We start from the raw sequence: 48,471 nt of genomic DNA on the forward strand, positions 1-48,471 counted from the left end.
GCTGAGCAACAGCGCCAGGAATATCGGCGCGTTAGGCCGTCGCCTCATGAGAACTCCTTGCAGATTCACAGGTTGCGGCCTGCATAGTAAGTCGAACACGGCGGTCTGCCCGTACTCGAATTGCACCGTGGTCGTGCTCGGGCAATCGTCGCCGGAGTATGCGGTTTTCATCAGCCAGTCGTCGCCGCTGTAGGTGTAGGTGGTGGGGTTGTCGTCGTTGCCTTGAGAAGCCGGAGGGCTCGCAGCAGCACATACTTCGATCATCGATTCCTGCGGTGCTCGCGATCAGCGGCGCGGGCACGTGCCTGTTCCAGCAGTCGTTCTACCTCGTCCGCGGTGGCTGGGCCTGGGTTGACCACGCTTGCCCAGCCCTGCACCGCGTAGGCGGGGTGGGGCATCAGATGGTCGGTCTGCGCGAAGTCGAGTTTGTCGCTGTGCCCGGCGAACTCCTCCGGTCCGTAGCCGAACAGGTTGCGGAACTCGGCGCGCCCCACCGCGATGTTGAGCCGGTATCGACCGGGCTCGGACAGCCGGGATCGTTCGTCGAAACCGGGGACGTCGTGCCCGACGATCGTGGCGAACGGACGCATCCGGTCCGCGCCGGCGAAGAAGAACCGGTCACCCCAGGTGTAGGAAGGCATCTCGGAGCCCGGTTCGATCCGGGTCTCGGTCACTCCAGGACGGCTGGCGATCCCGGCTGCGTCGGCCGCGCCGGGCTCGGAGCCGATGTGCAGGATCGCGTCGCAGGTCTCGATCGTGGCCGCGTCCAGCGGGAAGTACCCGAGCAAGTCCGTCACGCGTGCGCGCAGGTCGCTGCAGGCGGGCGGCGCGAAGATACCGGTATGCGGACCGAGGCGTTCCTCGTAGGTGCCGGCTTCCGGCTGGCCGAGGCCGACCGGCCCACTCGCCCCGAGGCTTCCGGCCACGTACAGGTATTTGTCGCCGAGCAGTGGCGACACGATGGAGCCGGCGCCATTCCACTGTGCCGCGAGGTCCTGACCTTCCCAGTGGGTGTCCCACCGGCTCGGATGCCGCTGCAGGTGGGCGTTGTTGGCGGAAACCAGGACCGGTCCGCGGTCGCGTTCCACGGCGAGGATGTCGAGCAGATTCTGCGCCATCAACGCGTCCCGCACCGCGAGCAGACGGCCGATCCGCTGGGACTGGGTGCCCGGCTCGGCCATCGCGGCGTGGTAGGTGAGCAGGCCGATCGTCGTGGTGGCGAGCACTCTGGCTCGGTTCCAAGCCTCGGCTGAGGTGTCGCCGATGAAGCGGGGTGCGTCGACATACAGATGGGATCGCAGGTCCTCGGCGAGGCCGCGTAGCGCGGCGGCCTCGGGAGAGCGGCCCGGTGAACGTGACGCGTCGTACATGATTTCCGGGGCGGTCCAGCGGTCATCCTCGCCGACCAGGCGGTCCAGCTCGGTCGTCGCTGCGCCGAGGTATTCGCACAGCTCACGCAGCAGCGGGCCGGGGCTGGGCGCGCCGCTGATCTCGGTCGGGGCGTCGAAGCCATGGAAGGTGACGCGATCTGTCGGTGGCACGTTCTCGTTGTGTTCGCGTAGCCAGTCGACCAGTTCGCGGGTGGCTGGGTGAGCGCCCCAGCCGTGACTGATACCAGTGCGCAGATCCACCTCGTCACGGCGGCCCTGGACATAGTCGTTGACGACGAGGGCGGCGGCCCGGTCCGACTCGATCGCGATCGACCGGAAGCCGTGCCCGGCGAGTGTGGCGAGGATTCGGTTACGCAGGCGAGGGAATGCCGGCTCGCCGTGGTAGGGCTCACCGATGGCGAGTAGGTGCGGCCGACGGGAGACAAGGGGCAGCAACTCGGTGTCGAAAGCCATGACTTAAACCGTATCGTTGAACCTCCGGTTTAAACTTGACCTCGATTCTCGACGGAGAACTCGACTTGAAGCCTCAAACCATGAGTTACCGGCCGGTGGATCTGGGCCGGGTAGTCGGGCTGTCCGCGCAGGCGATCCGCAACTACGAGCAGGCCGGGATGATCCCGCCCGCCGCCCGCACGGCGAGCGGCTACCGGGTCTACACCGATGACCACGTAGGCGCGCTGGCCGCTTACGTGGCGCTCATCGCGGGATACGGCTACCGTGCCGCCGGTAAGATCATGAAATCTGTGCTCGGCGGCGATCTCCCGACGGCGCTGGCCGTGCTCGACACCGCTCACGTACAGCTTCACCATGACCGGGAGACCGTAGAGCGAGTTGCCTCAGCGGTCGTCCCGCTCGCCTCTGGCCCACCGACCATGCTGGCTTCCGATGGGCCCATCTCGATCGGGATCCTCGCCCATCGGCTCGGTGTCACCCCGGCCACCCTGCGCAAATGGGAACGAGCCGGCATCCTGGCCCCAGCCCGGTCACGGACCGCGCGCGCCTACTACGCCGACGACGTACGCGACGCTGAACTCGCCCATCTGCTGCGCCGAGGCGGCTACCCGCTGCAATACATCGCGACCGTGATCGAGCAAGTCCACGCTGCCGGCGGCCCAGGCCCCCTGGCAGCGTCGATCGACCAGTGGCGCGAGCGGATCACGGCCCGCGGCCGGGCGATGCTCACCGGCTCGGCCCGCCTCGCGGACTACCTGTCCTCCTCGATCTGACGCACAACAATGCGTGAAGCCACCAGCCCACCAGGCTGATGGCGCCGAGCCGCGTTGCGCACGATCAGCTCGGTCAACGGCATCTCCGCCTTCGGCAACGTGGAGTACGCCGCAGCAAAGGCCGGCCAGATCACGATGTCTCAGAACTACGCCGCCCGGTACGGTCCGCTCGGTGTGCGCTTCAACGTCGTCGCCCCCGGCACCGTCCGGACACCGAATTGGGACTCCCAGCCGGGCACATTGGAGAAGCTCACAACGATGTACCCCCTCGGCCGCGTCGGCGAGCCGGAAGACATCGCCGCGGCGGTCGCCTTCCTCGGCTCCGGCGACGCCGCGTGGATCACCGGCCACACCCTGCCTGTCGAGGGTGGCGTGCTGACCGGCCCCGACCCTGCCAGCCTGACACCGCCGGACACCCTCCATCCCCGGTGCCGGGACGAACGCTGCGCCTGACGGCAGGCAGCGGCCGACCGTACGCGACAGCGACAGCGCCGACGGAGCGGGTTGGTTCCGGGCGACCAGCCCGACGGGGGCCGCGCCCGTTCGACGGCTTCCGCGAACTGCAATGAACCTTTCAACCTGGCATCGAGCCCGTCGGGGGTGCGCCGTCGACCAGCGGCGGCATCCGCCGGCCTCGCCACGTTGAGAGGATCAATCATGCGAACCATGCCATGGCCTGTCCGTGGCCGCGGGTCCAGGCGAGTGGCACGTCGTCGAGCGCGAGCACGTTGTGCGATGCCTGGTCCGGCGCGGGTGGTAGATCCCTGAAGGGCACGACGTGGGGGGCTTCGACGGAGATCCGGTGGCCGGGCAGGGTGCGCGCCAGGTCAGCGAATGCCCGACGGCGGTCGGCCGGCACTTGGTAGAGCACTGAGGTGTGGTAGATGACGAGCGTTGCGCCGGCGGGCGCCTGAGCGGCCAGGCCGGGTAGATCATCCACAAGGTCGCCGCGGACCAGCATGGGTGGGTCCTGAGCGGCGATGGCGATTGCCGCGCGGAGTCGTTCTCGGCGGTGGTGGTGCTCCGGCCAGATCAGCGCCTCCAGCCAGGCGACGTCGGCCGGGTCGGTCACCTGCAGCGGGTTCAGGTCCAGGCCGGCTCGCCACACTATTTCGGGCAGATTTGTCGGTGGCTCCGCTCCGGTAAGAGAACAGTCAAGAGTTGGTTCGCCCGATCCAAGCTCGTCAGTGCCGTATCGGTAGCTGTAGCGATCGGGGTAGAGGCACAATCCGGCCGACGCGCCGACCTCCAGTAACGCCAGGGGCTGCGGCAGGGCCGCCAGCACGGGCAGCAGCAACGCGCAGCGGCCCGGCTCGTTGGTCTGAGTTGCCCGGGTACGCAGATGTGCCTCGATCGCCGGCCAATGGGAGATCGAGAAGTCATGAAAGGCGGACGCATCGTCCACCGGACCACCGAGTAGACGGACCACGCCCAGGAGTAGGTTGGGCTGCCGCTGCGGCGGGGGAACCGTTTCCAGAAGCGCAAGAACCCTGGCGTCCTCGGAGATCGCCTGCGTGAGCCGCTCGTAGGTGGGTGAGACGCCCCGGGCCTCGCGCGCCGCGAACTCGGCGTAAACCGATGCGATCGTCATCGGGCGATGATCGCATCACCGACGCCAAAACCTGGCCTCGGGCATGCGAGGGTCATCGCCTTCCGCACACCGACATGGTCTCATGGCGGAATCACCGGACGCTGAGCAGACGACCGCGGTTCGCCGCGTTCCAGCGTCGGCGAAACCCGTCGTCGACCCTGAGGAGATCTCGTGACCGAGACGACGCCCAGCGACAGCCCGATGGGCTGGATAGCTGATCACACTCATCGATATCTTGACAGCGGAGGCGCCGATGGACACACGTGGTATGGCATCGACGGCTCGTTCGCTCAGGGTGCGCCGACGCTGCTGTTGACGACGCGGGGTCGTCGCACCGGGAAGCTGCGCCGCACGCCTCTGATCTACGGGCGGGACGGGGACGACTTCATTGTCGTCGCCTCGAAGGCCGGCTTTCCCGAGCACCCGATGTGGTATCTGAACCTGATCGCCCACCCTGAGGTCGAGTTGCAGGTCGGGGCTGAGCGGTTCCCGGCGAAGGCGCCCGCGCTGAACTGGGCCCGTGCACGACGGCGGAGAACGCCGCACCGTCACGCTCAGCGGACGGACACCCACCGGCTCCTGCGCCTACGATCCCCGGATGGATCATCCCGACCGAGTGGCCCGGCACATCGCCCGCAATCTGCTGGGCGAAGCGAGCACTCCGGAGCCGTTGGCCGCCGGGGCCTGGTCCACGGCGTACGCCCTGACCGTCGCCGGACGGGCGATGGTGTTGCGAGTCAGCCGGTACGGCGAGGACTTCGCCAAGGACGAGACCGTCGCCACGGTCGCGCGGTCGGTGCTGCCGGTGCCAGCGGTCGCCGCGCGCGGCGAGACCAGCGGATGGGCGTACGCCCTGTCGGAGCGGTTGACCGGCACGCCGCTCGATGATCTCGACCCGGGCGCCCTCGCCGCCGTCATCCCCGATCTGTTCGAGGTCATGGACGCCATCAGCCGGATCGAGATCCCCGGCCACGGCTACGGTGTCTGGGACGCGTCTCGGACGGCGCCCTACCGATCGTGGCCGCAGTACCTGCTCGCGGTCGAACACGAGGAGCCGCGAACACCGGGCTGGCGGGCGGCTCTGGCCGCGTCCGACATCGGCTTGGAGCCGTTCGAACGGGGGCTGGCCACGCTGCGCCGGCTCGCACCGGAGCTGCCGGACAAGCACCGCATGGTCCACGCCGACCTGCTGAACCGCAACGTGCTGGTCGAGGGCGACCGGGTCTCGGGCGTCCTGGACTGGGGCAGCGCACGATTCGGCGATCCGCTCTACGACGCCGCCTGGTTGTGGTACTGCTGGGGCTGGTATCCGCAGTGGTCGTCGATCGACATCGAGGCGGCGATCGGACGCCGATGGAACCCGGACCCGGCGGCGTTACGCGCATACCGCCTGCACATCGGCCTGGGCTCGATCGGCTACTGCGCCACCCGCGGGCGCTGGGACGACGTGGCCCTCAACGCCGAGTGGCTGCTCGCGCTCGCGTGATCTCGCCTCACGCACGGCGCTGACCAACGGTGCGGCAAGTGAGCGTGGCCGCTCACTCCGACTGCACCACCGTGAAGGGCGGCCGCACGCCCTCGGTGAGCTCGGCCGCCGCCTCCAGCGCCAGCACTGCACGTTGCCGACTGCCGGCGGGCGACTTGGCCGTGGAGTGCAGCGACCCCAGGGCAACCAGGTAACCCGACCCTACCGCGGCGTAACCGGAGACCGTGTGCCCGATCTGATAATCGGCCCCGACGATGTAGAGGCGACCGTGGATGCCGACAAGGAACTGTCCACCCTGTTCCTGACCGTCCTCGGTCCTGGCATAGCCTCCCGCGGACAGACACCCGCGGACGGCATCAATGAACGCGGTCGCCATGAACCGGTCGACGTCCCAGGTGTCGGGCTCGCGAACGCTCAAGGAGTAGCGCAGGAGCTGACCCATCCGGTAGCTGGTCGTGAAGCCCATCAGATAAGGCCCCACCTGAAACACCTTGGAATCCGATCGCACCGCGACGTGCCACCCGTCGCTGCCCGCAGAGTCTCCACCGATGGTGACGGTCCGCCCATCCGTAATCCCGACGATGCACGTCATGCAGCCACTTTCCATGGCCGGCGGGCTCATGCCAACCGTCGGGGTGGTGACAGTGGTGGCAGGGCCCACCGGCCAGGGTTCGGCACGGCTGCGGCGATGGCGGCACGCGAACATCGCGGCCCGTCTGCAACTCCGGCGTGTCGCGATGGGATGCTGGGCGCGTGGAGACATCGGACGAGGTCGTCGGCGAAGCGCTGTTGTTGGTTGCCGTTGTCGAGATGGCACACGGGCACGCCGAAGCAGGCCGGCGCTACGAGGATGCGGTGCTGGCACTGCTCGATCGGCACGGCGGGTCGGTGGAGCGGCGGCTGCGCACTGACGACTCGGCCACCGAAGTCCACCTCATCCGGTTCGGGTCGCGAGCGGGCTATGACTCCTTCATGGTCGACCCCGATCGGCTTGCCCACCGGGAGAAGCTCGGCGATGCGGCGCCGACCACGCGGGTCATCGAGGTGCGCGAAGCCTGATCACACCGTGCGGTCACGCTGGGCGACGCCTTGCGGCCCGTACGGGTATTCGCCGACCGCCGGGGTGCTCGCCTCGGTGAGCAGCTCGGTTTCCTTCTCCGACAGGTGCAGTCCGGCGGCGCCGAGGTTGTCGTCGAGTTGGTCGAGCGTACGCGCGCCGAGAATGACCGAGGTGACCGCCGGACGGTCGGCGAGCCAGGCGAGCGACACCTGCGACATCGACATGCCGCGGTCCTCCGCGACTTGGCGGACGGCGTCGAGGATGCGCCAGGTGCGGGTGTCGGAGTTGCGCGGACCGTACGCCTCCATGCCACGGCCCGGGTCCTCGCCCAGGCGGGTGGCGCCGGTGGGTTCGCTGTCACGCGTGTACTTGCCGGTGAGCCAGCCGCCGCCCAGCGGTGACCAGGGCAGGATGCCGATGTTCTCATTGCGGCACACGTCGACGATTTCGAACTCGATTTCCCGTACCAGCAGGTTGTATTGCGGTTGCAGGGTGACGATCGGGGCGATTCCACGAAGCTGGGTGATCAGCGCCGCCTTCTGCAACTGCCAGCCGAGGAAGTTGCTGACCCCGGCGTACCGGATCTTGCCAGCGCGCACGGCATCGTCGAAGAACGCGAGCGTCTCCTCGATCGGGGTGAGCGGGTCCCAGGCGTGTGCCTGGTAGAGGTCGATCGTCTCGACGCCGAGGCGGTGCAGGCTCGCGTCGAGCGCACGCGACAGGTTCACCCGCGTCAGTCCGGCCGAGTTCGGATCGTCGCCCATCGGAAAGCGGCCCTTGGTGGCGATGATCAGCCGATCACGTACGCCGTGCCGGGCCGCGAGCCAACGGCCGATGACCTCCTCGGATGTTCCCCGCGAGTACACGTTGGCGGTGTCGATGAAGTTGCCGCCCGCCTCGACAAAGCGGTCGAGCTGGGCGTGTGACACCTCCTCGGTGCTCTCCTTGCCGAACGTCATCGTGCCCAGGCACAGCGTCGATACGACCGTGCCGGTGCCGCCCAGGGTGCGGTACTCCATGTGCCAGCTCCTTACGCCGCGATCGATTCCATCATCCCCTGGACGACGGCGGTTAACCCTCTCGCCTGGCGGGCAGAAGCTGCAGACGGTTGAGATCCGCGGGCTTGACCAGGCATTCGCCGGTCTCGATGCGACTGATCTTGCATCGCGACGCGGCGATGATGGCAGCGGCTCGGCGAGGGCTTTGATCCGCCGATGTGGATTTTGCCCGGCCTGCCTACCATCGGCTGCATCGAGGGATGAGCCTGGGGGCCGTGGTGCGACGATCCGATCTGCTGCTCGCCTGTCTGCTCATCCCGGCGATGGCCGCGCTGGTGGCCGCCCTGATGCCGGTCAACGACGGGCTCTACCACTTCGCGGTCTACGACGACCCGCAGACACCCGACGAACTGCGCGAGAGGTGGGCCACCACCTGGAGCTACCGATACACCTCGGGCGTCCTCTGTGGACATTTTGTGTCCCTGACGGCCGGGCTGGCGCTGGGATGTCGCCGGCGCTGGCATGCGCTGCCCGCGGCGGCGGGACTCGCGCTGGCGCTCGCCCTGGTCGCGGTCGCGGTGGCGATCCCGGCCGCCCGGCTGGCGGCGCCGGACCCACCCCCGCCGCCGGTTCGCCTGCTGGTGGTCGAGGCTGTCGCGTACCCGCTGTGGGCCGCCGTGGGGGTCGGCATCGGAACGCTGCTCGCCGTCGCCCGGAGGACGACCCGCCTGGCGCTCGGCGCGGCGATCATCGTCGCGACACCGCTGTGGTGGATTTTCGCGTACGCCGGGCTGGCACAGCACGGCGTGCCGAAAATCCCCGAGTGGATGCTGTGGCCGTTCCCGTCGCTGGCCGCCGGCGCGGCGCTCTCGCCGAGCGGGCTGGTGACGGGAGACGCCTCCCGCCCGCCCGACCTGGGCGGAGCCTGGGGGTACTGGGCGGCGGTCGCGCTGTGCGGAAGCCTTCTGACGTACGCCCTGCTCATGTACCAGATCACCCGCCGCGCGCAACGCCGCCGCGGCAGCCCGGCGGAACTCCCGGACGAGTAGGCGCGGGAGCGAGTACTAGAACCATCGTCGTATAGGCGGGACGGACCCCGCTTTCCTACCGTCAGTGCCGAGACGACAAAGGGAGGAAAGATGATCGGTTCGTTCCCTCGGCTGGCGACGGTCGCCGCGGCCGTGACACTCGGCGCGGCCGGCGCCGTGGTCGTTGCCACGCCGGCCGCGGCAAGCCTGTGCCACGGGTCCAGTTGCACCGGCAGGTGGCCGGAGGCCACCGGTTGTGATGAGGACGCCGTCACCGCCAAGTCGGCCTGGACCCCGGCACGGCGCATCGAGCTGCGGTACAGCCGCACCTGCCGGGCGGTGTGGGCCAGGACGACAAACGGGCGACCGGGCGACCGGATCCGCGTGGTCAACACGCAGTCGATCGCGCAGTCCAAGGTTCTTGCGGCCGGACAGACCTATGCCTGGACAAAGATGGTCAACGACGCCAACATCTTCGCAAGGGCCTGCCTGACGCAAAACCCGTCCGGGCTTCGGGGTTGCACCGACTGGTACTGACGACGGGCCGGTTCTGAGGCGGGTGCCCGGTGGCGGTGCCCGCCTTCCTGCGCGTCCGGTCGGGCACGGGATCCGGTGTTGGTACGCCGGTCAGTAGCGGAACTGGCCGAGCAGGCCCGCGATTTCGGCGGCCGCCGAGCTCACCCGTTCGGCGGACTGCCGGGTGGTGTTCGCCCCGGCAGCGGTCGACTCGGCCGACGTGCTGATGTGTGAGACGGTGCCGCTGATCTCGCCGGCCGCGGTGGACACGTCGCCCACGTTGCGGGCCAGTTCGCTCGTGGTCGCCGACTGTTCCTCGACGGCCGCCGCGATGGTCCGCTGCCCGTCATCGATCTGGGTGATCACCGATGTGATGGTGGCGATCGCCCCGGCCGTACGCGCGGTCATCTCCTGCATGGCGGAAATCTTCGCGGTGATGTCACTCGTCGCCTTCGCCGTCTCCTGCGCCAGGTCCTTCACCTCACCCGCGACCACGGCGAAACCCTTGCCGGCGTCACCCGCGCGGGCCGCCTCGATTGTCGCGTTGAGGGCCAGCAGGTTGGTCTGCTCGGCGATCGTGGTGATCAGCTTGACGATCGCACCGACCTCGTCGGCGGCCGCGTTGAGCGTGTCCACCGACGAGGCGGTCTCCGTGGCGCTGTCGTTGGCCTGGGCGGTGGTGACGGCGGCTTCGGTGGTCTGCCGGGCGATCTCCCGGATGGAGGCGGACAACTGCTCGGTGGCCGCCGTCATGTCCGACACCGCCGCGGAGACTTGCTGGGCTGTGCTGCCCGCGCTGCGGGCCCGCCCGGAAGTCTGCTCGGCGCTGGCGTCGAGTTCGCCGGAGAGGCGGCGCAGGTCGCCGCTGGCGGAGGTCAGCTCTTCTGCGCTGGACGCGGTGGCCGTCACCGTGGCTCGCAGGGCAGACACCGCCTCGTTGAGCGCCTCGGCCATGTCGCTGAACTCGTCGGCGGAGTGCGTGTCCGCCGAGACGGTGAGGTCGCGGGCCGCCACCTTCCGTAGCGCGGCCAGCATGTGTTGCAGCGGCCGACGGATGGCGCGGGCCGTGACGACTGCCGAGAGCAGTCCCATGAGCAGTGCGGCCGCCGTGCCTGCCGCGATGAACCCGATGGCCCGGTCGGCCTCTGCGGCACCCCGGTCGGCGGCGGCGCCGACCTCGGCAAGCATCGCGTCATCGATCGCGCCGAGGGTTTCCTCTAGCTGGCCGAAGCGGTCCAGGAAGGCGCCGAGTTGCGACTCCGCGACGTCGCGGTCGGTGGCGCTCACGATCGAGCGGGCCGCTTCGACATAGGCGGCGACCTGGGGTCGCGCCTCGACGTAGGCGTTGGCGAGTGAGGCCGGCGCCCCGGCGGCGGCCTCGGTCAGCTTGTCGACCATGACCTGGCCGTGCTCCTCGACTGCGGACACCTCCAGCTTTTCGCGCTGGGCGTCCGAGGTGGCGTAGAGCGAGGCCATCACGTCCGCCCGCAGGGCGTCGTGCATCATGTCGGCGTTCCACTGGCTGCTCATCGCCGCGCTGGTCCGATCCATCTCACGCTCGGCCTCGGCCTGCCGGGTCGTCCCGGAGTATCCGGCGACGGCGACCAATGCCACCGCCGCGACACAGGCCCCGGCCATCATCATCAGCCGGGCACCGATGGTGATCCGAAATTTGGGTGCTCGCTCAGTTCCCACACCAGTGGGATCGGCACGCTCCCCGGGACGGCTTAGGCGTGTTTCGCAATCCCGGTCGAACCGGGGCGGCTCCAGGCCGCCCAAGCCCGGCGAAACACGACCCAGGCCGCTCTCGCCGGTCCACGACGACATTCACCAGCTACGATGGCCGCGGTGATACGGCTGGCCATGTCACAAGCGAGAAGGCCACGCCCGGTGATCTGGTCACGGGTGGCGCGGTGACGTGGGCGGGCAACGCCGTCTTGCGCGCGCTGACGACTGGCCGGCGCCGCACGGCACGTCGCTGGTACGCGTGGGATGCGGTGCTGGCCGGCGCCCTGGTGATCCTGGCCCTTCCGCGGGTCTGGGTCACCTATCCCGGCGCCGAAACCGTGCATTGGTCCGGCTCCTGGGCGGCGATCATCCTCGTGCTGCTGCAGACCTCGCCGATCGCCATGCGCCGGCTGTTTCCGTTGCCCGTCCTGGTCGTGACCGGCGCCGCGGTGCTCGCCTACCAGCTCGTGCCCGATCAACCAGAGCCCGACTATCTGTCCGTCTGCGTCGCCAGTTACACCGTGGCCGCCGAGGTACGCCCGGGGCTGAGCCGATGGTTTCTCGGCGCGACGGTGGTGCTCGTGCCCGCCGCCCTCGCCCAGGATCTGACCTCCCTGGGCATCTTCCGGGCCGTCGCGCTCCTCGCCCTGGTGTGGGCGCTGGGGCTGGACCGCCGACGCAGCATCCGCGACCGGGCCGAAGCCGCCGACCAGATGGCCCGGCAGGCGGCCCGGGAACAGGCGCTGCGGTCGGCCCGCCGCTCCCTGGCCCAGCGGGAGGGCCTGGCCCGCGTCCTGCACGACGGCTTGGCCCGGTCGCTGACCGCGATGTCGGTGCACGGTGAGGCGCTCAAGGTCGCCACGGGACGGGCCGCGCGGCAGCAGCTCGACAACATGTTGCGCGCGGGGCGGGAGGCGCTGACCGTACTGCAGGCCACGGTGACCGCGTTCGACCAGGGCGTGCCGTCCGCGGCTCCGCTGAGCTGGCCCGAGCTCATCGCCGGATTTCGCGATCATGGACTGGCGATCGACGTCGCCCCGCCGTTGCTCCACGTCCCCCTCGATGACCAGCATGGTCGCTGCCTCTATCGCGTCGTCCACGAAGCGCTCACCAACGCGTTGCGGTACGCCGGACCGGGCACCGCGGTGCGGATCGATGTCGAACTCACCGGCGAAGCCACGCGTGTCACCGTCGACAACACCGCCGGCGACGCGACCGAGCACCGGCGCAGCGGCGGCGGCTTCGGGCTGCCCAGCATCGAACGTGACGTCGCGGCGATCGGCGGCGAGCTGGAGTTCGGGGCGACCGGCGACGGCTGGCGAGTCTCGGTGCGGCTGCCCGCGACGGCTCCGGACCGGACCCAGCCTCCCCGGCTGCGGCCCGTGCCGGTCGTCATCGTGGACGACGAGAGCATGGTCCGGGAGGGCATCCGGCTGCTGCTGCAGGTGCATCCGGACATCGAGGTGGTGGCCGACTTCGCGGACGGAGCCGGGCTGCTGAAGTTCCTCTCCACCGATCGTGCGCCGCAGGAGACGGTGGTCCTCCTCGACCTGGTCATGCCGGGCCAGTCCGGGGAGGAAGTCCTCGCCCGTTTGCGGGCGGAACGCTTCGCCACCCGCGTACGGGTGCTGATCCTGACCGCGTGGGAGGACGAGGACGCGGTACGCCGGGCACTGACCGGCGGCGCGTACGGCTACCTGCCGAAGGCCAGCACCGCGGCGCAGTTGGCGACCGCCGTACGGGCGGTGGCGGACGGCCTGGTGGCGCTGGTGCCGGGCGTGCGCAGCGGGCCGGGCACCGCGGACCGGCGCCCGCTGGGGCGGCTGACGGCGCGGGAAGAGGATGTTCTCCGGCTGCTGGGGACGGGCAGCTCCAATCGGGAGATCGCGCGGCGGCTCGGGCTGTCCGAGCGCACCGTCAAAATCCATGTCTCCGCGGTGTTCGGCAAGCTCGGTGTGCGGAGCCGCACCCAGGCGGCGTTGCTGGCCGAGTCCTATTTGGCGGATGCGCGACCGGGCGGAGGGCCGTCGTCCGCGGACGCGTAGCGCCGTGGAACGCCGCGGCGCTCCCTCAGATGTCGGTCAGCGGATCCGCAGACCTTCCTCAAGCCTGGCCGGGGCGCGCACGCCGACGATGGGTGCACCGTGCCAAGCCGTACCCGGGAAGGAAACATCGTGACCGCCCAGCACACCCTGTCGCGTGTGGAGCTCGACGTCCGTCGCGCGACCGTGGCCGACGCGGACGGCATCATCGCCCTGTTCGACCGCGTGTACGGCGGGGAGTACCGGTCCGCCGAGTGCACCGACCCGCTGCTGGTCCGCCGGGAGCTCACCGGCCGCGACTGCATCTGGATGCTGGTCACCGATCGGGACCGGGTCGTCGGTTCGATCGCGGCCCGGCGCACACCCGGCTCCGGCCGGTACGAGATGTGCCGGGCGGCCGTGGATTCGGCCCACCGGGGGCGCTCGGAGATCGTGGCCGCCTTCGACGCGGTGCTGCGGGAGACGCTGCGGCAGCCGGACTGCGAGCTGATGTTCGCCGACGTACGGTCGGAGCGCGCCCGCCGCAAGTTCGGTCCCGGCGCCGTGCCGGTGGCCTGGACCAGTGCCGATCATGGGATGCACCGGATGCACGGCCGGCGCGAGGAGCACCTGTTCGGGATGGCATTTCCTCCACAGCGGACGGTGATCCGGCTCGTCCCGCCGCGATCGGTGGTCCTTCCCGGCAGCCCGGTGGCCGCGGAGATCGCACGGTTGCGGTCGGCCGTCATCGTCGGCGACTATCCGGCGCGGATCTGCGCGGGTGGCGTCGGCGAGCACCGCTACGAGTCCAGCAACGGCCGCGTCTCGTACTCGATGATCGCACCCAGCAGGGCGGCCGTCGTCCGGGACATGCAGGCGGACACACCGGCCGACGCCCGGCGGCTGCTCTGGGAACTGCTGGATGGCGCGGCGTCGGCGGAGATCGACCATCTGACGATGTTCGCGCTCGCCGACAAGCTGCCGCTGATCGAGGAACTGTGCCGGCCCGGCGTGGCGGAGGACCCGGCGCGGCGGTTCCGGTTGTGCGGGTACCGGCCGGGGTGGCATCCGGCCGGCGGCGCGCGGTTCGACTGCGTGACCCTGGTGGCGCGGACGGACGAGCAGGTCCCGGACCGGTGGGGCCTGCAGGAGCGGATCGGCGACGTCTACCGCAGCTTCCGGCTCTGGGTCTGACACCGCGACGACACCCGGGGCGGGGATGGTCGTACCCGGGGAGCATTGCGCCGGCCGGTGAGCATTCGCCGGCTGCCGGGCGGGGCTAGGGCGCGCAACTGAGCACGCCGGCGCGCTGCTTCGCGGCCAGCACATGGCGGGCCGCCTCGTCCACTCGCGTCGCGAACTCGTCCGAGGTCTTCGCCTCGGTGACCAGCGCCGTCGCCATGGGTTCCGCGTCGCTCCCGCGGATGCTCAACGCCAGGTCTCCCCCGGCGGAGACGAAGCGCACCGCGCGCTCGCCCGGCGGCATGGTTGCCGCGGCGTCCGCCGCGCCCAAATCGTCGGACATCACCAGTCCGTCGAAGCCCAGCCGGTCGCGCAGCAGCCCGGTGACGATCGGCCGGGAGTAGGCGGCGATGTTCTCGTCGTCGAGCTTCGGGTATCGCGCAGAGGAGACCATCACGGCGGCCGATCCGGCCTCGATGCCCGCGCGGAACGGCTCCAGGTACGGGTCGTCGGCGGTGGTCTTCGAGTCGACCGCCCGCGTGGAGGTGTCCGTGTTGGCGCGCACCCGCCCCAGCCCGGGGAAGTGTTTGAGCACGGTCAGCACGCCTTCGTCCTGGGAGGCGGCCACCACGGTGCGGATGTCGGCGGCCACCTCCTGCGGGTCGGAACCGTACTGCCGGTGGAAGTCGCCGATCGGCGGATTGCCCTCACCGAGGGCCGCGGGCACGGTGTCGGCGACCGGCGCGAGGTTCATGGTGACCCCGATGCCGTCGAGACGGCCCGCGCTGTCGCCGACGGTGTCGCGCAGTTTCGCCGCACTGCCGTCGCCCAGCCGTTGCGCGGACGGGAGCAGCGGAAAGTCCTTGCCCTTGAGCGTCTGCACGCTGCCGCCCTCCTGGTCGAGGGACACCAGCAGCGGGACATCGGCGGACTTCTGCAGGCCCGCGATGTCCGCCCGCAGCGACGCGGCCCGGCGCGTGCTGCGGCCGGCCAGGAAGACGCCGCCCAGGTGCTGTGCCGCGATGCTCTCCCGCAGGTCGCCGGGCTCGTCGACCGGCGTGCCGATCATCAGCAGTTGGCCCGCACGTTCGGCGAGGGAGAGGCCGGACAGGGTCGCCGCCACGCAGCCGGCGTCGCCCGGCGTCCCGGACGCCGAGGAGGGCGCCGGCGCCGACCGGGACGCGGGCGCTTCGGCGGGTGCCGAGGATGCCGACGAATCGTGCGGGGAGGCCGTCGGGGTGCTCCGATCCGGCAGGACGGCGTGCAACACGAGAGCCGCCAACACGATCACGATCGCCGCCAGCGGCCACCACAGCCGGCGCGTCGGCCGCCACCTCGCATTCGTCATGGGCGATCACGCTAGCCCGTGCGGCCCGCCGTCGCGCAACCCGGCCATCACCGCGGGCGCCATCATCGTCTGGCAAAGTCGGGCGATCTCGTCCGGGCCGTACGGGAAATCGTTCGTCACCCACCAGATGAGAAGCGCGAGCAGCGCCCCGGCATGGTATTCGGCCATCACGTCCACCGGCATCCGGGCGCCGGCGTCGCTCAGGTGCTCGCGCAGCAGGTCGGCGACCTGACGGTGCAGGAAGGCCAGCGCCGGGTTGGCCTGCGGCCGCCGACAGATCGCCCGGTAGACCTCCCGGTGCCGGTGCGCGTGGCCGAACACCACACCGATCGGGCGGACCGGATCGGCCGGCGGCAGGCCCGGCTGCATGGCGGCGAGTTCGGTGCGCAGTTCCTCGGCCAGGTCGTCGAAGCAGGACGCGAACAGGGCGTCCTTGTCGCGGAAGTGCGCATAGAAGGTGGTTCTGCCGACGTCCGCCCGGTCCAGCACCTCCTGCACAGTGGTCCGCTCGTAGCCCCGCTCGATCACCAGGGACACCAACGCCTGCTGCAACGCCCTGCGAGTGCGGCGCACCCGGCGATCCGTGCCGGCCACGGTGGGTCTCCTCCCTCAAGGGTCGGCTGGTTCCGGACAATCACGCGCTGGTGTGCGGAACCGAACGCGGCGGCGAATCCGGCCGTTGCGGCAGGTTCGACGGCGGCCGACGATGACAGAACACCGTGTTCGGCAAGGAACAGGCTATTCGGCTCCGGTGGTGGCCGGAAGGGGATCCTCATGAGGACTGCGCACATGTTCGGGCCGTTCGGCACGGCGGCCGGGTACGACCGGCTGACCCACAAGAGACTGCGAGGACTACGCGGACGCATCGTGGCCGACGTGGCGGCGGCCGAGCTGGGCGCGGGAGACCGGGTGCTGGACGCCGGCACCGGGCCCGGCCGGCTGCCACTGGCGATCGCCGAGTCCCGCCCCGAGCTGGCCGTGGAGGGCGTCGACCTGTCCGCCGACATGATCGATCATGCACGCCACACCGACTCCGCGGGCCGCGTCACCTTCACCGTGGCCGACGTCGCCGACATGCCGTTTCCGGACGCCACCTTCGCGCTCGTGGTGTCCTCACTGAGCCAGCACCACTGGACCGACGTCGAAGGGGCGCTGCGGGATCTGCGCCGGGTGCTGCGCCCAGGCGGACGACTGTGGATCTACGACGTGCGCTTCGCGCTGAAGCGCGCCGAGCGAGCCGCCCGGGAAACCTTCGGACCGACGGCGGTGGAGCGCGCGCCGGTGCGCATCGGCCGTTTCCCGGTACGCCTGATGGCCCGGCTGACCGCGCAAGCCTGACCGGGCCAGGCCGGCTCGGGGCGGCCGTGAGCCGGGGCCGCCGGGCGGCCGTGAGCCGGCGTTGTGTGGCCCGCGCGAGCCGGGGCTTGGCGGAAACCGCCGACCCGCGCGGGCGCTCCTCTCACTTGCCGAAACCCGCCGTCAGCCCGCTGAGCAACTGCCGCCGGCCCACCGCGTAGAGGACCAGGATGGGCAGCGTGGTCAGCACCACCGAGGCGAGAACCGCCGGCACGTTGACGCTGTACTGGCCTTGGAAGGTCCACAGCGCCAGCGGCAAGGTGCGCCGGTCGGGGCTCTGCGTGAGCACCAGCGGAAGCAGGAAGTTGTTCCAGGTGAGCACGCCGTTGTAGATGGTCACCGTGATCAGCGCCGACCGGGTCAGCGGGAACGCGAGCTGCCACAGGGTGCCCCACTCGGACGCGCCGTCCATCCGCATCGATTCGAAGAGTTCCTTCGGCACGTCGCGGATGAAGTTCGACAACACCAGCACCGACAGCGGGATGGCGAAGGCGATCGACGGCAGGATCAGGGCCAGCAGGCTGTCGTACAGGTGCAGCCGGATGATGATCAGGTAGACCGGGATGATGACCGCCTGCAGCGGGATCGCCAGGCCCATCAGGAACAGGCCGTTGGTGGTGCGCAGGAACCGGCCGATGCCGGTACGCGCGGAGCTGCCGCGCACGATGGCGTACGCCGCCATGAACGAGATCAGCACCGCGGGCACCACCGCGCCGACGGTGACCACCACCGTGTTGACGAAGTACTGCACGAAGTCGGACTCGATGACCAGCCGGTAGTTCTCCAGCGTGGGCGCCTTCGGCGGGGCGAGCGGGTTGGCGGTGAAGTAGTCGCTGCGCGCCTTAAAGCTGGTGATCACCACCCAGTAGATGGGCAGCATCACCACCAGCAGCCAGACCCAGCTCGCCGAGCCACCGAGCCAGTTGCGGGATTTCACGGTCGAGCCCGGCATCTCAGGCGCCTTCCATCTGGCTGGCGTCGGCGTCCCGGCCGCCCAGCCTGCGCAGCAGCAGCGACAACACCAGGCCGATCAGCACCAGGATCACCGCGATGGCGCTCGCCGGGCCCATCAGGTTGGCTTGGAACCCGCGCTTGTACATGTCCAGTGCCAGCACTCGGGTGGCGTCGCCGGGTCCGCCCGCGGTGAGCACGAAGATCAGGTCGAAGAACGTCAGCGACCCGACCACCATGAGCGTCGACGACGTGATGATCGTGTATTTGAGCTGGGGCAGCGTGATGCTGACGAACTGCCGCACCCGGCCCGCCCCGTCGATCTGGGCGGCTTCGTACATCGAGGTCGGGATCTGCCGGACGCCGCCCTGGTAGATCAGCGAGTGGAACGGGATGAACTGCCAGGACACCACGAAGATCACCACGCCCATGGCGAGGGTGCCCTCGCCGAGCCAGTCCTGGGCGAGGAACGGCATGTTCAGGCCGGCGCCGAGGCCGAAGTTGGGGTCCAGCAACGCCTTGTAGGTGATCGCGATGGCCGCCGAGCTGAGCAGCAGCGGGATGAAGTAGAGCACCGCGAGGAAACCGCGGTAGCGCTGATGCCCGGCCAGGAAGGCGCCGATGAGGATGCTGGCCGGGGTCTGCACCGCCCAGGACAGTGCCATGACCAGGAAGGTGACCCAGAGCGCGTGCGGGAGCCCGGGATCGGTGAGCACCGCCCGCCAACTGGCGAAGCCGGCCGGGGTGATCTCACCGATCCCGTTCCAGGACGAGAAGCTGAGCGCCAGGACGCCCAGCAGCGGGATGACGCCGAACGCCAGGAACATGCCCAGGGCGGGCAGTGCCATCCAGGCGACAGACCCGCCCCGCCGGCCGCGGGTGATGGTGCGTGGTTCCACCCGTTCGGCGGGCGGAGCGAGTGTCGTCATTTGCCGATGACCTGGTTCATGCTGGCGGCGAACTGCTGCGGCGTGATGCTGAGCTGGAACAGCTTGGCGATGTTGTCCAGCAGTTCCTCGGCGGCGGTCGGGCTGAGCGCCTGGTCCCAGGACTGGGCGAAGGACTTGGCGTTGCTCGCGATGCCGTAGACGAACTTGAGGAAGTCGGCGTCCTTGGAGCCGCTCATCTTGCTCTCCGAGCCGTTCACGATCGGCACGTTGCCGGTGTCGATCCACTCCTTGACCTCGGCGTCGGAGAGCACCTGGGTGGCGAAGAACTTCTTCGCGATCTCCTTCTGCTCGTCGGTCGCCTTGGACGAGATGGACAAATATTGCCCGGGGTTGCCCACGGTGTTGCTCGGGTCCCCCTTGCCGCCTTCCACCGGCGGGAAGTTCATGTAGCCGAGGTGGCCGCCGGAGACGAAGTCGCCGCCGTCGTTGGCCATGCTGCCGTACGTCCATGTGCCGTGCAGCATCATCGCGGCCTTGCCGGTGTAGAGCAGGGCCTGGTCCGCGTTGGAGTCCGCGGTGATCGAGGAGAAGCCCTTGATGAAGCCGTTCGCCTTGACCAACTGCTGGACCTTGGTCAGCGCCTCGATCGAGGCCGGGTTGGACCATGCGTCCTTCTCGCCTTCGAAGGCCGCCTGGAAGACTTCGGGTCCGCCGATGCGGTCGTAGAGGAACTCCAGCCACATCATGTTGGTCCAGCGCGACTGGCCGCCGAGCGAGAACGGCGCGACACCGGCGGCGTTGAACTTCGGCACCAGCGCCATGATGTCCGCCCAGGACTGCGGCGGTTGCGCGCCGACCTTGTCGAACACCTCCTTGTTGTAGAACAGCACGATCGGCGCCACGGTCTCGCACGGCATTGCGTAGATCTTGTCGTCCACGGTGGCTGCGGCGAAGGAGGACGGGAACAGGCGGTCCTTCACCGCGCTGTTGTCGGCGAACCAGGAGGTCAGATCCTCCACCTGGTCGGACTGCACGTAGCTGCGCAGCGTGCCGCCGCCCCAGCCCCAGATGATGGTGGGCGCCTGACCGGCCCCGATGGCGGTCTTGATCTTCGTCTTGTAGGCGTCGTTCTGGAACGCCGTGGGATTGATCTTGCTGTCGGAGTTGGCTTTGTTGAACCGGTCGACGCTGGCCTTGCGGATGGTCTCGCCGGGGTCACCGGTGAGGAACCAGTAACTGGCGGCGCCGGCACCGGCTCCACCGCCCGGACCGCCACTCGGCCCGGAACTGCCACATCCGGCGAGCACCGCTCCGGCGCCCGCGCCCAGCGCGAGATTGAAGAAATGTCTGCGATCCACCCTGAACTCCATATTTCGAGAAGCCGCGGGCAGCGACGGAAACCTTCGGACGACAAAGGGTTTACGACTGAAACTTTCGATCGGTGACCGCAAGTTAACGTGAGATTTTGTTAACGTAGGATGTCAAAAAGCGGCTGTCAAGGGGTCTTGAAGACCCGCAACGATAAGGGAAGAGTGTGTCTCGCGAATTCCCGCAGCAAAGTGGGCCTCGAAAGTTTCGGAGATTGACGTGACGGCACCGTGGCATGATGCGACCCTTCCTCTCACGGAACGGGTGGACCGTCTGCTGGCCCAGATGACCCTCGAAGAGAAGGTCGCGCAACTCGGCAGCCGATGGGTCGGAAACGCGACGCAGAACGACCACGGCGGCCACGAGGAGGACCTGAACGTCGCACCCATGCAGGAGGCGTTCACCGCCGCCGGCTCGGCGCCGCTGGACGAGGCGAGCCGGCACGGGCTCGGCCACCTCACGCGCGTCTACGGCAGCAGCCCGGTCACCGCCGAGGAGGGTGCCGCCGAGCTGGTCCGGCAACACAAGATCGTGCTGGCCGGATCGCGGCTGGGCATCCCGGCCCTGGTCCATGAGGAGTGCCTGACCGGCTTCACCACGTACGGCGCCACGGTCTACCCGGCCGCGATCGCCTGGGGCGCCACCTTCGACCCGGACCTGGTGCAGCGGATGGCCGCGGCGATCGGCCGGGACATGGCCGCGCTCGGCGTGCACCAGGGTCTGTCGCCGGTGCTGGACGTGGCCCGCGACTATCGCTGGGGCCGGGTCGAGGAGACCATGGGCGAGGACCCCTACCTGGTGTCCGTGCTCGGCGCGGCCTATGTGCGCGGGCTGCAGAGCGCCGGGGTGATCGCCACGCTGAAACACTTCGCCGGATACTCCGCCGCCCGCGGCGCCCGCAACCACGGCCCGGTGCCGATGGGCCGGCGCGAACTGATGGACGCCCTGCTGCCCCCGTTCGAGACGGCCGTCGCGGTCGCCGGGGCGGGCTCGGTGATGAACTCCTACTCCGACGTGGACGGGGTGCCGGCCGGCGCCGACCCGTGGCTGCTCACCGAGGTGCTGCGCGACGAGTGGGGCTTCACCGGAACGGTGGTCTCCGATTACTGGGCGGTGCCGTTCCTGGCCACCACTCACCGGGTGGCCGCCGACATGGCCGAGGCCGGCGCACTCGCGCTGACCGCCGGCATCGACGTGGAGCTGCCGGACACCGTCGGGTACGGCGCGGGGCTTGTCGAGCGGGTGCGGCGCGGCGAGCTCGACGAGGCGCTGGTGGACCGGGCCGCCCGGCGGTTGCTGCGGCAGAAGGCCGAGATCGGGCTGCTGGACGCGGACTGGACACCGGAGTCCTCGGTGACCGCGGCCGGCGTCGACCTGGACTCCCCGGCCAACCGGGCGCTGGCGCAGGAGATGGCCGAACGGTCGATCGTCCTGCTGGACCCGGGGACGGCCCTGCCCCTGGGACCCGAGTTGCGCCGCATCGCGGTGGTCGGGCCGTGCGCCGACGACCCGCGGACCTTCATGGGGTGCTATGCGTTCCCCAACCACGAACTCCCCCGGCACCCCGGCTTCGGGCTCGGCCTGGACGTGCCGACCGCGGTCGACGGGCTGCGGGCCGAGCTGCCCGACGTGAAGATCGTGCACGAGCCGGGCTGCCGGGTCATGGGCGAGGACCGGACCGGCTTCGCGGCGGCGGTCGACGCGGCCCGCGACGCCGACCTCTGTGTGGCCATGGTCGGCGACCTGGCCGGGCTTTTCGGGCGCGGATCCTCCGGCGAGGGCTGCGACGCCGCGGACTTGCGGCTGCCCGGCGTGCAGCCGGCCCTGCTGGACGAGCTGCTCGCGACCGGCACACCCGTTGTCGTGGTGGTCGTGTCCGGCCGCCCGTACGCGCTGGGTGAGGTGGACGGACGGGCGGCGGCGCTGGTGCAGGCGTTCATGCCCGGCGAGGAGGGCGGGACGGCGATCGCCGGCGTGCTCAGCGGCCGGGTGCAGCCCAGCGGCAAACTGCCGGTGCAGATCCCGCGGCACCCCGGCGGGCAGCCCGGGACCTATCTGCAGCCGCCGCTGGGTGCCGAGCGCACCGGGGCCAGCAACCTCGACCCCGTTCCGCTGTACGCGTTCGGCCACGGCGCGTCCTACACCACGTTCGCCCTGGACGGCCTGCACATCAGCGACGCCCAGGTGCCCACCGACGGCGAGTTCACGGTCACCGTCCGGGTGACCAACACCGGCGCGCGGGCCGGTGCGGAGGTCGTCCAGCTCTACCTGCACGACGTGCTCGCCACCGTGACCCGGCCGGTCCGGCAACTGACCGGGTTCGCCCGGGTCAGCCTGGCCCCCGGCGCCGACTGCCAAGTCCGGTTCCGGGTGCACGCCGACCGCACCGCCTTCACGGGGCGCGACCTGCGTCGCGTCGTCGAGCCAGGCGAGATCGAGGTGCTGGTCGGCACCTCGGCAAGTGACCTGCCGTGCCGCGGCATGATCCGGCTGACCGGCCCGGCGCGCCACGTCGGGCACGACCGGCACCTGCTCACCGGCGTGCAGACCGACGCCGGGGCGTGAGTCACCCGAACCGGCCGTCGTCGCCGGCACGGTCACCGTTGCGGGCGGACGCCTCGACGGTATACGTGTCACCCCCGGCGTCCCGGCCGGACGAGTGCGAATACTGGGCCGCGAACAGGTGCTCGCCGGTGGCCAGCGTCGCCGCGTCGCGCAGCTCGAACGTGTACGTCAGGCTGGTCGGTCCGCGCGCCACGGTCATCACGACATCGGCGTTCGGCGCGTCGGTGTAGTGGCCCGCCTGCTGGGCCCCCGAGGTCAGCGGCACGCTGATGCGCACCGTCAGGGACGTCAGCGGCACGGAGTTGGTAACCGTGACGTTGTCCTGGGACCACACCGCGCCGGAGTGGGCGTCACGCGTCCCGGCCGTACGGACGAAGGTCGCGGGTGAGCCCGACGTGGCGGACGGCGGCGCGGTGCCGGACCGGTGCGGTGCCGGGCCGGACGTTCCCGACCCGGCACCGGGCACGCCGGAGCCGGCCGGCGGCGCTGCGGTGGCCGACGGCCCGGTGCCCGACGATCCGGTGCCCGACGATCCGGTGGCGGGCGGCACGGCGGTGGTCGGCGCACGGCCGTCCTGCCCCTCGCCGGTCCCGGAGAGGTCCCCGGCCGTCGCGGTGGCGGTCGGGCCGGGCAGCGCGGAGGCCGGCGGCGGATCGTCACCGGTGGCACGCACCGCCACCATGCTGAGCACGGCGATCACCGCGACGGCGAGCGCGGCCCCGATCGGCCGCGCCGCCCGGAAAGGGCGCGTCGGCGCCCGTCCCCGGGCCACCCGTTCCATGATCGCGGCACGATCGGGTTGGTGTGACTGCGCGGCGGCACGCAGCGCCTCCTGCAGGTACTCCTCGTCGACCATCAGCCCTCCCCCGCGCAACCGAGCAGAGCGGGCACCGCCGGGACCAGCAACGCAGCCAGTTGCGCCGCGCCCCGGGCGGTCTGGCTCTTCACCGTGCCGACCGAGATGCCGAGGATCTCGGCGACCTCACGTTCGGGCACGTCGAACGCGTACCGCAGGACCACGCACTCCCGGCGCCGCAGCGGCAACCGGCGCAGCGCCGCTCGCACATCCATCACGAGCGAGACGTCGGGATTGCGGTAGTCCTCCAGCAGCAGCTTCATGTTCAGCAGGCCGAGGCGCTCGCGGCGCTGCCGCCGGATCCAGTTGCGCGACAGGTTCGCCGCCACGCCTCGCGCGTACGCCAACGGGTTGTCCGCCGCGGTGACCCGCTCCCAATGCCGCCAGATCTCCAGCAGCGAGTCCGCGGCGATGTCATCCGCCGCGTTCGCGTCGCCGGTGATCAGGTAGGCCAGGCGCGACAGGTCCGCGTGGTGTTCGTCGAAGAACACCTGGAAGGCGCTTTCGCGATCGGCCACGCTGCTCCTTCCCTCGATCGGCGGCGCAACCATGGGTACGACGATGAGTGGTCACCCGGATCGAAAAGGTTGCCCGGATCGGCGAGCAACTTTTCACACCGCCACGACCACACACCGGCATGGACATGTACGTCAAGACGCCGATCAGCGCAGAGCTGCGCGCCCGGTCGGAGCGCCTGTTAGAAGATTTCGACGCGGTGATCGGCCCCACCACCGCCGGCGGCTGGTACGCGGTCGGGCTGCGCGATCGCTCGCACGCCCCGCTCGTGGAGGCCGGCGCGGACAGCGGCGCGGTGGCCCTCGCCCTGCTGCGACGCAACCTGCGGGTGGCCATGCTGCCGGTGCTCGGCCCGCAACCGAACCCGCGGCGCACGGCACCGACCGGCCGCGGGCCGGCGCTGCTGACCGGATAACCGCTCGCAACCCTGCGTTTTCCCAGCCCTTGCCCAGGGTAGGCAGAGGGTGACATGCGCACGGGATTCGCGAGGGGGGCCTCCATGCCCTGGGTCAACGATGTCCGTCGGCGTGCGCAGGAACGGCTCGCCACCGCCCGGCAAGCCACACCGCCGCCGTACGTGGTCGGCGACGAGGTCGACGAGGCCGACGGCGCCGTGCAGGACGCGCCCGCGGCGCCCGAGACCGCCCGGGACGACCTGCTGCCCCGCAGCGTCCGCACGGCCGGCGCCTGGGCGTGGCGGTTCATCCTTTTCGTCGTCGCGGGCTACCTCCTGATCCGGCTGATCTCGCTGCTCAGCGTCGTGGTCATCCCGGTGGTGGTGGCGATCCTGCTGGCCGCCCTGCTGCAGCCCGGCTCGGCATGGCTGCGCCGGCGCGGGATGGGCAAATCGCCGGCTGCGGCGGTGATGCTGATCGGCGGGCTGATCCTGGTCTTCGGCGGACTGGGACTGATCGTCGAGGCGGTCATCTCCCAGTCCGGCATCCTGACCGATCAGGTCGGGCAGGGCATTCGGCAGGTACAGGCGTGGCTGGCCAACGGCCCGCTCAACCTGTCACAGACGCAGATCGACAACGCCGTCACCACGCTGCAGAACACCATCGCGAACAACCGGGCGGCGTTGACCTCCGGCGCGCTGAGCACCGCCACCACCATCGGGCATGTCGCGGCCGGATTCTTCCTGGCGCTGTTCACGCTGTTCTTCTTCCTCCGCGACGGCGGCCCGATCTGGGACTTCCTGTGCCGCCTGCTGCCCCGTGACGCGCGGCTGCCGGTCGCCCGCGCCGGGCACTACTCCTGGCACACCCTGGTCTCCTATGTGCACGCCACGGTGCTGGTCGCCTTCGTGGACGCGGTCGGCATCGGCATCGGACTGTTCATCATGGGCATCCCGCTGGCCCTGCCGCTGGCCGCGCTGGTCTTCCTCGGCGCCTTCATCCCGGTCGTCGGCGCCACCGTCACCGGGGCCGTCGCGGTGCTCGTGGCGCTGGTCACCCAGGGCCCGGTCAGCGCCCTCATCGTGCTCGGCATCGTGATCGGTGTGCAGCAGTTGGAGGGACATGTGCTGCAGCCGCTGATCATGGGACGCGCGGTCGCGATCCACCCGCTGGCGGTGATCCTGTCCATCGCCGCCGGAGTCGTGGTCGCCGGCATCGTCGGCGGCCTCATCGCGGTGCCGCTGCTGGCGGTGCTGAACACGGCGGTCCGCTACCTGGTGCGGCATCCCGACGGCTCGCCGACCCCGGATCGGAAGCCGCCCGGCACCGAGGCGGTGAATCCGGATTCCGACGACGAAGCGGCACCGGACGATCCGGCCGAGCCGGTCAGTTCTCCTCCCACTCCCGCAACGCACGGCTCAGAATCTCCGGCGTACGGTTCGGCGGCTCCGCCTCGATGAACAGCCGGCCCACCGCGGCCGCGTATTCGTCCACGTCCTCCCGCTTGTCCAGATAGACCGCGCCGGTCAGGTGCTCCAGGTAGACCACGTCGGGCAGATCCTCGTGCGGGAAGCGGAGGATGCTGAACGCGCCGCCGGTCGCCGCGTGCCCGCCGGACCGGAACGGGATCACCTGCAACCGCACGTTGCGCTGGGTGCACGCCTTCAGCAGGGCCGCGATCTGCTCACGCATCACGGCCGGGCCGCCGATGGGGCGGTGCAGCACGGCCTCGTCGAGCACCGCCCACAGCCGCGGCGGGACGTCTCGCGACAACAGTTGCTGGCGAGCCATCCGCAGGTCCGCGCGGCGGTCGATCTCCTCGTGCCGGGCGGTGCCGTGCCCCAGCCGGATGACGGCTCGCGCGTACGCGTCGGTCTGCAGCAGGCCCGGCACGAACTGGACCTCGTACGTCCGGATCAGCTCGGCCGACTGTTCCAGGTCCAGATAGTTCTGGAACCACGAGGTGAGCAGGTCGCTGTAGGCGTACCACCAGCCGGGCGTGTTCGCCTCCCGGGCCAGCTCGACCAGCCGCTTGTGCTCCTCCTCGTCCGTGATGCCGTACAGCTTCAGCAGATCGACCACGTCGCGTTCCTTGAACGCCACCCGGCCCAGCTCCATCCGGCTGATCTTGGACTCGGAGCCACGGATCTCGTAACCGGCCTGCTCGCGGCTCATCCCGGCCGCCTGGCGCAGGTTACGCAGACGCGCGCCCAACTGGATGCGGCGTACGGTCGGCCCGCTGCTCTGATGCCCCGTTGTCACGTGGTTGCCTCCGGCGGGGCCTATGCCTTGCGCCGGACGGCGCAACACTTGTCGATCACGGTGGTGTCGGCTCCGGGCTCCACCCGCCGGGCTCGGTTCGCGTCGTCGGCCATACGGCCTAGGGTACCCGTCATGATCGATGCCGTCGGCCGGTCGATGTCCGAGTTGTCGGTCATAACGTGTTCCCTCCTCCCCCGGATTCCAGGTCTGACCTGAGCAGACGGCCGTCAGCATAGACCTCGGCGCGTTCCTAGCCGACGCGACCGGCCGGGCACAGACGATCCCCGTGCCGGCAACGGCCGACACGGGGATCATGCAGACGTGCGATGTGGAACTGTCAGTACCAGTCTCCGGTACGCGACGGCCGGGGCCGGGGCCGGCGCCTACGGGTGATCATGATGATCGCCGCGCCGCCCGCCACCAGGATCACCGCTCCGCCGATCATCGCCGCGGTGTTGGTCCCGGTACGCGGCAGGTTGCTCCCGCTCTCGTTGGCCGCGGGCTCGGCCCGCACGGTGCTGACCGGGTCCGGGTCCGGCGCACCGGTGTCGTCGTCCGCGTCGTCGCCGGACGTCGCGGCGAGGCTGGACACGCTGGGCTGCGGGTTGGCGGCGGACTCCGCGTCGTCGCCGGTCGACGTGTCGGACACGGTATTCGCCTGGCCCTGCTGGTCACCGGTGTCCGTGCCGCCCGAGCTCTTGCCACCCGAGCTCTTGCCACCCGATGCCTTGTTGCCCGAGCTCTTGCCACCCGAGCTCTTGCTACCGGTGTTCTTCGTGCTGCCGGTGTCCTTGGTGGCGCCGTCCTTGGCCGAGTCCTTCGTGGACGTCGGCGTGGAGGGCTCGTCGACGATCGTCTTGTCGGTCGTCGGCTGGTCCGCCTCCTCGCCGTTCATGCCTTGATCGCCCTGGCCGGCGCCGTCACCGTTCATGCCGCCATCGCCCTGACCCTGATCGCCGCCCTGGTCGCCGTTGCCCTGGTCGCCGTTGCCCCCCTGGTCGCCGTTGCCCCCCTGGTCGCCGTTGCCCTGGTCGCCTTGGCCGGGCGGGTCTTCCGCCGGCGGCGTGGTCGGCTCCTCGGCCGGCGGATCCGCGTCACCGCCCCGGACCTTGATGCGCACGGCGTCGAACGCGGGTGTCTGGTTCGCCCGCTCCATCATCGGGATGCGGTGCGACCCGTCACCGGCCCACGACGCGCACTGCGCGGTGCCCGCATCGGGCAGGCCGGGAACCTGAATGGTGACCGTGTCCGGCGCCGCGCCGCCCTGACTGTCCTCGGTGGCCACGAAGAACGCCGGCACCGGTGCCGGGTCGTTCGCCTCCTTCGTGGTGGTCAGCATCCGGCACGCGGTGTGGAAGTGACCGCGGGTGAGACCCTCGTCGGTCAGCACCGAACTCTCCACGTAGTACCCACCCTGACCGGCCGCGAGGAACCGGTCACGCACCAGGTTTCGGGTGCTCACCTTCAACGTGAACGCCTCACCCGTACGCACCGAGCGGGGAGCGCTGGTGATGAGCAGCGACGGGTTCTTGGCCGCCGGGCCCACCTCGCCGAACGCGGTCGACACGCAACGGTCACCGACCTGGAAGCCGTCGTGCGGCTTCAGCGTGCTCTCCGAACAGTCGTTGGCCAGCACGTCCAGACCGTTCGCCGACCCACCCGCGGTGGGCTGGGTGTCCGCGTTGGAGATCTGGGTAACCCCGATGATCGCTCCGAACACCACGAGGGCGCCCGCCGCGCCCAGCAGACGACGGTCGATGCGCCGTCCGCCAGCGGCCCGGCGGGGGTTCGACCTACGCATGTCATTACCTCTTCTATCGCTTCGCGCTACGACAGCCCCATTCCCGAGCCGTTCACCGGTAGCAGGACGACCGTAAATTCCCCGCCGCGCGCACGCTATTGAGCAGCGATTATTTGAGGCACTAATAGGCCGAAATTAAAGAAGAAATATGCGCCCCGTCCCGAACGCCGGGGATCGTCCGTTCGGACGATGCCCGGCGTTCGACAGGCTCGATGCCAAGTTGAAAAGGTTCATTGCCATCGACGATGCTCGCGGCCCGCCGACAGCGCACTCGGCGGGAAACCCGTCGCCGAAGCGGTGAACCACTTCCACACACCGGCGGTACGCGCAGGTGAGGACACCGACCGCGGAGGACCGACGATGACGGCGACGACCCGAACCCTGCCCCGCACCGGCCTGCCCCCGGCCGTCACCGCGGGTACCCTGCTGACCGCGCTGGCCGGCATCAACCTGCTGATCGTGGTGATCCTGTTCGTCACCACCGATCTGCCGGTGAAGAACAGTCTCATCGAGACGGGCAGATTCTTCGGGGTCCTCGCGGCGTACGCGATAATCCTGCAGATCTTTCTCATCGCCCGGCTGCCGTGGCTGGACAACCGGATCGGCATGGACCGGCTCACTTCGTGGCATCGCCGGGTCGGATTCTCGCTGTTCTGGACGCTGACGCTGCACCTCGCCTTCATCGTCGCCGGATACGCCCGGCTCGACGGCAACCCGCTCCTGGTGCAGGCGCTGAGCCTGGCCGGGTCGGTGCCGGTGCTGCTCGGCATGGCGGCCTACCTGATCGTCCTGGCGGTGGCGGTGATGTCGATCCGGTACGCACGACGCCGCCTGCAGTACGAGACCTGGCACGCCGTCCACCTCGGACTGTACGCCGCCGTCGCGCTGGCATTGATCCACCAACTGTTCGAGGTCACCACGTTCACCGCCACCCGCGCCGCGGCCGCGTACTGGTGGACGCTGTGGATCCTGGCCGTGGCCGCGCTTGCCGCCGGGCGCCTGATCCTGCCGCTGGTGCGCAACGCGCGGCACCAGTTCCGGGTGTCCGCGGTCGTGCCGGAGTCCGACGATGTGGTGTCGGTGCATGTCACCGGGCGCGATCTGGACCGGCTCCCGGCGCGTGCCGGCCAGTTCATGCTCTGGCGCTTCCCCGGACACAACACGTGGTGGCAGGTCAACCCGTTCTCCCTGTCCGCCGCACCGGACGGCACGTCGCTGCGGCTCACCGCACGAGCCGTGGGCACCACCAGCGCCGGGCTGCGCCGCCTCACCCCGGGCGCCCGGGTGTTCGCCGAAGGTCCGTACGGCGCGTTCACCACGGCCCAGCGCGTACGGGAGAAGACGCTGCTGATCGCGGGCGGTGTCGGCGTGACACCGATCCGGGCCCTGCTGGAGGAACTGCGCGGCGACGCGATCGTGCTCTACCGGGTGCGCAGCGCGGACGACGCGGTGCTGCTGAGCGAACTCAAGGCGCTTGCCGGTGACCACGTTCACGTGCTCACCGGCCGCAGCAGCGTGGTGCAGCCGTTCACCCCGGCGAACCTGGCCACCGTGGTGCCGGACATCACCGACCGGGACGTCTACGTGTGCGGGCCGCCGGCCATGACCGAGGCGGTGCTGCGCAGCCTGCGCGAACTCGGCGTGCCACCGGCGCAGACGCATGCGGAACGGTTCTCCCTCGCGTCCTGAGCGCGGCACCGCCGGCGCCGCTGTCAGGTACGCGTCTCAGCGCTGGTGACGGCCGCTTTCGGCCAAGATTCTGTGGGGCATGACTTCGTTCGACCGGCACCGCGTACGGGCAAGCGCCGACCGATTGCAGGACCGGCGGCACCGGCTGGCCGGTGCGGTCACGACGCGACCGGGCTGGGATCCCGCGCACGAGGAGATGGCCGAGATCCTGCAGACGCCACCGACCGACATCGGCGGTGTGCTGTCCACGCTTGTCGCCGTGCAGACCGTCCTGGAACGGCTGCCGCCCAAGGCGAAGGCGAACCGGGTGGCCGCCTTCAACTCGCTCTACTACACCATCACGGCCCGGGTGGCGCGCTCGCTCACCGGGCCCAACGTGCACGATCCGGTGTTCTTGGAGCAGCTCGACGTGGAGTTCGCCAAGCTCTACTTCGTCGCGCTACGCCGGTGGGGCGAGGGCGACGAACGCACGCCGGACGTGTGGGAGGTGCTGTTCCGGCGGGCTCAGGACACCGGGGTCAGCCGGCTCTGCGCGGCGATGCTGGGCGTCAACGCGCACATCAACCACGACCTGTCGCTGGCATTGATCGCCACCTGGCGCTCGGTGGGTGCGCCGGAGCCGCATGTCACCCATCCGGACTACCTGCTGGTTAACCGGATCTTCTACGAGGCGATCCCGACCCTGCGCAGGCGCTACTCCACCCCGTGGCAACTGCGCATCGACCGGTACGTCGGCGACCTGGACGACTGGACGCAGGATCTGCTGGTGGCGAGCACCCGGGCATTGGCATGGGAGCAGGGCGAACGCCTGTGGCCGCTGCGCGACGACGACGGTGATTTCGGGCAGGCGTGCATGACCATGGACCGGGCGGCGGCCCTGGTCGGCGAACTTCTGATCCACGGCGACGGGGTGGTGACCCGCGCGGGCGTGCTGGCGAGTGCGGCGTGGCGGCGGTTGCGACCGCATCGGCGCCGATCGCGATGACCCAGGCCCACGATCGCGCGTGACGAGCGCGACTCCCGTTGTCGATTGCCGCGGCCGCGTCATGTTCATAAGCTAGTTATGAATCTTGAGCGGCACGCCGGCGTCATGCCGGCTCGATGGGAGCACCCGCGCATGAGCGCACCACACGGAAAACCCGCCAGCCCGTTCCGGCAGCCCCGGGCCGTCTGGGCGGTCGCCTTCGCCTGCGTCATCTCGTTCATGGGCATCGGCCTGGTCGATCCGATCCTGCCCGCGCTCGCCAGCAGCCTGCACGCCTCACCCAGCCAGGTGTCGCTGCTGTTCACCAGCTATCTGGTGGTGACCGCCGTGGCCATGCTCGTGGTGGGCTGGGTGTCCAGCCGCTTCGGCGCCAAGCGGACACTGGTGATCGGGCTGAGCATCATCGTGGTGTTCGCGGCACTCGCCGGCGCCTCCGGCTCGATCGGCGGGATCGTCGGCTTCCGCGCCGGGTGGGGGCTGGGCAACGCGCTGTTCATCGCCACCAGCCTGGCCGTCATCGTGGCGTCCGCCAGCGGCGGGTTCGCCGGCGCGATCATCCTGTACGAGACCGCCCTCGGCCTGGGCATCGCGGTCGGTCCGCTGCTCGGCGGCGAACTGGGCAGCATCAGTTGGCGCGGCCCGTTCTTCGGCGTCGCGGTGCTGATGGCGATCGCCCTCGTCGCGACCATCGTGTTCGTCCCGGCGCTGCCCCGGCCCGCCCACCGCACCTCGCTGTCCGCGCCGCTCAAGGCGTTGCGCCACCGCGGCCTGCTGACCATGGGCATCATGGCGCTGCTCTACAACTGGGGCTTCTTCACCATGCTCGGCTACGCGCCGTACCCGATGGAGCTGGACGCGCACCGCCTCGGGCTGGTGTTCACCGGGTGGGGCTTGCTGGTGGCGCTCTTCAGCGTGTTCTTCGCGCCCCGCCTGCAGTCCCGGTTCGGCACCGCGCCGGTGCTCTACGTCAATCTGGTCGGCCTGGCCGTGGTGATGGCGGTCATCGCGGCCGGCGTGCACACCCCGGCGGCGGTGATCGTCGCGGTGATTGTCAGTGGCGCCTTCATCGGCATCAACAACACGCTCACCACCCAGGCGGTGATGCTGGTGTCGCCGGTCGAGCGGCCGGTCGCCTCGTCCGCGTACGGCTTCGTGCGCTTCATCGGTGGCGGCCTCGCGCCGTACGTGGCCGGAAAGATCGCCGACGCGACCGACCTGAGCATCCCGTTCTATCTCGGCGGGGTGACGTTCCTGCTCGCGGTGGTGGTGCTCGCGAGCGGGCACCGGCTGATCGCGGCGGCCGAGGCGCAGCCGCAGGAGCAACCAGCGGCGCGGGTGGAACCGATCGGCGCCACCGCCGAGCGGCCGGTCCTGGTGGCGGTGGGGGCGCACGACGGCGCGGCGGCGACCGTCGACGCGGCGGCCGGCCTCGCCCGCGACCGCGGTGCGACCCTGGAGATCGTCCGGATTCGCGAAACGCGGGTGATCGAGGAACTGGCCATTGACCCCGAGGATGAACAGGATGCGCTGGCGGCGGTGTCCGCGCACGTGGACCGGATGGCGGCCGGTGGCGTAGCGGCCACCGGCGCGGTGCTGATCAGCGTCGGTGACCATGCGGCGGCGGGTCGCGCCCTGGCCCAGTACGCGAGCCAGGTGGGTGCACGGATGGTCGCGGTGGGCCGCTCGCCGCGCGGACCGCTGGTGCAGTTCGCCGACGGCGGCTTCACCGCGGCACTGACGCACGCCGCGAAGGTTCCGGTGCTGCTGATCGAGCCGGATCGGGAGCCGTACGAGCTGAGCACGGCCGCCCTGGTCGACCTGCGCAACGGCACAGCCTGACCCCCGCCCCGCCCCGCCCCACCCCCACCCCGGCCCGCCCGCGCCCCGGCCCCGCCCGCCGGCACGTCCGGCCCCCGCCCGCCGGCACGTCCGCACGTCGGCACGTCGGCACGTCGGCACGTCCGCACGTCCGCACGTCCGCGCGTCGGCCGATCTTGAGCCTTCCGCGCCCGACTGCGCGTGGGCCGAGTAGTGGGCGCGGACGTAGGCACGTGCTATACCCGACTTGTCTGACCACGAGACCAAGATCGCCGCAGCGTTGCCGACGATCTTGAACTTTCCGGTGGCGGTTTAGCCGGTTATATGCGACATGGTGGACCCGCAACTTCAAGATCGCCGCGGGCGGCGGGGCGCGGGCGGCGGGGCGCGGGGCGCGGGCGGCGGGCGGCGGGGCGCGGGCGGGGGGGGCGGGGCGGGGCGGGGCGGGCGTTACGCGGCTGACGGCAACTCCGCGCTCGCCGCGAAGTCCGGCTGCGCCGCCGGGCGACCGAAGTAGTATCCCTGGGCCAGCCGATATCCCAGCCGGTGCAACTCGGCTGCCTGTTCCGCCGTCTCCACGCCTTCCGCCACGGCGTCCAGCCCGAGCCCGTTGCTCACCTGGATCAGCGCGGTCGCGATCACCGCGTGCCGCCCCGCCATGCTGATGTTGTCGACGAACGACTTGTCCACCTTCAGGATGTTCACCGGCAGGGTCTGCAACAGGGTCAGCGAGGAGTGTCCGGTGCCGAAGTCGTCCAGCGCGATTTTCACGCCCAGCTCGTACAGGGCCTTCACCGCGCGCAACGCCTGACCGCCGCCGAAGACCGCGGTCTCGGTCACCTCGATGGTCAGCTTGTCCGCGCCCAACCCGGTCCATGCGAGCACGTTCGCGACCAGCTCCGGGAAGCCGGGCTCGGCTAGCTGACGCGCGGACACGTTCACCCCGATCCGGCGCGGCGCCGCCGGGCCGAGTTCGTCTCGCCAGATCGCGGCCTGGGCGCAGGCCGCCTTCAGGATCCACGCCCCGAGTTCGACGATCAGGCCGTTCTGTTCGGCGACCGGGATGAACTCGGCCGGGCTGACGGGTCCGCGCACCGGATGTTCCCAGCGGACCAGCGTCTCCACCGCGACGGTCCGCCCGCTGGGCAACTCCACGATCGGCTGGTACACCAGCCGGAACTGGCCGGTGTCCAGCGCCTGGCGCATCTCCGCGCCCATCCGGGCCTGTTCCCCGGCGGCCACGTCCATGCCGCGCGTGTAGCGTCGGCGGCGGCCTTCGCCCAGCGATTTGGCGACGTACATGGCGACGTCGGCCCGCCGGATCACCTCGTGCGGATCATCGGTCTCATCGCAGGTGGCGGTCCCGAAGCTGGCGTTGATCAGCAGTTCGTGCCCGTCGGCCACGACCGGGCGGCGCAGCGCCTGGGTGAGCCGCTCCACGATGCCGTCCATGGCACCGGCGGTGGTGTCCGGGACGAGCACCGCGAACTCGTCGCCGCCCATCCGCGCGGCGACGTCGCCGGGACGCAGCGTCTGCGCCATGCGGTGGCCCACCTCGGCCAGCAGCCGGTCACCGACGGTGTGCCCGAAGCGGTCGTTGACCGCCTTGAAGCCGCTGAGGTCGAGCATCGCCACCTGCGGCTGCCCTTCCTGCATGCTTTCGGTGAGCCTTTGTTCGAACCGGCGGCGGTTGGCCAGGCCGGTCAGGTCGTCGCGCATCGCCATGTCTTCGAGTTGCGTGGCCTGCGCGCGCACCTGGTCCACGAATCCGGCGAGTCGCGCCAGAACCAGCAGGAACAGCAGGATGGAGCCGATGCTGATGGCCAGCCAGTCGATGTCCTGCGGACGCCGGAAGCCTTCCAGCAGCAGTACGCCCGGCACCAGCAGGGAGGTGACCGCGAGCAGCAGGAGGCGGCCACGGCCGAGGGACGCCCCGCGTGTCGCCGGCGACCGGTGCGCCGACGGGTGCGCGGCCGCGCCGGCGTAGCAGAGGTAGGCGAACAGGTAGCCGCCGAAGACCCACTGGGACAGGGTCGCGGCGTCGGCCGGCATCACGGTGAAGGCCACGTTGCCGAGCAGGACCGCGATGCTGCCCATGGTGAGCAGCCACACGCTGGGCGTCCGCCGCCCGGACCGCAGCAGCAGCGGCAGCACCACCGCGCACAGCAGCACCCCGCAGGTCGGGTAGGCGACGACGAGGAACCGGGCCAGCGGCGGCATCGCGGCGTTCTCGGCGACCGGGCCGATCACGAAGATCCAATACACGATGCCGAGGCCGGTGGCGATGACCGCGGTGTCCAGCGCGCCGAACGAGTCACGCGCCTCGCGGGTGCGCGTCAGCCGGAACAGGGCCACCACCATGAACGGGTACGCGCTCAGGTAACACGCGTTCACCAGGTATTCGACCGCCGGGTTGCCGGGCGCGAAGGCGTTCCCGGCGAAGGCGAGGTCGCCCGCCACCCACAGGGACAGGCCCACCGCGAACAGGTTCCACGAACGGGCGGACGCGGACCGGTAGCGGCGCACCGCGGTCAGCGTCAGGATCACGGCGACCAGGCCGGTGGCGGCGGAGAGCAGCGCGGCGCCGCCGGTTGACGGGATGGCCACGTAGGTCACGCAGGCCACCAGCCCCAGCGCCGGCCAGACCGGCCATCTCCGCTCCGCGAGTCTCCTCAGCACACGCTGCCATTCGGCAGCGGACCGGGCTACTTGAGCGGACCCGACAGCCACCGGCCGGGCGCGACCAGCTTGTTCGCCCGGCCCGGCCCCCACGACCCGGGCGCGTAGGTGGCCAGCCGGGGCGGGTTGTCCAGCACCGGACGCACGGCCCGCCAGGCTGCGGACAGCCCGTCCGGCCGGGTGAACAACGACCGGTCGCCCACCAGCACGTCGTGGATGAGCCGCACGTACGGGTCGAGCGGTTCCGCCTCGGGCAACGTGGTGAGCGGCAGCGTGACCGCGGCCGGGTCCAGGTCCAGCCCGGCGCCGGGCTTCTTGGCCAGCAACGACAGCGCGATGCCGCCGGCCCCGGACAGGTCGAAGCTCAGCACGTTCGCCTCGGCCGGCAACCTGCCGAACGGGCCGTGCCCGGCACGCAGCACGATGCTGACCCGCTGCTGCGACCGCGCCATCCGTTTGCCGGTACGCAGCAGGAACGGCACGCCCCGCCAGCGCGGGTTGTCGATCCACAGCTTGGCCGCGACGTACGTGTCGGTGCGCGAGCGGGACCGTACGCCTTCGGTGTCGCGGTAGCCGGTGAACTGTCCGAGCACCACCTCGGCGGGGTCCAGCGGCCGGAATGATCGTATGACCTTTTCCCGGGCGGCCTGCAGATCCGCGGCGGACAGGCTCTCCGGCGGTTCCATGGCGATCTCCGCGGCCACCTGGAACAGGTGCGTGACGAGCATGTCCAGCGTCGCACCGGTGGCGTCGTAGAAGCCTGCCCGGTCGGCGATGCCCAGCGTCTCCGGCACGTCGATCTGCACGCTTTCGATGTGTTCCCGGTTCCACATGGCGGCGAAGATCTCGTTGGCGAACCGCAGCACGTGCAGGTCCTGGGTCGCCTCCTTGCCGAGGAAGTGGTCGATCCGGTACACCTGCGACTCGTCCAGCACGGCGCGTACGGTCCGGTTGAGCGAGCGGAACCCGTCCGGGGAGGTGCCGAACGGCTTCTCGTAGACGACGCGGGCGTCCTGCGCCAGGTCGTGCTCACCGAGCGCCCGGGTGATCTCCGGGAATGCCACCGGTGGCACGGCCAGATAGTGCACGAGTTGGGCGTTGCGGCCGACGCGGGTGCGCGCGTGCTCGATCACGTCGAGCAGGCTTCCGGGGTCCTGGGTCTGAAATCCGCCACCGGCGAAGTAGAGGCGGTCGGCGAAGCGTTTCCACTCCTCGCCGCCCGGCCGGCCCAGGACGTCGTGCACGTGACCGCGGAAGTCCTCATGCGAGACGTCGCCGCGGCCGTTACCCACCAGCACCCAGTCGTCCGGCAGCAGGCCGCGGCCGGCCAGGGTCCAGAAGGCCGGCAGAACCATCCGCCGGGCGAGGTCGCCGGTGGCGCCGAAGAGCACGAACACGGTGGGTCCGGGAGTGTCCATGCCGATGGTGTATCCGGTCCGCGGCGATCCAACCGTCGACGGGCCTGTGATGCGCGACCATCGCCGCGCGCGCCGGACGACCCGCGCGGAGAAACCGACTGCCTGTGCGGGGAAACGGACGGCCTGTGCGGAGAAACCGTGCGCTGTGGGCGAACAAGACCCGCACGGGCGGCAGAACCGGCCCTGGCGCGGCTAGCTTCGGTGCCATGAGCGCGAACGCCCGGAGCACCTGGAGCAGCCGGTACATCATCCCGTCCTTCGTCGAGCGCACGTCCTACGGCACCCAGACCACCGACCCGTACACGAAGATGTTCTCCGACCGGATCATCTTCCTCGGTGTGCAGGTCGACGACACCTCGGCCAATGACGTGATGGCGCAGTTGCTCACGCTGGAGGGGCTCGACCCGGACCGGGACATCACGATGTACATCAATTCGCCCGGCGGCTCATACTCCGCGATGACCGCGATCTACGACACCATGCAGTACGTGCGGCCCGACGTGGTCACGGTCTGCCTGGGTCAGGCGGCCTCGGCAGCGGCGATCCTGCTGGCCGGCGGCACCCGGGGCAAGCGCATGGCGCTGCCCAACTCGCGGATCCTGATCCACCAGCCGGCGCTCAGCGGCGCGGTCCAGGGTCAGGGCAGCGACTTGGAGATCCAGGCGCGGGAGATCCTGCGGATGCGCCGCCAGATGGAGGAGCTGCTCGCCGAGCGGACCGGCCAGCCGTTCGAGCGGGTCACCAAGGACATCGACCGGGACAAGATCATGACGGCCGCGGAGGCGCGCGAGTACGGCATCGTCGACGTCGTGCTGGCCACCCGGAAGAAGAGCCTCGCCGGGGTGGGCTGAGGGCCGACGCTCTCATCGAACTCACACCCGGCTCTGGTGTCATGGCAGGGCTATGTGTGCTGCCCGGATCCTGGTGGTCGACGACCAGCCCAACATCGTCGACATGCTGGCCACGGTGCTGACGTTTCACGGCTTCACGGTCGACACGGCGGGCACCGCGGCCGAGGCGGTCACGCTCGCCGCCGAGCGCTCCCCGGACCTGGTGCTGCTCGACGTCATGTTGCCCGACGGCGACGGCATGGAGGTCTGCCGCCGGCTGCGCGCCGACGGCGCGGAGCTGGGCGTCATCTTCCTCACCGCCCGCGACGCCCGCACCGATCAGGTCACCGGTCTCGCGTACGGCGGGGACGACTACATCACCAAGCCCTTCGACGTGGAGGTGCTGCTGGCCCGGGTGCGCGCGGTGCTGCGACGGGTTCCGGTCGACGCCCCACCGGCCGGGCGGGCGGTGCTGCGGTACGCGGATCTGGAACTCGACCAGGACAGCCTGCTGGTGCGGCGCGCCGGGCAGCGGGTCACGCTGTCCCCCACCGAACTGCGGCTGCTGCAGTATTTCCTGCTCAACCCGGGACGTGTGCTGTCCCGGGCGCAGATCATGGCGGCCGTGTGGGAGTACGACCCGGCCACCGGCTCGAACGTGGTCGACACGTACGTCGGGTATCTGCGCCGCAAGCTGGACCGGTTCGGCGCGCCGCTGATCGTGACCCATCGCGGCTTCGGGTACGCCCTGCGCGCGGGCGAGACCTCGTGACGCGACCCGGTGCCGCGTACCGCTTCTCGCTGCGGTCCTCGCTGATCGCCGGGGTCCTCGCCCTGACCGCGGCGGCGCTGCTGCTGGTCAGCATCACGGGTGCGGTGGTGCTGCGGGCGTTCCTGGTGCACCAAGTGGACGAGCAGTTGACCGCGGGCGCCGCGGTAGCCGCGCAGTCGCCGGAGGCCCTGCAGGCCACGCGGCAGTCCGACCGGAGGTTGCGCACGTACGTGTCGGTGACCGAATACCTGATCGAGGTCCGGGATCCGAGCGGGCGCACCTACCGGTTCGACAGCAGTTCGCCGCTGCCCCGCCACCCGCTGCTGGACCAGGACGCCGCGGCGGACGGCCGGCCCCGCACGGTCACCTCCTCCGGCGCCGAGTATCGGGTGATCAGCATCGCGGTAGGGCCGGACGTGGTGCTCATCGGCATGCCGCTGGCGCCGATCCGCGACGCGGTGACCCGGCTGCTGCTCGCCGCGGCGGTCACCTCGGTCACCGTGCTGGCCCTGCTCGGCCTGCTGGGCCGGCTGTTGGTGGTGCGGCGCCTGCGCCCGTTGGACGAGATCGCGGCAGCCGCCACCGCGCTGGCCGACGGTGACCTGGAACGGCGGGTGCCGGTCCCGACCGGGCCGGGCGCCGCGCGCACCGAGGTGGGCCGCCTGACCGTGGCGATCAACGGCATGCTGGCCCGGATCCAGGGCGCGCTGGCGGCTCGGGCGCGCTCCGAGAGCCGGATGCGGGAGTTCGTCGCGGATGCCTCGCACGAGCTGCGTACCCCGGTCACGTCGATCAAGGGATATCTGCAGCTTGTCCGATCCGGGGTGGTCGACTTGCGCGCACGGCCGGACGTCCTGCGCCGGCTGGAGCAGGAGTCGGAGCGCATGGGCGCGCTGGTCACCGACTTGCTGTACCTCGCCCGGCTGGACGCCGGGCCGGCGCCGCGCACCACCCGGGTGGACCTGGCCGCGCTGATCCGCGACGCGGTGGCCGACGCGCGGGCGGTCGAGCCGGACCGGCCGATCGGCACCGACCTGCCGGCCTCCCGGACCGTCGACGGGGATCCGGACGCGTTGCGCCAGGTGCTGGCCAATCTGCTCGGCAACGTGCGCTCGCACACGCCGCCGGGCACCCCGGCACACGTCGCGCTGACCGGATCCGGCGGCGCGGTGCGGGTGACGGTGACCGACGAGGGGCCGGGCCTGAACCCGCATCAGGCTCGGCATGCGTTCGACCGGTTCTGGCGCGCGGACGGTTCCCGCTCGGCGACCGGGGGAGCCGGGCTGGGGCTGGCGATCGTCGCCGAGGCGGTGCGCGCGCACGGCGGCACGGCCGGAATCGAGCCGGGGCCGGGCGCGACGGTGTGGTTCACGATCCCGGCGGCGGGCGCGTTCTCATCGAACTCTCACACGGCTCACGCGGGACTGGCAAACATCGGTGGTGGCCTTGACGCGAATGTGCACGCCTTCGGGAAAGGACCCTCCGTGGCTACCCTTCTGCACCGTCTCGGTCGCACCGCGTACCGACACCGGATCGCGACGACGCTGGTCTGGCTGGTGCTGCTGATCGCCGCCGGGGCCGGCGCTCTCACCCTCTCCGGCGACACGGTGTCGTCCTTCAAGATCCCCGGGCAGGAGTCGACCACCGCGCTGAACCTGATCGACGAACGGTTCGGCGAGGCGGCCGGCGGCGCCTCCGCTCAGGTGGTGACCGGCGCTCCGGTGGACACGGCGCGGCTGGGCCGGTTGTCGAAGCGGCTCGGCACGCTGCCCGGCGTGGTGTCCGTCACGGGTCCGGTGGTGTCGCCGGACAAGCAGGCGGCATACCTCACGGTGACCTACGGCGTACGGGCCGCCGAGCTCAGCGACGCCCAGCGCGACCGGCTCGCCGACGTGGCGCAGCAGGCGGGTGCCGAGGTCACCGGCGAGGCGACCAGGGCGGGCGCGCCCGGCACGGGTCACGTCGGCGAGGTGATCGGCGTGGTGGCCGCGCTCGTGGTGCTGACGCTGACCTACGGAACGCTGGTGGCGGCCGGGATGAACCTGCTCACCGCGATCGTCGGCGTGGCGCTCGGCTCGCTGGGCATCACCACCCTGACCGGCTTCGTCGACTTGCAGTCGACCACACCCATCCTCGCGGTGATGCTCGGTCTGGCCGTGGGCATCGACTACGCGCTGTTCATCTTCACCCGCTTCCGGCACGAGCTGCGCGACGGCCACCCGGTGCCGGAGGCGATCGCCACCGCGGTCGCGACGGCGGGGTCCGCCGTGGTCACCGCCGGCATCACGGTGATGATCGCGCTGGCCGGCCTGGCCGTCGCGGGCATCCCGTTCCTCACCGAGATGGGCCTGGCCGCGGCCGGCACGGTGGTCGTCGCGGTGCTGGTGGCGATCACCCTGGTCCCGGCGGTGCTCGGCTTCATCGGCGTCCGCGCGCTGCCCCGCCGTCAGCGTGGCGGCGCCGCACCCGCGGACGGGCGGGGCTTCTTCCGCGGCTGGGCGGCCGTTGTCACCCGGCAACGCTGGACGAGCCTGCTTGCCGCGACCGTGGCGCTGGCGACCGTCGCGCTGCCGGTGTTCGTCATGCGTACGTCGCTGAACCAGCCGCCGGTGCCGGGCAGCACCCAGGAGCGCGCCGCGGAGGTCCTGGACGCCCACTTCGGGCCCGGCCAGTCCGGTCCGCTGCTGATCCTGGTCGACGGCGCGGGCGCGGCCCCGCGCGCGGCTCAGGTGGCCCGGCAGGCGGCCGCGTTGCCGGACGTCGCCCGGGTCGCCCCGCCGCGCACCAACCCGGACTCCTCGGCCGCCCTGATCACCGTGCTGCCGTCCTCGGCGCCGGACAGCCAGGCCACCGTCGACCTGGTGCATGCGCTGCGGGATGCGGTGGGCGGGCAGGCCGGACCGGAGGTGTATGTCACCGGAACCACGGCGGTCAGCGTGGACGTGTCGCAGACGCTCAACGACGCCCTGCCGGTCTACCTGGTGCTGGTGGTCGGGCTGGCGCTGCTCCTGCTGGTGCTGGTGTTCCGGTCGGTGCTGGTGCCGGTCGTCGGCGTGCTCGGCTTCCTGTTGACGATCGGCGCGGCGCTCGGCGCGACCACCGCGGTGTTCCAGTGGGGGTGGCTGTCCGGCCTGGTCGGCGGCGGGGCCACCGGCCCGCTGATGAGCCTCGCGCCGATCATCGTGGTCGGCATCCTGTTCGGGCTGGCGATGGACTATCAGGTGTTCCTGGTGTCCCGCATGCATGAAGCGCACGCCCACGGCGCGGTCGGCAAGGACGCGATCGTCACCGGTTTCCGGCAGGCCGCACCGGTGGTGGTGGCCGCCGCGTCCATCATGTTCGCGGTGTTCGCGGGCTTCGTGCCGCAGGGCGAGCAGACCGTGAAGCCGATCGCGTTCGCCCTCGCCACGGGCATCTTCTTCGACGCCTTCGTGGTCCGGATGGTGATCATGCCGGCGGCGCTGGCGCTGCTCGGGCGGGCCGCGTGGTGGCTGCCCGCCTGGCTGCGCTGGCTGCCGACGATGGACGTCGAGGGCGCCGCGCTGGAACGCAAGGATCATCCGGAGCCGGAATTGACCACCGTCTGAGTCGTCGGCGTGGCCTCCTCCGTTGTGCCCCTTGGCGCGGCGGAGGCGCACCTCCTAGCATCGTGCGGTGCTTGTCGAGCGGGCCGCCGCGGCCCAGCGGGTCCTGGCGTGTGGCGCGGTCGCGCTGGTGATGGCGGGAGCCGGTTGCGCCTCTCATGATCCGGTGGAGGTGGGCGACTTCGTGGCCGCGCCGGCCTCCGGAGCGGCGAGCGTCGCGCCCGCCACGGTCGGCGCGACGGCTACCGCCTCCGTCGCCGCTTCGCCCGCACCGTCGCGGTCCGCGCGGGGCACGCCCGCCACGTCGGCGCCGCCCGTCCCCGGCGACGCCGACGGCGGGGCCGGTGTCCCGTCGCAGGCGAAGGCCGAGGACACCAGCGACCCGGACCACGTGGTGGGCACCGGCACGGCGGCCAGTTGCACGTCGGCCGCCGTGGTCGAGGCGGTGGCCGCGGGCGGCGTGATCACCTTCGACTGCGGACCGCGACCGGTCACCATCCGGATGGCCGCCACCGTGAAGATCAAAAATGGCAACGGGCCGCGCATCGTGCTCGACGGCGGCGGCACGGTGACCCTGGACGGTGGCGGCAAGCGCCGCATCCTCTACATGAACACCTGCGACCCGGCCCAGGGCTGGACCACCGCGCACTGCCAGGACCAGGACCATCCCCGGCTGACCGTGCAGAACATCACGTTCGCGCATGGCGACAGCACCGGCGAGACCGCCGAGGGCGGCGGCGGGGGCGCCATTTTCGCCCGTGGCGGACGCATCAAGATCATCAACTCGCGCTTCACCGGCAATCGCTGCGACCGCACCGGCCCCGACCTGGGTGGGGGCGCGGTGCGCGTGCTGAGCCAGTCACGCGGCCTGCCGGTATACGTGGTGCGCAGCACCTTCACCGGTGGCCGCTGCTCCAACGGCGGCGCCCTGAGCAGCATCGGCGTCTCGTGGACGGTGCTCAACAGCGTCTTCCGCGACAACCGGGCGATCGGCACCGGCGCCAACCCGGCGCGCGGCGGCACACCCGGCGGCGGCAGCGGCGGGGCGATCTATCTGGACGGCAACCGCTTCGCGCTGACCCTGGACGGCACCACCATCGAGGACAACCGTGCCAAGGAGGGCGGCGGCGCGGTGTTCTTCGTCAGCAACGACCGCACCGGCACCATGGCGCTCCGGCGCTCCGTCCTACGGCACAACCCCAGTCAGGGCTTCGAGACCCCGGGCCTGCCGGGGATCTTCTTCCTGGGCGCCCGCGACCCGTCGACCAGCGGATCCACGCTCCGTAAATAGATCATTCCGGGCAGATAGGTCAGTCCGAGTCGGCCGGGGGCTCGCCCAGCCCGGCGCGCTCGTCGCGGTCCGCCCACTCCAGCAGCGTCTCCAAGCCGTGCGCGGCGTCGTCGATGCCCGCATGCAGGTCGCCCAGCTCGGCGAAGCGCGCCGGCACCGACGCGATGGTGAAGTCGCCGGGCTCGGCGTCCGCGATCTCGTCCCATCCGACCGGCGTGGACACGGTCGCCTCCGGCACGCCGCGCACCGAATAGGCGCTGGCGATGGTGTGATCGCGGGCGTTCTGGTTGTAGTCGACGAACAGTGCGGCCGGGTCGCGGTCCTTGCGCCACCACGTCGTGGTCACCTCGCTGGGCGCACGCCGCTCCACCTCGCGGGCGAAGGCCAACGCCGCCCGGCGCACCTGCGCGAACCCCCATCGCGGGGCGATCCGCACATAGACGTGCAGCCCCCGGCCGCCGGACGTCTTCGGGTACCCCACGATGCCCAATTCGTCGAGCACCTCGCGGGCCACCCCGGCCACCCGGCGCACCCGCGCGTACGGGCAGTCGGGCATCGGATCCAGGTCGATGCGCCACTCGTCGGGTTTCTCCGTGTCGGCCCTGCGGGAGTTCCATGGGTGGAACTCGACGGTGGACATCTGCACCGCCCAGATCACGTCGGCCAGTTCCGTGACGCACAGCTCGTCGGCGTGCCGCTGGTATCGCGGGAAGGTGACCCGGACGGTGTGCAGCCACGGCGGGGCGCCGTGCGGCACCCGCTTCTGATGCACCTTGTCACCGGCCAGGCCGTCCGGGAACCGGTGCAGCATGCAGGGCCGGTCCCGCAACGCCCGCACGATGCCCTCGCCCACCGAGAGGTAATACCGGACCAGGTCGATCTTGGTGGTGCCGAGCGCCGGGAAATAAACCCTATCCGGGTTCGAGACCCGAACGGTACGCTCCCCCACCTCGATCTCCACCGAAGGAGACTTACTGGCTGCGGCCATGCGATCAACCTAACCGCTGAACGCCTCGCGGTGGTGCGGTCAGGGCACGGGGCGGTGCCGGCCGGGCTGAAGCAAGCGCTCGCCTGCTGTTGATCGGCTTGCCGATATCGACGACATTGGGGACGGGCCGTTCCATCCCCGACGAGAGCGAGCCGTGTATGAGCGTTGCGACGCGGACCGACGAGGAGCACGACGGCGCTCAGCCCGGACCACCGTCCCGCCCGCGCGGACGCATCGTTCGCCGCGGGCTCAGCCTCACCGGGGTCACCGTGGCGGTGATCTTCTTCTGCCTCTCCCAGACCCCGTCCCTGCTGCCGCGGGCCTGGTTCCTGCAGGGCGTGGTCAGCGGCATCACCGCCGCCATGGGGTACGGCTTGGGCGTGGCGGCCGGCTGGCGCCTGATCCGCGGACGGGCGGTGCGGATCGGCTGGTATCTGCTGACCATCGCCGGTCCGCCGGCCATCGGGATCTTCGTCATCCTGGGCACCCGGTGGCAACGCGACCTGCGTCGGCGGCTGGGCATGGAGACGCTCGACAGCGCCTACACCTTCCGCATGCTGCTGATCAGCTTCGTGGCGTTCGGCGTGCTGCTGCTGGCCGCGCGCGCGTTGCGCCTGGCGGTGCGCTGCCTGGCGCTGGTGCTGTCCCGGTTCACACCCGAGCCGGTGGCCTACAGCGCCGGGTTCGTGGTCGTCGCACTGCTGTCCGTCATGGCGATGGACAGCCTGGTGGTCGGCAACATGTTCGCCGAGGCGGACCGCCGGGCGTCGCTGACCAACGACGGCACCGACGCCGACGTCGTTCCGCCGGTGTCCGGCCTGCGTTCCGGCGGTCCCGACTCCCTGGTGCCCTGGAGCACGCTGGGCCGGCAGGGCCGCGACTTCGTCGGCAAGGGTCCGACGCGGCGCCAGCTAACCCGGTTCGCCGGACGGCCCGCGGCGGAGCCGATCCGGGTGTACACCGGGCTGGCGTCGGCCGGTTCCGTCACCTCGCGCGCCGATCTGGCGGTGCGGGAGATGGACCGCACCGGGGCCTTCAACCGCGCGGTGGTGGCGGTGTTCATCCCGACCGGCACGGGATGGGTGGACGGCGCGGTCACCAATTCCCTGGAATACATGTACGCCGGGGACACCGCACTGGTTTCCATGCAGTACTCGTACCTGCCGAGCTGGATCTCCTTCCTCACCGACCGGTCCAAAGTCGCGGAGGCGGCGTCGGCGCTGATCGGGGCGGTGCACGAGCGGTGGGCACGGATGCCGGCGGACCAGCGTCCCCAGTTGCTGGTCTTCGGCGAGTCGCTGGGATCCCTGGGCGTGGAGCGGGCCTTCGGCTCGGCGCAGTCGATGGCCGACGGCGCGGACGGCGTGCTGCTGGAGGGGCCGACCTTCGCCAACCCGGTTCACCAGCGGTTGATCGCCACGCGCGACCGCGGATCCCCGGTGTGGAGCCCGGTGCACAGCAGCGGCCCACCGGTGCGGTTCGCCGCGCGCCCCGCGACGCTGCGCCGCCGGGCGGGCCCGCAGCCCGGCGTGGTCTACATGCAGAACCCCACCGATCCGATCGTGTGGTGGAGTCCGTCGCTGCTGTACCGCTCACCGGCGTGGCTGCACGACCCGCGCGGTCCGGACGTGTCGCCGGACATGCACTGGTATCCCGGCATCACGTTCTGGCAGACCACCGTCGACCTGCTGTTCTCCCGGCAAGCGCCGGCCGGGCGCGGACACCAGTATCAGTCCGGCACGGTCGACGCCTGGGCGGCCCTGGCGCCACCGCCCGGCTGGACGGTGCGGGACACCCTGCGCCTGCGCGGCCTGCTCGACCGCTGACCGCCCGCTGCGGCGACCGGCCTCGCGCCGGGCGGATCAGCCCGGCTCGTTGAGCCCGGTCTCGTTGAGATAGGCCAGCACCGCTAGCACCCGGCGGTTGTCGTCCTCCGACGGCGGCAGGCCGAGCTTGGCGAAGATGTTGTTGATGTGCTTGTCGACCGCCTTGCCGGTGACGAACAGCTTCCCGGCGATGGCGGCGTTGGACCGGCCCTCGGCCATCGCGCCGAGCACCTCGCGCTCCCGCGGGGTCAGCACCGTCAGCCGCTCGCGGCGGTTGAGCAGCCGCGCCACCACCTCGGGGTCCATCGCGGTGCCGCCCGCGGCGACCCGCCGCACCGCGTCGACGAACTGCCCGACGTTGCTGACCCGGTCCTTGAGCAGATAGCCGACACCGCCCGACGCGTCGCTCAGCAGCTCCCGCGCGTACAGCGGCTCGACGTGCTGGGACAGCACCAGGACGGGAAGGCCGGGGATCTCGGCGCGGGCGGCGATCGCGGCCTGCAGGCCCTCGTCGGTGAACGTGGGCGGCAGGCGCACGTCGACCACCGCGACATCCGGCCGCTGGCTGATCAGGGCCGGGAGCAGCCCCGGCCCATTGTCGACGGTCTCCACCACCTCGAACTCGAACGCCTCCAGCAAACGTGTCAGCCCGTCCCGGAGGAGGGCGAGGTCTTCGGCGATGACAACGCGCACGGCATCTCCATGGTCACGACGGTCGGTCCGCCCCGCGGACTGGACAGCGTCATCGTGCCATCGAAAACGGCGAGCCTGCGCGTGATGCCCCGCAGCCCGGTGCCACGGTCCGGATCGGCTCCCCCGCGACCGTCGTCACCCACCACCACGGTCAGCATGCCCGCGGCGTGTCGCATCACCACCCATGCGCGTCTCGCGCCGCTGTGCCGACTCATGTTGGCCAGCGCCTCCGCGACCGCGAAGTAGGCCGCCGACTCCACCGGCGTCTCGGCCCGGCCGGCCAGGTCGCTGTCCACTGTGGTGGGCACCGGCAGGTGCAGGGCCAGCGCCCGCACCGCACCGTCCAGGCCACGCTCGGCCAGCACCGGAGGATGGATGCCGCGCACCAGGTGACGCAACTCCACCAGCGCGGTGGTGCTGGACTCGCGGGCCTCGGCAAGCAGCTTCCGGGCGGCAGCCGGGTCCCGCTCCACCACCTCCTCGGCCAATCCGATGGCCATGCCGAGGCTGACCAGTCGCGCCTGGGCCCCGTCGTGCAGGTCACGCTCGATCCGGCGCAGCTCGGCCGCTTGCGCGTCCACGCTGTCCGCGCGGGTGACGGTCAGCTCGGTGACCCGCAAGCGCAGCTCGGCCGCTCGGGTAGGAGCCAGGAAGAGCCGGGCGAAACGCGCGTTGAGCCATTGCAGCCAGGGCGCCGCGAACAGCCCGGCGGCCAGGATCAGCGCGCCTTGCGGAAACGACAGCAGCCCCTCCCCGACGCTGTGCAGCGGCCAGTAGATGCCGTAGCCGTACCATCCGGTGCCCAGATAGAGCCACAGCGGGAGCAGGATGATCCCCTGCACCCCGTACGCGCAGAGGCCCAGCGACAGCACGCCGAACACGATCCCGCTGATCGCGCCGGGCAGCAGCCACGCCACATCGCGCCACGTCGCCGGGTCGGCGAGCAGCCAGCGGTACCGCTTCCAACCGCCGGGCACGGCACCCGTGGGTGCCGGCGCGTACGGCCGGGTGATCGGCACGTTCCAGCGGGCGGCGAGCCGACGTTCCAGGTCGGCGCGGGCACGCACCAGCACCATGACGACCTGGGTCATCGGCACCCCGACCAGCGGCACCGGCCCGAGCAGCAACGCGACCAGAAACAGCACGAGCAGCGGCAGGTTCAGCACACCCAGCGGAATCGCCAGCAGGCCGAGCAGCACCGCCCGTACGCCGTACCGCAGCCACTCGCGCGTCTCCATGGCCTCATTGTGGCCGCCGGAGCACACCCCAGTCGGTAGGGCTAGCCCCAATGCCGCGTAGTTAGGGTGCTGGGCTGCTGGTCGACCCTAGGGTGATCGTGATGGTTGCTTTGTGGTTGGTTCGG

Annotated in this window: 38 protein-coding genes and 5 pseudogenes; 23 read left to right on the top strand and 20 right to left on the bottom strand. The window is 70.8% G+C overall.

The window, feature by feature from the left end:
* Nucleotides 1-264, bottom strand: a 264-nt coding sequence (locus IEY73_RS33820; protein ID WP_229716209.1) for a hypothetical protein, incomplete at its 3' end; no start/stop codon positions are given.
* Nucleotides 261-1,844, bottom strand: a complete 1,584-nt coding sequence (locus IEY73_RS27670) for a DUF6194 family protein (protein WP_189082268.1) — start codon at nucleotides 1,842-1,844, stop codon at nucleotides 261-263. The genes IEY73_RS33820 and IEY73_RS27670, both read right to left, overlap by 4 nt.
* An 80-nt stretch (nucleotides 1,845-1,924) precedes the next feature.
* Here IEY73_RS27670 and IEY73_RS27675 point away from each other — a divergent pair, with 80 nt between their 5' ends.
* Nucleotides 1,925-2,617, top strand: coding sequence for a TioE family transcriptional regulator (locus IEY73_RS27675; protein WP_189082269.1), 693 nt, complete (start codon nucleotides 1,925-1,927; stop codon nucleotides 2,615-2,617).
* Between the two features lie 54 nt (nucleotides 2,618-2,671).
* Complete coding sequence (locus IEY73_RS27680) at nucleotides 2,672-3,070, top strand: SDR family NAD(P)-dependent oxidoreductase (protein ID WP_229716210.1); 399 nt, start codon at nucleotides 2,672-2,674, stop codon at nucleotides 3,068-3,070.
* 202 nt (nucleotides 3,071-3,272) lie between these two features.
* Here IEY73_RS27680 and IEY73_RS27685 read toward each other — a convergent pair whose 3' ends face one another.
* The gene (locus IEY73_RS27685) at nucleotides 3,273-4,208 is read right to left on the bottom strand and encodes a DUF2332 domain-containing protein (RefSeq protein ID WP_189082270.1); all 936 of its coding nucleotides are present in this window, start codon (nucleotides 4,206-4,208) and stop codon (nucleotides 3,273-3,275) included.
* A gap of 201 nt (nucleotides 4,209-4,409) precedes the next feature.
* Between IEY73_RS27685 and IEY73_RS27690 the strand changes: the two are divergent.
* Both IEY73_RS27690 and IEY73_RS27695 read left to right on the top strand, forming a co-directional pair.
* Nucleotides 4,410-4,733: pseudogene (locus tag IEY73_RS27690) on the top strand (nitroreductase family deazaflavin-dependent oxidoreductase); the annotation flags it as partial.
* Between the two features lie 73 nt (nucleotides 4,734-4,806).
* Nucleotides 4,807-5,694 (top strand): phosphotransferase family protein, encoded by an 888-nt coding sequence (locus tag IEY73_RS27695; RefSeq protein ID WP_189082271.1) that lies wholly within the window; start codon nucleotides 4,807-4,809, stop codon nucleotides 5,692-5,694.
* Between the two features lie 52 nt (nucleotides 5,695-5,746).
* Here the strand turns inward: IEY73_RS27695 and IEY73_RS27700 are convergent, their stop codons facing one another.
* Nucleotides 5,747-6,286 carry a hypothetical protein gene (locus IEY73_RS27700; RefSeq protein WP_189082272.1) on the bottom strand — a complete coding sequence of 180 codons (540 nt, stop codon included), beginning with the start codon at nucleotides 6,284-6,286 and terminating at the stop codon, nucleotides 5,747-5,749.
* A 161-nt stretch (nucleotides 6,287-6,447) separates the two neighbouring features.
* Here IEY73_RS27700 and IEY73_RS27705 point away from each other — a divergent pair, with 161 nt between their 5' ends.
* Nucleotides 6,448-6,753, top strand: a complete 306-nt coding sequence (locus IEY73_RS27705) for a hypothetical protein (protein WP_229716211.1) — start codon at nucleotides 6,448-6,450, stop codon at nucleotides 6,751-6,753.
* Here IEY73_RS27705 and IEY73_RS27710 read toward each other — a convergent pair whose 3' ends face one another.
* Nucleotides 6,754-7,773, bottom strand: coding sequence for an aldo/keto reductase (locus IEY73_RS27710; protein ID WP_189082273.1), 1,020 nt, complete (start codon nucleotides 7,771-7,773; stop codon nucleotides 6,754-6,756).
* A 254-nt stretch (nucleotides 7,774-8,027) separates the two neighbouring features.
* On the opposite strand from IEY73_RS27710, the gene IEY73_RS27715 reads away from it, so the two are divergent.
* The gene (locus IEY73_RS27715) at nucleotides 8,028-8,801 is read left to right on the top strand and encodes a hypothetical protein (RefSeq protein ID WP_189082274.1); all 774 of its coding nucleotides are present in this window, start codon (nucleotides 8,028-8,030) and stop codon (nucleotides 8,799-8,801) included.
* Nucleotides 8,802-8,891: 90 nt separating this feature from the next.
* Complete coding sequence (locus tag IEY73_RS27720; protein WP_189082275.1) at nucleotides 8,892-9,317, top strand: DUF2690 domain-containing protein; 426 nt, start codon at nucleotides 8,892-8,894, stop codon at nucleotides 9,315-9,317.
* Nucleotides 9,318-9,407: 90 nt separating this feature from the next.
* Here IEY73_RS27720 and IEY73_RS27725 read toward each other — a convergent pair whose 3' ends face one another.
* The gene (locus IEY73_RS27725; protein WP_229716212.1) at nucleotides 9,408-10,991 is read right to left on the bottom strand and encodes a methyl-accepting chemotaxis protein; all 1,584 of its coding nucleotides are present in this window, start codon (nucleotides 10,989-10,991) and stop codon (nucleotides 9,408-9,410) included.
* A 218-nt stretch (nucleotides 10,992-11,209) separates the two neighbouring features.
* On the opposite strand from IEY73_RS27725, the gene IEY73_RS33825 reads away from it, so the two are divergent.
* Nucleotides 11,210-13,069: a helix-turn-helix transcriptional regulator gene (locus IEY73_RS33825; protein ID WP_229716213.1), complete on the top strand. Its 1,860-nt coding sequence runs from the start codon at nucleotides 11,210-11,212 to the stop codon at nucleotides 13,067-13,069.
* Between the two features lie 129 nt (nucleotides 13,070-13,198).
* On the top strand, nucleotides 13,199-14,239 hold the full coding sequence (locus tag IEY73_RS27735) for a GNAT family N-acetyltransferase (protein ID WP_189082276.1): 1,041 nt from the start codon (nucleotides 13,199-13,201) through the stop codon (nucleotides 14,237-14,239).
* 85 nt (nucleotides 14,240-14,324) lie between these two features.
* On the opposite strand, the gene IEY73_RS27740 is transcribed toward IEY73_RS27735, so the two are convergent.
* A complete protein-coding gene (locus tag IEY73_RS27740; protein WP_189082277.1) occupies nucleotides 14,325-15,575 on the bottom strand; it encodes a glycoside hydrolase family 3 N-terminal domain-containing protein in 1,251 nt (416 codons plus the stop codon).
* A gap of 6 nt (nucleotides 15,576-15,581) precedes the next feature.
* The gene (locus IEY73_RS27745; RefSeq protein WP_189082278.1) at nucleotides 15,582-16,169 is read right to left on the bottom strand and encodes a TetR/AcrR family transcriptional regulator; all 588 of its coding nucleotides are present in this window, start codon (nucleotides 16,167-16,169) and stop codon (nucleotides 15,582-15,584) included.
* Between the two features lie 180 nt (nucleotides 16,170-16,349).
* Here IEY73_RS27745 and IEY73_RS27750 point away from each other — a divergent pair, with 180 nt between their 5' ends.
* Nucleotides 16,350-16,913 carry a class I SAM-dependent methyltransferase gene (locus IEY73_RS27750; RefSeq protein ID WP_189082279.1) on the top strand — a complete coding sequence of 188 codons (564 nt, stop codon included), beginning with the start codon at nucleotides 16,350-16,352 and terminating at the stop codon, nucleotides 16,911-16,913.
* Nucleotides 16,914-17,034: 121 nt separating this feature from the next.
* On the opposite strand, the gene IEY73_RS27755 is transcribed toward IEY73_RS27750, so the two are convergent.
* The 3 genes from IEY73_RS27755 to IEY73_RS27765 are packed head-to-tail and all read right to left on the bottom strand — an operon-like array spanning nucleotide 17,035 to nucleotide 20,130.
* Entirely contained in the window at nucleotides 17,035-17,883 is an 849-nt protein-coding gene (locus IEY73_RS27755; protein ID WP_229716214.1) for a carbohydrate ABC transporter permease, read from the bottom strand.
* A gap of 1 nt (nucleotide 17,884) precedes the next feature.
* Nucleotides 17,885-18,811 carry a carbohydrate ABC transporter permease gene (locus IEY73_RS27760; RefSeq protein ID WP_189082280.1) on the bottom strand — a complete coding sequence of 309 codons (927 nt, stop codon included), beginning with the start codon at nucleotides 18,809-18,811 and terminating at the stop codon, nucleotides 17,885-17,887.
* Nucleotides 18,808-20,130 (bottom strand): extracellular solute-binding protein, encoded by a 1,323-nt coding sequence (locus IEY73_RS27765; protein ID WP_229716215.1) that lies wholly within the window; start codon nucleotides 20,128-20,130, stop codon nucleotides 18,808-18,810. Before IEY73_RS27765 ends, IEY73_RS27760 begins: the two co-directional genes overlap by 4 nt.
* Nucleotides 20,131-20,425: 295 nt before the next feature.
* On the opposite strand from IEY73_RS27765, the gene IEY73_RS27770 reads away from it, so the two are divergent.
* Complete coding sequence (locus tag IEY73_RS27770) at nucleotides 20,426-22,705, top strand: glycoside hydrolase family 3 N-terminal domain-containing protein (RefSeq protein WP_189082282.1); 2,280 nt, start codon at nucleotides 20,426-20,428, stop codon at nucleotides 22,703-22,705.
* A 1-nt stretch (nucleotide 22,706) separates the two neighbouring features.
* Here IEY73_RS27770 and IEY73_RS27775 read toward each other — a convergent pair whose 3' ends face one another.
* Both IEY73_RS27775 and IEY73_RS27780 read right to left on the bottom strand, forming a co-directional pair.
* A complete protein-coding gene (locus tag IEY73_RS27775) occupies nucleotides 22,707-23,561 on the bottom strand; it encodes a hypothetical protein (protein WP_189082283.1) in 855 nt (284 codons plus the stop codon).
* Nucleotides 23,561-24,079 (bottom strand): SigE family RNA polymerase sigma factor, encoded by a 519-nt coding sequence (locus tag IEY73_RS27780; protein ID WP_373292889.1) that lies wholly within the window; start codon nucleotides 24,077-24,079, stop codon nucleotides 23,561-23,563. Before IEY73_RS27780 ends, IEY73_RS27775 begins: the two co-directional genes overlap by 1 nt.
* Before the next feature lie 119 nt (nucleotides 24,080-24,198).
* Here IEY73_RS27780 and IEY73_RS27785 point away from each other — a divergent pair, with 119 nt between their 5' ends.
* Together IEY73_RS27785 and IEY73_RS27790 are read left to right on the top strand one after the other, a co-directional pair.
* Nucleotides 24,199-24,492, top strand: coding sequence for a glycosyltransferase family protein (locus IEY73_RS27785; protein WP_229716216.1), 294 nt, complete (start codon nucleotides 24,199-24,201; stop codon nucleotides 24,490-24,492).
* An 84-nt stretch (nucleotides 24,493-24,576) separates the two neighbouring features.
* On the top strand, nucleotides 24,577-25,932 hold the full coding sequence (locus IEY73_RS27790) for an AI-2E family transporter (RefSeq protein ID WP_189082286.1): 1,356 nt from the start codon (nucleotides 24,577-24,579) through the stop codon (nucleotides 25,930-25,932).
* Here the strand turns inward: IEY73_RS27790 and IEY73_RS27795 are convergent.
* Nucleotides 25,859-26,734, bottom strand: a complete 876-nt coding sequence (locus tag IEY73_RS27795) for a Sco1979 family transcriptional regulator (protein ID WP_229716217.1) — start codon at nucleotides 26,732-26,734, stop codon at nucleotides 25,859-25,861. The genes IEY73_RS27790 and IEY73_RS27795 overlap by 74 nt on opposite strands.
* 1,102 nt (nucleotides 26,735-27,836) lie before the next feature.
* A pseudogene (locus IEY73_RS33830) lies at nucleotides 27,837-28,394 on the bottom strand (hypothetical protein); the annotation flags it as partial.
* A 501-nt stretch (nucleotides 28,395-28,895) separates the two neighbouring features.
* Here IEY73_RS33830 and IEY73_RS27805 point away from each other — a divergent pair.
* The 3 genes from IEY73_RS27805 to IEY73_RS27815 all read left to right on the top strand — a co-directional run bounded on the left by IEY73_RS27805 (nucleotide 28,896) and on the right by IEY73_RS27815 (nucleotide 33,048).
* Nucleotides 28,896-30,224 (top strand): ferredoxin reductase family protein, encoded by a 1,329-nt coding sequence (locus IEY73_RS27805; RefSeq protein WP_189082289.1) that lies wholly within the window; start codon nucleotides 28,896-28,898, stop codon nucleotides 30,222-30,224.
* Nucleotides 30,225-30,303: 79 nt separating this feature from the next.
* Entirely contained in the window at nucleotides 30,304-31,209 is a 906-nt protein-coding gene (locus IEY73_RS27810; RefSeq protein ID WP_189082290.1) for a DUF5995 family protein, read from the top strand.
* A gap of 132 nt (nucleotides 31,210-31,341) precedes the next feature.
* Complete coding sequence (locus IEY73_RS27815; protein ID WP_189082291.1) at nucleotides 31,342-33,048, top strand: MFS transporter; 1,707 nt, start codon at nucleotides 31,342-31,344, stop codon at nucleotides 33,046-33,048.
* Nucleotides 33,049-33,477: 429 nt separating this feature from the next.
* On the opposite strand, the gene IEY73_RS27820 is transcribed toward IEY73_RS27815, so the two are convergent.
* Nucleotides 33,478-35,643 carry a putative bifunctional diguanylate cyclase/phosphodiesterase gene (locus IEY73_RS27820; RefSeq protein ID WP_229716218.1) on the bottom strand — a complete coding sequence of 722 codons (2,166 nt, stop codon included), beginning with the start codon at nucleotides 35,641-35,643 and terminating at the stop codon, nucleotides 33,478-33,480.
* 89 nt (nucleotides 35,644-35,732) lie between these two features.
* A complete protein-coding gene (locus IEY73_RS27825; RefSeq protein WP_189082292.1) occupies nucleotides 35,733-37,124 on the bottom strand; it encodes a glucose-6-phosphate dehydrogenase in 1,392 nt (463 codons plus the stop codon).
* Between the two features lie 206 nt (nucleotides 37,125-37,330).
* Here IEY73_RS27825 and IEY73_RS27830 point away from each other — a divergent pair, with 206 nt between their 5' ends.
* From IEY73_RS27830 to IEY73_RS27845, 6 genes and pseudogenes are all read left to right on the top strand, one after another.
* Nucleotides 37,331-37,975, top strand: a complete 645-nt coding sequence (locus tag IEY73_RS27830; protein ID WP_189082293.1) for an ATP-dependent Clp protease proteolytic subunit — start codon at nucleotides 37,331-37,333, stop codon at nucleotides 37,973-37,975.
* 52 nt (nucleotides 37,976-38,027) lie between these two features.
* On the top strand, nucleotides 38,028-38,726 hold the full coding sequence (locus IEY73_RS27835) for a response regulator transcription factor (RefSeq protein WP_189082294.1): 699 nt from the start codon (nucleotides 38,028-38,030) through the stop codon (nucleotides 38,724-38,726).
* Nucleotides 38,727-39,157: 431 nt separating this feature from the next.
* Nucleotides 39,158-39,649: pseudogene (locus IEY73_RS34445) on the top strand (histidine kinase dimerization/phospho-acceptor domain-containing protein); the annotation flags it as partial.
* 147 nt (nucleotides 39,650-39,796) lie between these two features.
* Nucleotides 39,797-40,096, top strand: a pseudogene (locus tag IEY73_RS34450) (sensor histidine kinase); the annotation flags it as partial.
* 372 nt (nucleotides 40,097-40,468) lie between these two features.
* Nucleotides 40,469-42,313, top strand: a pseudogene (locus IEY73_RS34455) (MMPL family transporter); the annotation flags it as partial.
* Nucleotides 42,314-42,443: 130 nt separating this feature from the next.
* Nucleotides 42,444-43,601 carry a hypothetical protein gene (locus tag IEY73_RS27845; protein ID WP_189082305.1) on the top strand — a complete coding sequence of 386 codons (1,158 nt, stop codon included), beginning with the start codon at nucleotides 42,444-42,446 and terminating at the stop codon, nucleotides 43,599-43,601.
* A 19-nt stretch (nucleotides 43,602-43,620) separates the two neighbouring features.
* Here IEY73_RS27845 and ligD read toward each other — a convergent pair whose 3' ends face one another.
* Nucleotides 43,621-44,589 carry a non-homologous end-joining DNA ligase gene (gene ligD / locus IEY73_RS27850; RefSeq protein WP_189082296.1) on the bottom strand — a complete coding sequence of 323 codons (969 nt, stop codon included), beginning with the start codon at nucleotides 44,587-44,589 and terminating at the stop codon, nucleotides 43,621-43,623.
* Between the two features lie 158 nt (nucleotides 44,590-44,747).
* Here ligD and IEY73_RS27855 point away from each other — a divergent pair, with 158 nt between their 5' ends.
* Nucleotides 44,748-46,415: an alpha/beta hydrolase gene (locus IEY73_RS27855; protein ID WP_189082297.1), complete on the top strand. Its 1,668-nt coding sequence runs from the start codon at nucleotides 44,748-44,750 to the stop codon at nucleotides 46,413-46,415.
* Between the two features lie 36 nt (nucleotides 46,416-46,451).
* Here the strand turns inward: IEY73_RS27855 and IEY73_RS27860 are convergent, their stop codons facing one another.
* Both IEY73_RS27860 and IEY73_RS27865 read right to left on the bottom strand, forming a co-directional pair.
* Nucleotides 46,452-47,108, bottom strand: a complete 657-nt coding sequence (locus IEY73_RS27860; RefSeq protein ID WP_189082298.1) for a LuxR C-terminal-related transcriptional regulator — start codon at nucleotides 47,106-47,108, stop codon at nucleotides 46,452-46,454.
* On the bottom strand, nucleotides 47,060-48,346 hold the full coding sequence (locus tag IEY73_RS27865) for a sensor histidine kinase (RefSeq protein WP_189082299.1): 1,287 nt from the start codon (nucleotides 48,344-48,346) through the stop codon (nucleotides 47,060-47,062). Before IEY73_RS27865 ends, IEY73_RS27860 begins: the two co-directional genes overlap by 49 nt.
* Nucleotides 48,347-48,471: the final 125 nt, after the last annotated feature.

The sequence above is a fragment of the Mangrovihabitans endophyticus genome (assembly GCF_014646155.1).
Taxonomy (GTDB): Bacteria; Actinomycetota; Actinomycetes; order Mycobacteriales; family Micromonosporaceae; genus Actinoplanes; species Actinoplanes endophyticus.

Bases quoted from the DNA above. Each gene is read 5' to 3' on its own strand.
- IEY73_RS27670 (WP_189082268.1), bottom strand. From the start codon at position 1,844: ATGGCTTTCGACACCGAGTTGCTGCCCCTTGTCTCCCGTCGGCCGCAC.
- IEY73_RS27675 (WP_189082269.1), top strand. From the start codon at position 1,925: ATGAGTTACCGGCCGGTGGATCTGGGCCGGGTAGTCGGGCTGTCCGCG.
- IEY73_RS27685 (WP_189082270.1), bottom strand. From the start codon at position 4,208: ATGACGATCGCATCGGTTTACGCCGAGTTCGCGGCGCGCGAGGCCCGG.
- IEY73_RS27695 (WP_189082271.1), top strand. From the start codon at position 4,807: ATGGATCATCCCGACCGAGTGGCCCGGCACATCGCCCGCAATCTGCTG.
- IEY73_RS27700 (WP_189082272.1), bottom strand. From the start codon at position 6,286: ATGACGTGCATCGTCGGGATTACGGATGGGCGGACCGTCACCATCGGT.
- IEY73_RS27710 (WP_189082273.1), bottom strand. From the start codon at position 7,773: ATGGAGTACCGCACCCTGGGCGGCACCGGCACGGTCGTATCGACGCTG.
- IEY73_RS27720 (WP_189082275.1), top strand. From the start codon at position 8,892: ATGATCGGTTCGTTCCCTCGGCTGGCGACGGTCGCCGCGGCCGTGACA.
- IEY73_RS27740 (WP_189082277.1), bottom strand. From the start codon at position 15,575: ATGACGAATGCGAGGTGGCGGCCGACGCGCCGGCTGTGGTGGCCGCTG.
- IEY73_RS27750 (WP_189082279.1), top strand. From the start codon at position 16,350: ATGAGGACTGCGCACATGTTCGGGCCGTTCGGCACGGCGGCCGGGTAC.
- IEY73_RS27755 (WP_229716214.1), bottom strand. From the start codon at position 17,883: ATGCCGGGCTCGACCGTGAAATCCCGCAACTGGCTCGGTGGCTCGGCG.
- IEY73_RS27760 (WP_189082280.1), bottom strand. From the start codon at position 18,811: ATGACGACACTCGCTCCGCCCGCCGAACGGGTGGAACCACGCACCATC.
- IEY73_RS27770 (WP_189082282.1), top strand. From the start codon at position 20,426: ATGACCCTCGAAGAGAAGGTCGCGCAACTCGGCAGCCGATGGGTCGGA.
- IEY73_RS27775 (WP_189082283.1), bottom strand. From the start codon at position 23,561: ATGGTCGACGAGGAGTACCTGCAGGAGGCGCTGCGTGCCGCCGCGCAG.
- IEY73_RS27785 (WP_229716216.1), top strand. From the start codon at position 24,199: ATGGACATGTACGTCAAGACGCCGATCAGCGCAGAGCTGCGCGCCCGG.
- IEY73_RS27790 (WP_189082286.1), top strand. From the start codon at position 24,577: ATGCCCTGGGTCAACGATGTCCGTCGGCGTGCGCAGGAACGGCTCGCC.
- IEY73_RS27805 (WP_189082289.1), top strand. From the start codon at position 28,896: ATGACGGCGACGACCCGAACCCTGCCCCGCACCGGCCTGCCCCCGGCC.
- IEY73_RS27810 (WP_189082290.1), top strand. From the start codon at position 30,304: ATGACTTCGTTCGACCGGCACCGCGTACGGGCAAGCGCCGACCGATTG.
- IEY73_RS27815 (WP_189082291.1), top strand. From the start codon at position 31,342: ATGAGCGCACCACACGGAAAACCCGCCAGCCCGTTCCGGCAGCCCCGG.
- IEY73_RS27825 (WP_189082292.1), bottom strand. From the start codon at position 37,124: ATGGACACTCCCGGACCCACCGTGTTCGTGCTCTTCGGCGCCACCGGC.
- IEY73_RS27830 (WP_189082293.1), top strand. From the start codon at position 37,331: ATGAGCGCGAACGCCCGGAGCACCTGGAGCAGCCGGTACATCATCCCG.
- IEY73_RS27835 (WP_189082294.1), top strand. From the start codon at position 38,028: ATGTGTGCTGCCCGGATCCTGGTGGTCGACGACCAGCCCAACATCGTC.
- IEY73_RS27845 (WP_189082305.1), top strand. From the start codon at position 42,444: ATGGCGGGAGCCGGTTGCGCCTCTCATGATCCGGTGGAGGTGGGCGAC.
- ligD (WP_189082296.1), bottom strand. From the start codon at position 44,589: ATGGCCGCAGCCAGTAAGTCTCCTTCGGTGGAGATCGAGGTGGGGGAG.
- IEY73_RS27855 (WP_189082297.1), top strand. From the start codon at position 44,748: ATGAGCGTTGCGACGCGGACCGACGAGGAGCACGACGGCGCTCAGCCC.
- IEY73_RS27865 (WP_189082299.1), bottom strand. From the start codon at position 48,346: ATGGAGACGCGCGAGTGGCTGCGGTACGGCGTACGGGCGGTGCTGCTC.